The organism is Chromatiales bacterium 21-64-14, assembly GCA_002255365.1.
Lineage (GTDB): Bacteria > Pseudomonadota > Gammaproteobacteria > 21-64-14 > 21-64-14 > 21-64-14.
Genome location: NCBI01000009.1, coordinates 1 through 57,671, shown reverse-complemented (window position 1 = coordinate 57,671; position 57,671 = coordinate 1). Strand labels below are relative to the sequence as shown.

The following is a 57,671-nucleotide window of genomic DNA, read 5'->3' as shown; positions in this document are numbered from 1 at the left end:
GCATCTGCGTGGCTGCTGACCCGCCGCCGGTCCGCGGCGACAAGCGCAGGACGCATATGCACCGATATTTAACGCCGGAACCCTCTGCCGCTGGCCGGATTACATCGGGTTCGAGATCCGGGAATACGGCCCGGCGTGCAAAACAAGACCAGCAAACCCCGTGCCAAGACGCGGAAATGCGGTTCGTCAGGAACGCCAGGTCTGGATGCGCGCGCCGGGCCCTCAGGTAACCGATCGCGCACCAGCACGGTACCGTTAACGGCCGGAATGCACCATTTCAGGGAACCTCGGAACCCGTAGATTGCGCGGCAAGTCAACGCTTCTGCGCCAGATCCCACGCACCGTATCGCGATACCGACAGTTCCGGCTCGGAAGCTGCGGTCTAGGGTGGCCCGACCGTATCGTGAAACTTTCTGCCGCCTCCTTCGACGCTCAAGGCAAGTTCTTGCCGGGGCCCATAACCGAGTGGATGGAACACTGCTATACCAATCTTAGAAATGCCTTCGCCTGTGACGCATTCAGTCACTGGGGCATCGGGTTATCCTGTGCCGCCGCCTGGCGCGAAACCGCCGCCAAAACAAACTATGGCAGCGATCCCGTACCGTTCGATGATATGTGGATGATGGCGGTTGATCGACACGACATCCGGCAATGCGCGACGGCTGTTCCGCACCTGAACCGCTGCCAAAAAAATCAATGGATGTTACGATACGGTGTATTACGTCAGCGTCGGAAACCCGGATTCGCGGCAACCGTACCGAAAGCATGAAGCGCAATAACAGCATCGCAGCGGCATTGATTGCCGCGTTACTCTTTGGGATAAGCACGCCGCTGGCCAAGGTTCTGGTTTCAGAAGTGCCGCCTATTGCATTGGCGGGCTTATTCTACTTGGGCTCCGGTATCGGTCTCTTGGCGTGGCGGTGGTTAAGACAGTGCGTCGGCGCTGGAGTCAACTCGGGGGAAGCCCCCCTGATCCGTTCCGATTGGAGGTGGCTCGCTGGGGCAATTCTGGCTGGCGGTGTCGTCGCACCGACATTGCTGATGCTGGGAATCGCACGGACCGACGGATCGACAGCAGCGTTGTTGCTAAATTTCGAAGGGGTATTCTCTGCATTGCTCGCGTGGTTTGTATTCCACGAAAATGTGGACAGACGCATTGCCGTTGGCTTTTTTTTGATCGCCGGCGCGGGCGTGCTGCTTTCCTGGGCAGGGACTCCTACAGGTGGCTCACCCATCGGGACCCTCGTCGTGATTGCAGCATGTCTAGGCTGGGCGGTGGACAACAATCTGACTCAGCACATCTCGGGGAGCGACCCGACCCAGATTGCCGGCATCAAAGGGCTGGTGGCAGGCTGCATCAATCTTGGTCTGGCCTGGTTCGGAGGGTGGCATCCCGCACCGCCCCCGGTACTGTTTGTGGCGCTTGGCGTTGGATTCCTCGGCTACGGGGTAAGTTTGACCCTTTTCGTCTCGGCGCTGCGTAGCCTCGGCACTGCCCGTACCGGCGCCTATTTCTCAGTTGCACCCTTTTTCGGTGCCGCTACGGCGTTGATCATTCTTTCCGAGCGGCCCGGAGGTCTATTCTGGGCAGCTGCAGCAATGATGGCAATCGGGGTGTGGCTGCATGTCACGGAGCGGCATGTGCATCTTCACGACCACCAGCGCTTGATCCACGCCCATGCACACCGGCACGACGAACACCATCAGCACGAACACGATGACACCTGGAACGGCGCTGAACCGCATAGCCACCTCCATGAACACGTGCCGCTGGCACATTCCCACCCCCACTATCCGGATCTGCACCATCGTCACCGCCACTGACGCCCGTGGTGGTTCTTTCCATGTGACGGGGCGCCAACGCGGACATTGCAGGATCCGGATCCAGTAAAGCGCGGAGGGTTACACGACAGTCACCACCGCGCATAGCCGCAGGTCAGTGGTCACCGCGCGGCAATCGGTGGAATCGGGCGCATAGGCTGCTGGGTACCAACGCTATAGCCGACATTCCGCCGAAGTTGGAATGGACGTAAACGCCCGGGCCGGGAGGGGGTCGTAGCGGTCGCAGCCAGTACGCGAAGAACAATGCGGGCTAGGCCCGCAGCAGTTCGTCCAACGCATGGGGCCGTTCGATCCCGTAGCCCTGGACGTAATCCACACCAACATCGCGCAGCAGGGAGACCGCGGCCTCGTCCTGAACGAACTCCGCGATCACCGCCTTGCCCATGAAATGGCCCACCTCGCAGACCGACTTCACGACCGCGAGATCGCTGGGACTCTGGACGATATCCTGAACAAACACGCCGTCAATCTTCAGATAGTCCACCGGCAGGCTCTTGAGGTAGGCGTAGGAAGACATGCCACTGCCGAAATCGTCCAGAGAGAACTTACAGCCGCTACTCTTGATTACGTGAATGAAATCACTGGCATCGGACAGATTGGTGATGCCGGCCGTTTCGGTGATCTCAAAGCAGATCCTCTGCATATCCACGCCGCTCGCGACGGCCTGCTCGTTGATGAACTCGATGAGCTTCTCGTGATTGAGCGAAGGACCGGACAGGTTGATGGAGAAGCTGGCGATCCCCAGCAACTCGTCTTCATGCCCCGCAATCCAATTGAAGGCCTCTCGGATAACCCAGCGGTCCACTTCCAGGACTCGCTTGTAGTGTTCCGCGGCCCGGATGAACTCCTCGAGATTCATCTGACCGCTGAGTTCCTCAGACAAGCCCAGCAGCAGCTCGTAGTGAACCTGCTGGGATAGCTGGGATTGAATCGGCACGATCTTCTGGCACCGCAAACGCAGCGTGTTGTCGTCCAGGGCCTGGTCAATCTTCACCGCCCACTTCATCTCTTCCTTGCGTCGCACGAGCCCGGTATTGCGCGCATGATGAATCTGTACGCGACGGCCTCCCAGCTCCTTGGCCACCGTGCAACTGGCCTCCGCCGATTGCAGCAAAGCCGCGCCGCTCTCCCCCTGGGCGTTGATGCCCACCAACCCCACGCTGACGGAAAATGAGAGCCGCTCCTCATTCCACTCGAACCGGTAGTCATGCACGGCGTCCATCTTCTCCTCGGCCACCGCCAAGGCATCATCTATCGAATGCTCCTGCAGCAAGACTCCGAATTGATCCACCCCGATCCTGGCGAGGATATGGCGCTCCCCCAAGTTTTCCTGAAGCAACAGCGTGAATTCCTTCAGGAACTGGTCGCCCGCGTCGTAACCGAAGGTGGTATTCACTACCTTGAATTGGTCCACATCGATAAACAGCAACGCGTGCTTCCTGGCACCGTATTTGGCGTCGCCTAGTGCTTCGGTGACACATTTTTCAAATTCACGACGGTTGATGAGGCCGGTCAGCGGATCGTGGGACGCCTGATGCAACAGTTGCCGATGCAGGTTCTGCAGCATGGAATACTGCGCGCGGTCCATGGCCGGCTCATCGGCCGCATCCAGGACCACCACCGATCCTTCACGCAGCAGGGACGCAAGGTCCCGCTCCGCGACGATCCGGTCCTTCTTGCCGAGCACGTTCACGAATACGTATTTTCCGGTGCGGCTTGCGATCCAACCCACTTTAAGGCGCTTGGGCTCCTCGGTATGGGCATCGAACAACAGCCAGTGATCCTCTTTAAGACGCCTGACCCTGCGCAGCCATTCGTCAGCCTGCGCCAAATCCCCCCCCGCCTCTCCATCGGCTACGGTCGCGGCGGCCTGCTCTTCACGCAGGCACTCACCGACCACCTGAGCCAGGTTCTGCTGGTAGGACTGGTTCTGGACCTTAATGAGCAGATCAAGCTGCCGTTCCGCGCGAGCGAACACAGCGGCGGTGCCGTCGAACTCAGTGTTGATCAGATTGACGATCCAGAGGAACGCGCGCTGAATGGCCGCCTGCTCCTGCTCCTCCTCGGTTCCGGCGAGGATCTCCAGCTCCGAGAACTTGTTGATCACCTGGCGGACCACATGCGACTTGTCGACGAATAAACGATCGTCGAGGATCGCCATCTTCAGGACCGGTATCTCCAGTTTCTCGATCCATGGACGCACGCTCTGCGCTACCTGGAAATCGGTGAGCAAGGCTCTGAATACGTTGCTGGCGACGTCTATCACTTGGCCCTGGCGTTCCATGATGGTCTTCGGTCTGCCACCCTGGGACCCCTTGGCCAGGAGCGCTTCGAGCCGTGCACGGAAGTCGCTGGCGCCGGATTCCTGGCCCTGGACCGCGGGACGATGGCGCTCGATCTCACGACTCGACAGTGCCTCGAGCAGCTCCGCGGTGCTGTAGGACTGGAGCGCGGCCGCGGCCGAATCCAGACGACTGTGTAACGGCGCGTCCGCTGCACTGGCAGCGGTGTTAGATCCCGCAGGCGCTGGCCCCGTGCCGGCGCCGCGCCCCGCAACCGGGCTATGGACCAATTGATTGTGCAGGGAACGCAACTCGCCCACCAACTGATAGAGATCGTGCGCTGGAACGCGCGGGTGGCCCTCGGAGGAACCGGGCGCCGGGCCCGGACTCTCCGCTCCCCCGCCCCCTGGAGCCGACGGGGATGCGGCCGACGGGGCCGACGCGGGCCCGCCGCGTGCCGGCACGCCGGAGCCGTGTCTCGCCGGCCCCGGGTCGCCCCGCCACCCCTGCGCCGCGTCGTCCAACGGCACCGGCTCCGCTGACGCATCCGCGGCGGACCGCGTGTCTGGTGACGGCGCGGGTCGCGGCGCCTCGTGCCGCTCGAAGGCGTAGGTAATCTCGGAAAGGATCTGGTGGTCGATGAGGAACTGGTTCAGATTTTTATAGAGCGGTTCCGCGGCTTTCCGTACACTGTTCCGGAAACTCTTGTAACAAACCAGTTTGGCGCCATGCGCGATATCCAACGGCGCTAGCGCCTCCTGGAACGATTCCGCGAATATGGCCGGCCCATAGGGATTGTTCGCGTTGTCGACCTTTGCAGCGAGGACCACGGACAGGCGCTGCGACAGCGCCTGAAGGGATTCCCGGTGTTCGGTCTCCACCCGGGACACGATATCGGTGGTGGACAGCCACTCCTCGAATTCCAGCGGTTCAACCAGTGCCAGCGATCCGGAGGGTGGGGTCGATTCGAGCTCCAACGGGCTCGCCAGTATTCCCTGTTCCGCGTCCCGCAGCCGTTGTTCTACCGCCGCGACGAATTTATCCTGCAGCACATTGCGCTGCCGATTGAGCACGCCGAGGGCTTGAAGGTTGGCATTCTGCAATGCCATGTCACGGCTGGTATCCGCAGTCTTGAACAGCTCGTCGTTTACGTTGGCCAAAAAACCGGAGATTATCGGCGCCAATGCCCCGCGAAGCAGATCGTTGCACCCGCGCATCAGGCCGGCGCGGTCCACCGGGTCGGAACCAGCGGCCTGAACAACCCTGCGGGTGTCGCCGTCTCCCGGACGATCCGGTTCAGGTCCCGGCTCGCTGGCGCCGCGCGCGAAATCCCGCAGGCGTTGCAGGGCGGCAGGGTCGGGATCAATGAACGCCAAACCGGCACTCTGGCCGTCGGCACGTACGATCCGCCCGGAGAAGCGCAGCTCCCGTTCCTCGCCGTCGGATGTAACGACACAACCGATCTGCACCTGCTCATCGCGTCGTATACCGGGACCATCCAGGCGTGCGGCGTCCGCCGGCGTATCCTCGAAGATCAGGAGCAGGCCCCCGACACAGTAATCGCGGATGATGCAGGGTCGATCGCCCGCGCTGCGCGACTCGAGACGCGCTGGCAGGCGAACGGGATGGCGCGGGAAGGCACGCCGCTCCTTGGGTGCCTTGGGACCGGTGGCGGTGGCATCAGGCGGCGCCATGACGAGTGCGGTTTCCCTGCGAACAATCAGTCCAGTGGATAAAACGGCTTGGGTGCGTCTGGAACACTATAGCGGTCTTGGGTAACGGTCTTGTCGGCCCCCGCGACCCGTTCTTTAACGGTCTGCCCTACAAATGCACGGCCAGATCCGGTGGCTCGACATGGTGCCGCCAATCCCGGGCGGCACCCGTCACGATACCCAGCACCTCGAATTGCCGAAGTCCCGGATGACAGGGGCGTAAGGCGAGTGGATTCCCACCACCGCGAGTGGGAAAGCACCGCGGGACGCCGCACCCGGACCGGGATTCAAAGTTCCCCAAGGGGCCGCACGAAAGTGTATTCGGCTGGTTCGACCACCAATAAATGGGCCGCCTCCCCGACGTTGCCGCCCAGCAGGCTGAAGGGCAGGGAAACCACGAAAACGCCGGTGGTGATAAAGGTCCCGATCGCGGCGGCCGGCCGGATCAGCAGCAGGTCGGCTACCATGGAGTCGGCGGAAGCATGTTCGCTGCGCATGCCACCGCCGGAATTGTAGGCCGCGGCAACACCAGGCAATCCTAACCCCGCACAGGCCACCGTGGACGCCAAGACATAATTTACGAGTTTTTTTCGGAACGAGTTCATAACGGTGCACCTCCGATGATACACGGGCTCCAGGAAGACCCGTCACTCCGGTCGGCCGGTCATGGAATCCGGACCGCACCCCGGCTCCCAGTATAGGCGACCCGGTCCCAGAATACTTTAGCCCGCTGGGGTCCGGAACGCCGCCCAAGGGGCCTGCCCCGGCTCAGCGGACCACCGTCGTGCCCACCTCCACACCCCGCTCCAGGGTCCGGTGTAGGGTGCAGGTGGACGCCGCCCGGACGGCCGCGTCCACGCGGTCCTCCGGCAATTCCGGCCAGCGGATCTCCATCTCCACGGTGTCGATCCGGTAGGGCCGATCCTTATAGTGCCAGCGCAAGCGGATGTGCAGGTCCGCAACGCCGGCATCGATCTGATGTGCGTAGCTGGCCAACACGGCGTAGGTACAAGCCGCCAGGGAGGTAACGAACATCTCCATCGCACCAAAACGGAGCCCGGCCTCGTCGCCGGTCACCGTTAGATGCTCGTCGTGGAGTTCGCTCACCACCAACTCGGTCTCGCCCAACAGGCGGATCTTCATGCGGGGTCGCGGGTCCGAACGGTCAGGTGTGGGCGGATACGATGGCGATCTCGTCGCCGTTCGTTACCGGGGAACTGGGATCCGTAAAAGACTTGTTCACCGTCACCTTGACGGCGTGTTCGGCAAGGGCGTCGTTCCAGCGCGGCCCGCGCTCCCGCAACCATGCCAGCAGGGTACCGACATCGCTCACCGATGGGGGCAAGTCCGTCTCCTCCGCGTCGCGGCCGATCAGGTCCACCAGTTTCGCAAAATACAGGATCCGGGCCATGGGTGTGAAAGATCCGCTGTGCCGTTGGCAGGCATGCCGCTCCGGCGGGTGGCCAGAGTGTAGGGCCAAACTCAGCCCCGTTCAAATATCGCCACCGACTCCACATGGGCGGTGTGGGGAAACATATCGACCACCCCGGCCCGGACTAGCCGGTAACCCAGCCCGCGGACCAGTTCCCCCGCGTCCCGGGCCAGTGTCGCGGGATGGCACGAGACGTAGGCAATGCGGGTCGGCTTCAGCCCCTTCAGGTACGGGATGATCGCCTGGGCACCGGAGCGCGGCGGATCCAGCAGCACCCGGTCGTAACGCCCGGCGAGCCAAGCCGCGCCCGGCTCCGGCGACGCCAGATCGGCGGCATGAAATTCGGTGTTGTCGAGCCCGTTGCAACGGGCGTTGTCGCGGGCCCGGCGCACCAAGCCCGCGTCCCCCTCCACCCCCACCACGTAGCCGGCGCGGCGCGCCAGTGGCAGGGTGAAGTTGCCAAGTCCGCAGTACAGATCCAGCACCCGTTCCCCACCCTCCAGCGCCAGCAGTTCCACCACCCGCGCAACCATGCGCTGGTTCATGCCGGCGTGGACCTGCGCAAAGTCGGTGGGATTGAATTTAATCTCCACCGCGTACTCGGGCAACCGGTAATCGAGCCACCCCGCTCCTCCGTCCAGGGGTACCACGCTGTCCGGCCCCCCGGACTGCAGGAACATGCGCAACCCATGCTGCCGGCCGAAGGCCGCGAGTCGTTCCATGTCACTATCGTTCAAGGCGTGAAGATGACGGATCACCAGGGCGGTTTCATCGTCGCCGGCAGCCACCTCCAGCTGGGGGATCTGTTCCGCGACTGACAGACTCCCGATCAGCGCGGCGAGATCCGCTAGTCGTGCGCCCACGCTCTGGATCAGCACCTCGCAACTCGACAGTTCCGCCACCTTGGAGCTGTGCTTTTCCCGGAATCCCACCAGCACGCGGCCCTTGCCTGGGACGTAGCGCACACCCAACCGCGCCTTGCGGCGGTAACCCCAGCGCGCACCGGAAAGGGGCTCCAGCAAGGCCTCCGGCTGAACCTTGCCGAGACGCTGGAGATTGTCCAGCAGGGATTCCTGTTTGGCCCGCAACTGCGCCGCCGGATCCAAGTGCTGCAGGCTGCAGCCCCCGCAGGTATCAAAATGGGCGCACCGCGGGACGGTCCGGTCCGCGGAGGGACGCAGGACCTCCACGGTAACCCCTTCGTCGAAATCCCGGCGCCGTGCCCGGTAGGCGAAGCGCACCGACTCCCCCGGCAGGGCGCCATCGACGAACACGGTCTTGCCGTCGATCCGCGCGACACCGCGCCCGTCGCTGGCAAGCCGCTCCACCTCCGCGACGGCCGGTGCCGGCAGGACCCGCGTGCGGCGCGCGCGGCTCACGGACGCAGAACCCCGGCGCCGCGTGACCGCAATCCGTACGTGATGGGACCCATGGGAGAGGCCACGCCGGTGCGGTCAGACCAGCCCGACGCGAGGCGCGAGGGATTCATCCGTGGTCTTGCGGCGCGGGCCAGGCAGCGAGGAACCGGCGCAGGTGGGGCCGGTCGTCCTGATTCAAGGTATCACGCACCAGTTGGCACTCGCGTTGGTATTCCTCCGCACCCAGCCGGCCGCGGATCTGCTCAAAACGCAGGTACACCAAATAGGTATTGATGACATCCGTCTCGCAGTAGTCCCGGATCGCGCCCAGTTCGCCCTCCAAATACCGCTCCCAGACCTGCGCGCCATCCATGCCCATCTTTCCCGGCAGACCCAGCAAGGTGGCGATCTCGTCCAGGGGCGCCACCGCCCGGGCCTGGTAGCCGGACAGCACGTCCATAAGATCGGTATGACGCTCATGGAAGCGGTTCAGGTAGTTGTTCCACCGGAAGCCCTGGTCATCGGCGCCGGTTTCCCAATAACGGGGCGCCGGAATTCCGTGGCGCAACGCCCGGTAATGCAGCACCGGGAGATCGAAGCCACCGCCGTTCCAGGACACCAGGGTGGGGGTATAGCGCTCCACGCCATCGAAGAAACGCCGCACCAGTTCCGCTTCCGGGGCGTCCACCTCCCCCAGAGACCAGACCTTGAACCAATCGCGGGTACGGACCGCGAGCGAGATTGCCACCACCCGTTGCAGATGCAGCCGTAGAAAGTCGTTGCCGCCGGTCTGCTGACGGCGGACCGTATACATGACCTGCGCCACGTCGCCGTCGCTCAACCCATCCAACCCGTAGAGCCGGCGTCCCGCCTCCACATCGGGCACCGTTTCGATGTCGAACACGAAGACGTTATTCATAGAACGGGGACTCCCGTCCGGGACGCGATTCCGACCACGATCTGGTGCCGACGTATCCCGGTCATTTGCGCTTCCAGCTCCCATCCGCCGCCTGATACCACCAGCCGGACGGCGCATTGGCGATCCAACGCTGGGCGAACACCTTGCGGACATCCGCTTCCCATTCGGGGTGGCCATTGGCCGCCGCGATGGCCTGATACAGGGCATTGCGGTCCTGGTTGTCCTGCGCCACCAGCTGCTGCACCCGGTTGCGCTGGGAGAGCGGCACCGCGCCCAGGTTGCGAACCGTGAGCAAGCCGCCCTGGGTCATGCCGATGGCGCCGCTGTCATAGAACGGTGCGAGGGCGGGGTGACGGGCCTCCAGGGACGCGCGGATACCGCGGATGGTGGGACTTTGCACATTGAGATCCGCCGCCGCGTGGGCGACCGGGACCAGCAGGTTCATCAGCGCCAGCAACGGACCGCCGGAAGGCACCGAACGCAACCCCTGGGGCTTGGCCGGCGCGGCCCCGGGCTGCGGTGCCGGCACCGGCACCGGCGCGGAACCGGCGCCGTACACGCCCTGGATGATCCGGTCCGCCGCCTTCTGAGCGGCGGCGGCGGGGAAATAGATGTTGATGGTCACGCAGCCGGAGAGCAGGCTCGCGACCATCCCGTACCAAAGCCAGGATCTGTGCCTCATATTGCGTTCTCCTTCGATTTCGACGTTACGGGCCCGCGGCACCCGCCGCCTCCCGGGTGACGCTGCGCAACTGCGCCACCAGCGCATCCCAGTCCACTTGGTGCGCGAATCCCACGACGCTGATCCGTGGCAGTCCGCCGCCCTTCACGATGTAATATCCGCCCCCCGGCGCCGGTCCGATGCCACCCATCTCGCACACATCCTGGCGCAACCGGCAACTCAACCCGAGCCGCTGGTAGGAAAACTCGTGGAACACCCGGAACAGGATACCGGTTACGAGCCCTCCGACGCCCCCGCCACCGATCCGGGTCAGGTTCTTCAAGGCCTTTTGGCTGATGCGGTGCCGCGAACCGTCGTCGGAGGGCGTCGCCAGCCGCGCGTCGAAGCGCACCGGTTTCCAGTTATCCAGTTGCAAGCCTGCGACGCGACCACTCAGCCGGCCTTCCATCTTACCAAAGGAGAAGGTGCGGGTGAGCGTCTGCAGGTCCAGATTCCGGATCGCGACGTCCGCGCTCAGGGCGGGCACCCGCCCGAACGGACGGGTCAGGCGCAGGTCGCGCACCGTGATGTCACCCCCGAACACCCGCACCAACAGGACCCCGTTCACCCGCACCTGGTGATCCTGGTAGCGCACCTGGGGGATCATGCCGGACAGCTTTCCGGAGAACGGTGTCCAGCCGAGCGTGCGGGTCAGTCCCTCCAGCGAGACCGGTGTCAGGACCGCGGCGAACTGCCACGACATGGCGGGACTGCCCGGCCGGTCCACCTGGAGATCGTTCACCAGCAAGGCCCCGTCCAGGACCGGGATGCGCGCCTCCCGGTCGAGCGCGAGGGTCCCAGCCCGTGAGGTGAAGGTCAGCGCAGCGGCACCGATCGGGATCCGGTAGAGCGCTGCACTCCGCCAGGCCAACGCGGAGTGTACCGGGGCCGCGCCCAGGGTCCATTGCACCGTGCCGGTGGCGTCCTGGAGGCCGAAGCGCCCGCGCGGATCGCTCAGATTGACACCGGCCAGGGTCAGCGCCAGCGCCCGCAGGGCCCCGTCGCGGTAACGCACACGCCCGCGGATCTCTCCGTGCGGCACCAGGCCGTCGAAAGCAGTGCCGTAGAGGAACGGCTGGAGGTAGACCGGGTAGGCCGCGCCCAGCTCGAGCCGCACGTGGGAAAGCGCGACTGCCCGCAGGTGCACGCCGCCGGTCAACCCGAGACGCACGTCCCCGCGCGCCGACAGGAGCCCGGGGTGCTCCAGCGCCAGATCCGAGAAGACCAGTGCTTGTCCCGGGCGCCAGCGAAAACGCCCGTGGGCCGTGATGGGACGGTCCGGAACCTGGAGGTACAGCGGGTCGACATAGAGCTGGCCCCGGATCAGCCGCACGCCCGCGCTCCCCTGCCAGGCCGCGTGCCGGCGCCGGGCGTCGAGGCGGATCGAAGCACCCAGGCCCTCGCTCGCGTAGCGCCCGGTCGGTTCCGTCACGGTCAAGCGGGTACCCGAGACGCGCGCACGCAGGGCGCGCACGCCCCCGGCGTCCCCCGCCAGCGACGCGTTCAGGGCGACGCGACCGGTGGCCTTGAAGGCCCCGGTGGGCACGCCAAAGCGCCGCAGGGTGGTCACCAGGGGCGCCGCGTCCAGCGCGCGGGCCGCGAGGTCGAGGGACCAACCACTCGGGGTCCAACGCCCCGCAAGGCGCAACGCCCCCGCCGTCAGGCGCAGGCGCGGGATCGTGACCGTCACCGCGCCGGTGGCGCGCCGGTATTGGAACCGTACCGGAAATGACCCCGGGAGCACCCCGGGCGCGGTGAGTTCCGCATGGGCGTCGTCGCAGCGCACGCCCGTGGCATCCAGCGCCGCGCCGGTGCAGCGGATCGCGACGTTGCGCAACACTGGCAGGCCACCGGGCAATGTCAGGGCGGTGATGGATACGCTCAGGTCCGCCTGCCCGTGACCGACCGGGGCGAGGCTCACCCGCACGTCCCGGGCCTGCCAACCGGATCCGGCCAGCTGCGCCATGGAGAACGTCACGGAGTCCACCGCCGCGGCGCGCCCCGCCACCAGTGCGAGGATCACCAGCAGCGCGAGGCGGCGGCTCGTCACGTCTCAGTCGGGTGGAAAGACCCCGGTGGAGAGATAACGGTCGCCACGGTCGCAGATGATGGCGACCAGCACCGCATGCTCCAACTCCCGGGACAAACGCAGCGCCGCGGCCACGGCGCCGCCGGAGGATACGCCGGCGAAGATCCCTTCCCGCGCGGCCAGTTCGCGCGTCGTATCCTCAGCCTCCTGCTGGCTCACCTCCAGGGTGCGGTCCACGCCCGCCGGATCGAAGATTTTCGGCAGATAGGCCGCGGGCCAACGCCGGATGCCGGGGATCTGGGAACCTTCCGTGGGCTGCACCCCCACGATCTCGATACCCGGGTTCTGTTCCTTAAGGAACCGCCCGGTGCCCATGATGGTCCCGGTAGTGCCCATCGAACTGACGAAATGGGTGATGGCGCCACCGGTATCGCGCCATATCTCCGGGCCGGTGGTTTCATAATGGGCGCGCGGGTTGTCGGCATTGGAGAACTGATCCAGCACCTTGCCCTCGCCCTGGGCTTCCATGCGTAACGCGAGATCGCGCGCCCCCTCCATCCCCTCCTGACGTGATACCAGGATCATGCGGGCGCCGAAGGCGCGCATCACCGCGCGCCGCTCCACGCTCATGTGCTCCGGCATGATCAGCACCATGCGGTAGCCGCGCATGGCGGCGGCCATGGCCAGTGCGATGCCGGTGTTGCCGCTGGTCGCCTCAATCAGGGTGTCGCCGGGGCGGATCTCGCCGCGTTCCTCGGCGCGGCGGATCATGCTGGTCGCGGGGCGGTCCTTCACGGAGCCGGCCGGGTTGTTGCCCTCCAGCTTCACCAGCACCGCGTTGGTGGTCGCGCCCGGGAGCCGCTGCAACCGGACCAGCGGAGTGTTGCCGACGAAGTCTTCCAGCGTTGGAAACGTCATGCCCAAAGTCCACCTCGCGGGAACGCAGAAAATCCGGGCTGCGCCAGAGCCACCGTGTCCGCGCACATCTTCGGCGGCGCGACGGCCATCAGTCCCGGTGGGCCTCGCGCATGAGCCGCTTCATTTCGCGCACCGCCGCTTCGAGGCCCGTGAAGAGCGCCCGCGCGACGATGGCGTGCCCGATGTTGAGCTCCCGGATCGGCTCTAGGGCGGCGATGGGCCCCACGTTGTGGAAATGGAGACCGTGGCCCGCGTTGACCTGCAGGCCCGCCCCCCGGGCCAGTTCCACCGCCGCGACGATACGTTCCAATTCGCGGCCACGACTTGCCGTATCGGGCGCATCGGCGTAGTGGCCGGTATGGAGCTCCACCACCGGGGCTCCGGCCGCCGCCGCCGCCTCGATCTGGCGCGGCTCCGCATCGATGAACAGGGATACGCGCACGCCGGCCCCCGCCAGCCGCCCGCAGGCCTCGCGTACCCGCGTCAACTGCCCCGCCACGTCGAGTCCGCCTTCGGTGGTCAACTCCGCGCGCCGCTCCGGCACCAGGCAGCAGTCCTCGGGCGCCAGCCGTTCCGCGAACGCCAGCATTTCCCCGGTAACCGCCATCTCCAAATTCATGGGGGTCGTCAGGACCTGGCGCAGCAACTCCACGTCCCGCTCCTGGATGTGGCGCCGGTCTTCGCGCAGGTGCAGCGTGATGGCGTCCGCCCCCCCCTGCTCCGCCGTCAGCGCAGCCTGGACCGGGTCCGGGTAGCGCGTACGGCGTGCCTGGCGCAGGCTCGCCACATGGTCGATGTTGACCCCAAGACGGATCGGTGGCGTGCGGTTCATAGTGGGCAAGAGTATAGGGGGCGGCCGGTATAATGGAAATCCGCGACCACCCGCGGCCGGACTACCGGGCCTCGAGGAACTCAACCCCCGGTACCATGGTCCTCGTCGCGGCTATGCACACGAAACAGGTCGCGGCTCTTCAGGGGCCGGCCGCCCAAGTGGCGCGCGATGGCGGCACGCATGAGCCGCTTGGCCTCCTGCCGGCGCTCCGGATCGGCGGGTAAGACCTCCCGGGCCAGGGCCAGCAGGCTGCTGCCGTGAATCGCCGGATCCGCGATGTCCCCCTCATCCTCAGGCAACGGTCCCAGATCCAGCCGATACCGGTAGCGCCGTTCCGCGTCGATCGGTTGGCCGGAGCGTGCCTCGCGATCCAGGAGCAACCCGTATCCCAACTCCTGCAACAATCGTTTTTCGAAGATCCTCAGCGCGGGCTCCTCCTGACCGGCCGCCTGCAGGGCCGTCAGGACCGCTTCGTAGGCCTGGTACAGGGCCGGATGGGGATCGTGGCGCAGCAGCAGGCGCACTAGCAGTTCGTTGACATAGAAACCGCTCAACAGGCCGGCACCCGCCAGGCCCATCATCGGCCCGTTCGCCTCCGCACCCACCAAAGTGGCCAGATCACCGCTCCCGGACCAGGACAGAAGCAGGGGTCGAAACGGTTGGAGCAGGCCGCGCATGCGCGAGCGCGGTGCGCGGACCCCCTTCGCCACCAACCCCACACGCCCGTGCTCGGGAGTCAGGGCCTCCACCAACAGGCTGGTGTCCCGATAGGGCCGAGGGTGGAGCACGTAGCCCGGCTGCAACGCCACCCGCTTGGGTTGGCTCATGACCGGAAAAGGATCGCTGCGAGGCCCGTCAAGAGCGGATGTGATACTTGCATTTTACTCTATATCTATATATTAAATATATAGTTTTATATTGCTTCTATGGCCAAATAATCGCTAGCCGCCGGGGTCCTGAAAGGCGTCATCATAACCGAGACTGCTGAGCGCCCCGGAGTCGTCGGACCAGCCCTCCCGCACCTTCACCCAAAGCTCCAGAAAGACCTTTTTCCCCAGTTCGTGCTCCAGGTCGAGCCGCGCCAGGCGGCCGATCTCTTTGAGTACGCCGCCGCCCTTGCCGATCACAATTTTCTTCTGTCCGTCCCGCTCCACCCAGATCACTGCGCGGATACGGATCAGCGCCTCCAACTCCTCGAAATCCTCGATGGAAACCGCAAGCGCATAGGGGATCTCCTGACCCAGTCTGCGCGTGAGCTTCTCACGGACCAGCTCGGCGGCCAGAAACCGCTGGCTGCGGTCGGTTACCTGGTCATCGGGAAACAGATGCACCGAAGATGGCAGCAATTCCATTACCTTGCGTTCCAAGGCCTCGACGTTGTCTCCATCCTGTGCCGAGGCCGGAAACAGCTCGCGGTAACGGCCCGACCGGCTGCGCTCCTCCAGGTAGGGCAGCAGGCGTGTCTTGTCCACCACCTTGTCCACCTTGTTGACCACCAGGATCGCCGGCGCGGGGAGCTCGCGGATCAGTTCTTCCACGTATTGGTCTTCGCCGGTCCAGTGCAAGGCCTCCACCACGAACAGCAGGGCATCCACATCGTGCAGCGCGGAGCGTGCGGTGCGGTTCAGGTAACGGTTCAAGGTCCGCCGTGACTCCCGGTGCAGGCCGGGGGTATCCACATAGACCGCCTGGTCCGGGCCCACGGTCTTGACGCCGTGGATCCGGTGCCGAGTGGTCTGGGGCCGCGGGGCGGTGATGCTGATCTTCTGCCCCACCAATCGGTTGAGCAGTGTCGACTTGCCCACGTTGGGCCTGCCAATGATGGCGATGAATCCGCAACGGGTCGGGGGTTTACTCATGAACGGTGCCAGACTCCAGGCGCGGGGCAATGAAAACGCACTCAGTCTACACCCAGCCGGCTGAGGGCCACACTGGCCGCGGCCTGCTCGGCCTTGCGCCGGGACCGCCCGACCCCCTCGACCAGCAAGCCCAACTCCGCTACGCCACACGCCACGGTAAACGTCTGGGCATGGTCCTCCCCGGAGACTCCGGTCACTTGGTAGTCCGGGAGCGGCAGCCGCCGCGACTGCAGGTGCTCCTGCAGTCGCGTCTTAGGATCCTTGCGCACCCCCTCCTGTGGCAACTCTTCCAACCGTTCCCGATACATCCTCAGGATCAGATCCCGGCATGTCTCCCAACCACCGTCGAGATACACCGCGCCGAACACCGCTTCCATGGCATCCGCCAGGATGGACTCGCGGCGAAAGCCGCCGCTCTTAAGCTCCCCGCCACCCAGCGCCAGAAAATCACCGAGATTCAGATTACGGGCCAGGATCGCCAGGCTCTCGCGCTTCACCAACGCCGCCCGTAGACGGCTAAGCTCGCCTTCATCGGCCTGTGCAAACCGCTCGTACAACTCCGCGGCGATCACAAAACTGAGGATGGCGTCCCCCAGAAACTCCAGCCGCTCATTGTTACGGCTGCCGGCGCTGCGATGGGTAAGCGCCCAGGCAAGATACTCCGGATCGTCGAACCGGTAGCCGAGCGCGGATTCCAGCCTGTCTACTGGCAAATTCAACGCAACGTCACTTGCTTGTCGAATTTAACCACCGCATCCACGTTGCCCAGGATCGGGACCTCGACCTGGTACTTCGCCTCCAGCTGCTTCCCACCATTCACGGGCCGGATCGTGACCTCACGCGCGGTAATATGCTCCACGTTGTTGACTTCGAAACGGCGGTCCAGCAGGTCACGGAGATCCGAGGGCGATTTATCCGCGAGGCCACCTTGGGTCTTCATTGAATCCAGCGAAGAGGCCACCGAGAAATATTCAAGGTAGGCCGGGATAAGCCGCAACGCCAGAAGCACAAAGAAGCCGCCGATGAAAATTAGCAGCAGTAAACCAATCATGCTCATACCTTCTTGCCGTCGTATTGTCTTCATTGCCTCCTCCTTAACGCGACGTGCCAACCCAGCCTAGTGTATCGCCTGCCCGATCCGCTGCCATGCAACACCGCCACGCAGCATGTCCCAGCTCATCCAGATCAGGAACGCCCTCCCGACCAGATTGCGCTCCGGAACCGAGCACCAGTAACGACTGTCGTTGCTGTTGTCGCGATTGTCGCCCATCACGAAGTACTGTCCCGCGGGCACCGTATAGGTACCGGCCGGCATACAATCGAACGAACGGTACATCGGTTCGGTCTCTATGAGGATGTCGTGCTTCACCGAGCCTAATTGCTCGGAGCGCAGCTGCACGCCGGGTACCGGCTGCCCATCCTCGTTGATGTACTGCCCGATCACGGTCTGTGGCTGTGGCTTGCCGTTGATGTAAACAATTTTGTCCCGGTAGGCGATATGGTCCCCCGGAAGACCGACCACCCGCTTGATATAATCCACGGATGGGTTGCGCGGATAGCGGAACACCATCACATCCCCGCGCTTCGGTTCGCCCACGTTCAGGATCTTAACGTTGAAGACCGGAATTCTAAGCCCGTAGTCGAACTTGTTGACCAATATGAAATCCCCCGGCAGCAGCGTCGGCTCCATGGACCCGGAGGGGATCCGGAACGGTTCCACCACGAAGGAACGTAACAACAGGACGATCACGATGATCGGGAAGAACGCCCGCGCGTATTCCACGAGCAGTGGCTCACGGCTCGATGAGGCCCCCGCCCCATCACCCAATTGGCCCCTGCGCCGGGGCGCCCATATGAAAGCATCTACGGCCCATATGGCGCCAGTGATGACGGCCGCCGCCATAAGAAACGCTGCGAAATCGAAATTCATGCTTAGCTCCCGTTGCGGATTTTCGTAAAACCACGGACCTGCCTGAGTAGTGTATGCAGAACCGGGCGAAGCGAAAACCGAGGCCGTTTCGCGATCGTTCGAGGCGAATAGCCAGCGCTATTCGACGGAAAGAATCGCAAAAATGCGCCGATATTATGTCGCCACAATCGCTGCACGATCACCCGGACCGGCTCCTCCTGGTGCCTTATTTCTTGTTCGCCTGCAGCACGGCCAGAAACGCTTCCTGGGGAATATCGACCTTGCCGACCTGCTTCATGCGCTTCTTGCCTTCCTTTTGCTTCTCCAGCAACTTGCGCTTGCGCGTGATATCACCTCCGTAGCACTTGGCCGTGACGTTCTTGCGCAAGGCCTTCACCGTGGAACGCGCGATGATCTGCCCCCCGATGGCGGCTTGGATCGCCACCTCGAACATCTGCCGGGGAATGATCTCGCGCATACGTTCCACAAGATCGCGCCCGCGCGGCTGCGATTGTTCCCGGTGCACAATCGTCGAAAGGGCGTCGACCCGTTCGTTGTTGATGAGCACATCAAGCCTGACCAGCGGCGCGGCCTGGAATCTCAAAAAGTGGTAATCGAAGGACGCGTATCCACGGCTCACCGATTTCAACCGGTCGAAAAAATCCAGCACCACCTCACTCAGGGGCAGTTCATAGGTGAGCGAGACCTGTTTACCGAGATAGAGCAGCTTCTTCTGGGCGCCGCGCTTTTCGATACACAGACTGATCACCTGCCCTACATAGTCCGGCGGCAGTAGGATGGTCGCCTCGATGATCGGTTCTCGCATCTCCTGGATTTGGGCCAGCGGCGGCAGCTTGGACGGATTATCGATGGACATGATGTCGCCTGCCGCTGTGAGGATCTCGTACACCACGGTCGGTGCCGTGGTGATCAGATTCAGCGCGTATTCCCGTTCCAGACGTTCCTGTACGATTTCCATGTGCAGCATGCCGAGAAAGCCACACCGGAAACCGAAACCCAGGGCATCAGAGGTCTCGGGCTCGTAATACAGGGAGGAATCGTTCAAACGCAGCTTCTGCAGCGCCTCCCGGAAATCCTCGTAATCGTCGGAACTGACAGGGAACATGCCGGCGAACACACGGGGTTGGATCTTTTTGAAACCGGGGAGCGGAGCCCCGGCCGGGCGGTGCGCATCCGTGAGCGTGTCGCCCACCGGCGCCCCGTCGACCTCCTTGATGCCCGCGATGACATAGCCCACGTCCCCGGTCGCGAGCACCTGGGTATCCTGACGTTTCGGACTAAAGATACCGACCTTTTCGACTTGCTGGGTGCGGCCCGTGGACATGATCTGGATCTTCTGGCGCGGCGCGATCTTACCGTTGAAAACGCGCACCAGGGAAATCACGCCAACGAAGTTGTCGAACCAGGAATCGATGATCAGCGCCTGGAGTGGCGCGTCCGGATCCCCCCGCGGTGGAGGGATACGCTGCACCAGGGCCTCCAACAGTTCCGGTACACCGGCGCCGGTCTTCGCACTGACGCGCAGGGCGTCGTGCGCCTCAATACCGATGATCTCCTCGATGTCCTCGATGACCCGTTCCGGATCCGCAGCGGGGAGATCGATCTTATTGAGGACCGGCACCACCGTGAGATTCTGTTCGGTAGCCGTATAGCAGTTGGCCAGGGTCTGCGCCTCGACCCCCTGGGAGGCATCAACTACCAGTAACGCGCCCTCGCAGGCCGCCAGGGAGCGCGACACCTCGTAGGAGAAATCCACATGGCCCGGGGTATCGATGAAGTTCAGACGATAGCGCTGTCCGTCCCGGGCCTGATAGTTCAGCGACACACTCTGCGCCTTGATGGTAATGCCGCGTTCCCGTTCCAGGTCCATGGAATCGAGTACCTGCGCCTCCATCTCCCGGTCCGCCAGGCCACCGCAGAGCTGAATCAACCGATCCGCCAGCGTGGACTTCCCATGGTCGATATGCGCGATGATCGAAAAATTGCGGGTACGTTCCATGCCGGTTACCAGTAGAGGCCCAGGGCGGGCTCCCGATACCATCTGGCCCCCAAGCTCCGGACGGATCCACGCTGACACGCGCCCGCCCAATATCGATTCCAGGGGCACGCACCGGCGCTTGACAGGTGCTGCATGGATTACCCGGGAACCTTGATGGCCAGGAACACGGGCCCATTAGGTCTCTGCACCAACACCGGAACCGTCTTGCCTCGCGCCAGCCCCCGAATCACCCGCGTGAACTCATCGGTATCGCGGATACGCACATAGTTCAGCATCATGATCACATCCCCAGGCCGGATCCCGGCGCTCCGGGCCGGACCGTCGTCGACCTTGCTGACCAAGACGCCGTAGCCCTTGTCATCCAGGGCCTGACGCTGGTCCGGCGTAAGCGCCACCACGGACAGGCCCAGCTCCGCAGCGGGCACGGATGCGTCTTGCGCAGCGGGCGCGACGGCCCGCGCCTGATCCGGCAACTTGCCGATCTTGACCCGCAGCACCAGCGGCTTGCCGTTGCGGATGACCTTGATCGGCACGGTCGCACCTACCTTGGTACGTCCGACCATCGGTGGTAACCCAGCCGATTCCACCACGTCCTTGCCGTCATAGGCCACGATGATATCACCTGCCTCAATGCCGGCCTCGGCGCCTGGGCCACCGGGCAAGACCTTGGCCACCAGCGCGCCCATCGGTTTTGACATGCCGAAGGACTCCGCCAATTCCTGGTTGACGTTCTGGATCAGCACACCCAGCCACCCGCGGGTGACATGCCCACTGGTCTTGAGCTGCTCGGCCACGTCCATAGCCACGTCGATGGGTACCGCGAAGGACAGCCCCATAAAGCCGCCGCTGGCGCTGTAGATCTGCGCGTTGACACCCACCACCTGCCCCCTCATGTTGAACAGCGGGCCACCGGAGTTGCCGGGATTGATGGCGACGTCGGTCTGAATGAACGGGATGTAGTTCTCCTGCGGCAGGCTACGCCCCTTGGCGCTGACAATGCCGGCGGTGACGGAATAATCGAAGCCGAACGGGGAGCCGATCGCCAGTACCCATTCGCCTACCTTCAGGCCGCTGGAGCGTCCCATCCGGGCCACCGGCAGGTGGTCGGCGGCAATCTTGAGCAACGCGATGTCGCTGCGCTTGTCGCCGCCGATGACCCGCGCCGTCAGTTCCCGGTGGTCGATCAAGCGCACCAGGACCGTTTCGGCACCCTCCACGACATGGTAATTGGTCAAGATATAACCATCCGGTGAAATGATGAACCCGGAGCCGAGGGAATGGATTTCCTGGTCCGGGGGAGACGCGCCGTCGCCGAAGAATTTGTGCGGCAGGTCCCCGAACGGCTGCCCATCCGGCGCTTCGGGATTTCCCATGCCTTGTGGCAGTTCGCGACCGGACGGGTCAGCCTTCTGGGTGGTGCTGATATTGACCACCGCGGAACGGGTCTCCCGGACCAAGGCGGTAAAATCCGACAACCCGGCATGGGCCGGAAAGGCGACCGCGAGCAGCACCCAAACAACGCCCGAGTACAAGCCGGCGGCGGTGGCACGCGTCATGTCAGCTCCTCATAGGAAAGCGGTGGAGAGAGGATACTCGAAAGACAGGGAATCTGGAAAACATTCCAGCACCCCGCGCTACCGTCGCGGGCAAAAACAGCTCCCACGACACCCGCAGTGATTCCGCCTCAACGCTCGTCCGCGCGAGCCGCGCCCGTGGGCGCGGTGGGTCCAGGCCGGGGAGCAGCGCGACAAGTGCGCCGGGAGGCAAGTGCGTGGGGTGTCGAAACCGCGGGGTACGGGGTCGTCAAGCGGGCCTGATGCGCCCCGCCGGTGAAATCTTCAACCGCAACCCTGCGGCAGGAGCGCCACTACTGCGGCGCCGGTCGTGCCACTGGGGCCGCGTGGCCCGGTACCGGTCGGAGTTATCGCACTGCGCGCCGATGAGAGCAGCGCCTCGAGCGGTTCACTCGTTCGGGTCATAGCGTAATGCCTGCCCAATGGCCGAGACCGTGGCTTCGGGCACTTCGCCCACCACCGTCACTTGATAGGCCCCCACCCGCCGGCCGTAGGCGTTGACAGCGCCCATGCGCGAAGCACCATGCAGCAATACCTTGACCCCATCCGCCTTCTCGACGTATACCGACACCGATGCCAGCCCGTCCGAGAACACCAAGTGCTCCACCGGATTACTGCTGCCGGGTAGGATGCGCCGGCTGTACATGGTCTGCACGAATCCAGGGGGCGCGCTGCTTACCACCCAGTGGCTGGTACCGGGGATACCCACGGTATCGTCGCCCTCTTGACGGTGGAAGGTATAGCCCTTGTCATGGTCGATATCGGGTACCAGGGCCCGAGGATCCGCGTGCTGCAGCACTTTCAGGGACGTGAACTGAATCTGCTCCACTTGGCGCCCCGCGCGATCCAGGATCACCGATTCCAGGGGCAGCCCGGTGGTCTCGTCCATGTAGAGGCGGTAGCCGTACCGATAACGGTCCTTGGGAATGATGGCCACTGCCTGGGCCATGCGCCCGGTGACGCGATAACGGGGCAGCATCCGGAATTCGTAATAACGATCCCGTTGATTGGCCCCAGTCGGTACCGCGGCGGGAAACGGCAAGTGGGGTCGGCGCTTCTCCACTACGATCGACTTACTGTCCGGCAGAATGCAGGTGACTTCCTGGTCGTCGCGGATGATCTCCCGAGCCGGACCCGTCAGGGCCATCACGCGCTCCCGCTCTCCGCCATCCGCCTCCACCACGTGCACGATGCGCATCGTCTCCAGATGCCCGTCACGGAGATATACGAAGGTTCCTTCGAAATTGAGGGTCTGGAGCGCGTGGGACATGCGATCCACCCACCCCTGCGGGGTGGACGGCAATGCGTCCGTCGCGGGTGCTCCAGCCACCGCGCTGGGGACGGACCCGAACAGGAATACGACAAAGATCAGCGCCGGAGCACTGCGGGAGTGACACGTCATCTTGGGTCCGCGGACTGCCCCGGTTCGTAGCCCACGATCCGAACGTAGGAGAGCATCCCATGCATCCCAGCTCCAGTCGCGTACTCGCTATGGTTCACAAGGTAGGCGCTCAGCTCAGTTTGGGCGGCAGGGGCGCCGGTGTCGGTGGGCCCGGCTGTATAGCCCGCGGGTATGACGCTGGCCACCGGTTCGGCCGCCGGCACCAGGAGAGACTGCAGCCCCATATTCTGGAAACCGAGCACCGCCACGGCCGCAACTCCCGCCGCCATCGCCAATCCCGCCAGCGGCCGGACCAGCAGTGCCGGGATGCGTCGCCGGGCCCTGGGGAGAACCGTCTCGCGCTCCACGGCCGCACGGACCCGCGCGGCGAACTTCGGATCAATCAGTCGCGGCAAACCCCCGCGCAGCCCTTCGCGAATCACGTGGTAACGCTCCCACTGGGACTGGAGACCGCTGTCACCGGTAAGGCGGCGCAGCAGGAAACGGGCCGGCTCCGATTCGAGTTCGCCATCTACCAACGCCGAAAGCTGTTCGTGAACGTCATTGCTCATGGTAGTCCCCTCCAGCCAGCACGGGAATCTGATCCTCAGTCGAGCAGCGGTCGTAGTTTACGGTCTATCGCCTCCCGGGCTCGGAAGATCCGCGAGCGGACCGTTCCCACCGGGCACTCCATCGTCAGGGCAATTTCCTCATAGCTCATACCTTCGAGTTCGCGCAAGGTAATGGCGGTACGCAGATCATCGGGCAGTTCTTCGATGGCCTTGAATACCGTCTCCTCGATTTCATCTTTGAGCAGCAGGTGCTCCGGGGTCGCGTACTCTTTGAGACCCGATTGCCCGTCATACTGCTCCGCCTCCTGGGCGTCGACGTCCTCGTCCGGCGGCCGCCGTCCCTGGGCCACCAAGTGGTTCTTCGCCGTGTTGATGGCGATCCGGTACAGCCATGTATAGAAGGCGCTGTCACCACGGAAATTCGGCAACGCCCGGTACGCCTTCAGAAACGCATCCTGCGCCACGTCCAGCGACTCGTGGGGATCGCGAATATAACGGGACACCAGTTTGACGATCTTGTGTTGGTACTTCCGCACCAACGCGTCAAATGCCCGGTTGTCACCCTGCTGCGCCCGTTCGACCAGCTCCTGGTCAGCGCGATGCTCGCCCATTCGGGCCATCCCCTGCACTACGCGGCGATGTCCCTTCGCCAACTGTGGTAGACCACTCCCTTGCCATTTAGTTCGCCCCCAAAGGCGATTCGCGGTATATTTCGCCCGCCGGGGGACCCCGGCGCAACATCCAGTCCAGCTTGGCAAATTCCCGTATTATGGCAGACATCGTGCCGGATGACACCTCCATCCTGACGGGACCATGATGAGCACCCTGAAGGATTATGACGTCCTCGTCATCGGAAGCGGCGCCGCCGGTCTGAGCTTGGCCCTGCGCCTGGCGCCTCATGCCCGGGTCGCGGTCCTTTCCAAAGGCGAACTGCAAGCCGGTGCCACCACCTACGCCCAGGGCGGAATCTCGGCGGTGCTCGACGAGACCGACTCCGTCGATGCCCATGTCGCCGATACCCTGGCCGCCGGGGCCGGCCTGTGTGACGAGCGTATCGTGCGCTTTGCCGTGGAACGTGGCCCGGCGTGCATCCGCTGGTTGGTGGATCTCGGGGCCCCATTCACCCGCGAGACACGCAGCGACGGCACCGAGGCGTTTCATCTCACCCGCGAGGGCGGTCATGGGCACCGCCGGGTAATCCACGCCGCGGATGCCAGTGGTAACGCGATCGAGACCACCCTGCTGCAACACGTGCGCTCCTGTCCTACGGTCACACTCCTGCCGCGGCATATCGGCGTGGATCTGGTGACCGGACGCAAATTAGGCCTGAGTCACGACCGCTGCCTGGGTGCCTATGTGCTGGATCGGGATCAGGGTCAGGTACAGGTCATCACCGCACGTTTCGTGGTATTGGCCACCGGGGGCGCCAGCCGGGTCTACCTCTATACCAGCAATCCCGACGGGGCCACGGGGGACGGCATGGCCATGGCATGGCGCGCGGGGTGCCGGGTGGCCAATCTCGAATTCATCCAATTCCACCCCACTTGTCTCTATCATCCCAGGGCCAAGTCCTTTCTGGTCAGCGAGGCGGTACGCGGGGAAGGCGGGCGACTGGTGTTGCCGGACGGCACCCGCTTCATGGACCAGTTCGATCCACGTCGCGAACTCGCGCCCCGGGATATCGTGGCCCGAGCGATTGACCATGAAATGAAACGACTCGGGATCGAATCGGTTTACCTGGACATCAGCCACCGCCCTGCCGAATTCATCCGTAGCCACTTCCCGACCATCTATGCGCGCTGCCTGGAGTTCGGATACGACCTGACGCGCGGACCAGTGCCCGTGGTGCCAGCCGCCCATTACACGGGGGGCGGGGTCATGACCGACGAGCGCGGGCGCACCGACATCGAGGGTTTGTACGCCATCGGCGAAGTCGCTTGCACCGGGCTGCACGGCGCCAACCGCATGGCCAGCAACTCGCTGCTGGAATGCCTGGTCTTCGCGGAATCCGCCAGTCAGGACATAGTCACCGCCCTGCCTGGAACGCCTCATCCGCCACCGCTTCCCGAATGGGACGAGAGCCGGGTCAGCGATTCCGACGAACTGGTGGTGGTATCCCACAACTGGGAGGAACTGCGAAGGTTCATGTGGGACTACGTCGGTATCGTCCGCACCACCAAACGATTGGAGCGCGCGCGAAGACGTGTCGAGTTGCTGCGGCGCGAGATCAGCGAATATTATGGAAATTTCCGTGTCACCCACGATCTTTTGGAACTGCGCAATCTCGCTCTGGTGGCGGACCTCATCATCCGCTCCGCCATGTCCCGGACCGAGAGCCGCGGACTGCACTATACCCTGGACTACCCCCACACCGACAACAGCGCTCCGCCGCACAACACGGTGCTGATCCCTGAGGATAGCCCGGTAGCGGCCGCTGCTGATGGCCGGCAGTGATCCGCGCCGCGGTAACGCAATCGGCGCCCGCGTAGCATCGGATCACTCCTGCCGACATGCCGTCCGTTGAAGTACGCAGGCTAGGAACCGTTCCCTTCCATCTCCAGGCGCGCCCGCAGCCGCCGGAAGGTCTCCGCGTCCAGACTGTCAGGCAGCAAGATCACGCTCAAACGCCGGCGCGCCAGCCACCCGCCAGCGCCCGTGGCGAAGCGCAGAATCACCAACCGTGGGTAGACCACACTGTCCGCCGCCAGCGACGCATCGACCGGGCCCCGCGGCGTGACCACCGTCCAGCCACCGGCCTCGTCCCAGACCAGTTTCACCACGGCGTGGGCGCTGACGCGCAGAACATGGGTGCGGAAAAACAGCACGAAATTCCCAATCACCGCACCGGAGACCGCCAGCACCGCCCACCATGGAAGCGCAAGCGCGGCCAGCACTGCGAGGGCACCCCCGTGCAGAATCAGGCCGGTATGGGCGAGGCGGCGCGAGGGCCGCGGATCAAGCTGCAGCGGTGCGGCGAATTTCGGCGATGACATGGGCGAGCTCCGGCTCCCGGGGCTCACCGCGCCCCAGCAGCCATTCGAGAAGAACCGGATCAGGATAACGCAGCAAGCGCTGGAAGGCACCCTGCATCGGCGCGGGCTGCGCCTGATAGCCGTGCTCCAGGAACCCAAGCAACAACAGGTCCAGTTCCCGCATTCCCCGCCGGCACGACCAGCGCAGCCGGGCGGACTCAGTGGCATACAAATGGGCGGTCATGAAATAGGCCCTCTGCTCAGGGTCACGGGCGCTGCAGCGTGGGCTATGCGCCGTGTCTCGCGCCGCGGCCGCGGTGGTGCGTCGGACCGGCTTCTAGATCGATCGCTTGACCATCTGCTCCCGGATCTGTCCGATGGCCCGGCTCGGATTGAGACCCTTGGGGCAGAACTCCACACAGTTCATTATGGTACGACACCGGAACAACCGATACGGCCCTTCCAGATCGTCGAGCCGCTCCTGAGTGGCCTGATCCCGGCTATCGGCGATGAACCGGTAGGCCTGCAGCAGCGCCGCCGGCCCGAGAAACTTGTCCGGGTTCCACCAGAAAGATGGGCAGGCCGTGGTGCAGCAGCCACAGAGGATGCACTCATACAATCCATCCAACTGCGCCCGGTCCTCCGGCGACTGAAGCCGCTCCACCTCCGGTTCCGGATCCTTGTTGATCAGATACGGTTTTACCGACCGGTACTGGCGGTAGAACTGGCTGAGGTCCACCACCAGGTCGCGGATCACCGGCAGGCCCGGCAGCGGACGAACCACCACCGGCTCCCGAAGATCGGCCAGCGGCGTGACGCAGGCCAGCCCGTTGCGTCCGTTGATATTCATGGCATCCGAACCGCATACACCTTCGCCGCACGACCGGCGAAAGCTCAAGGCCTCGTCGCCGGCCTTGAGCCGCAGCAGCGCGTCCAACAGCATCGTCCCGGGTTCGATGCCGTCGAGCGTGTAATCCTGCATCCGCGGCGCGCGGCCCGACTCGGGGTCGTAGCGATAGATGGAAAATTTCATACGGTGCAACCCCACACTGAGCAATCCCGCTGTGCCACCGCGGGTGCGCAGCGCCGCAACCCGCACGGCGCGCGCTCCTCCAACGGACCCTTCAGTAGACCCTTTCCTTGGGCGGAAACGCCTCCACCGTGATCGGCTTCAGCCGTACCGGTTTGTAATCCAGGCGCCGCCCGTCCCGATAGTAGAGACTGTGGCGCAGCCAGTGCACGTCGTCACGATCCGGATAATCGATCCGGGTGTGGGCCCCGCGGCTCTCCCGGCGTGCGAGCGCCGAGGTCACCGTGGCCAGCGCGACCTCCGCCAAGTTCTCCAGTTCCAGGGCCTCGACCCGGGCGGTATTGAACACGCGACTGCGGTCGCGCAGCGGAACACGCTGCAAACGCTCCACGATCCCCAGGACCTTCGTCACCCCTTCCTGCAGTACCTCATCGGTGCGGAATACACCGCAATAATCCTCCATGGTCTGCTGCAACTCCGTGCGCAGCGCGTCCACCGAATCGTCCCCACCGCTGCGCCGGTCCCAGCGCGCGAGCCGTTCCAGCGCCGGTTCCACGTCGGCCAGGTCCAGGGGCCGGTGATAACGGTTTTCCTTCAAATATTCGGTGATGTGGTTTCCGGCGGAGCGCCCGAACACCAGGATATCCAGTAACGAGTTGCCGCCCAGGCGGTTGGCTCCGTGCACCGAGACACAAGCGCATTCACCTGCGGCGTACAGGCCCGGCATCGGCTCCTCCGCACCCTCCCGCTCGGGCACCACCACCTGACCGTAGCGGTTGGAAGGGATCCCGCCCATGGTGTAATGAGCAGTGGGATAAACGGGCACCGGGGTGTCGATGGGATCGATACCCAGGAAGGTCATGATGGTGTCGCGGATCCCCGGCAGCCGGGCCTTGATCACTTCCGCTCCGAGGTGATCGAGGCGCAGCAACACGTAGCTCCTGCGCGGACCGCAGCCGCGTCCTTCGCGCACTTCGGTTGCGATCGCCCGGCTGACCACGTCGCGGCTCGCCAAGTCCTTGGCGTGGGGCGCATAGCGCTCCATGAAACGCTCGCCGTCGCCATTGACCAGATAGCCGCCCTCGCCGCGCGCGCCCTCGGTGATCAGCATGCCCTTGTCCGCGATCCCAGTGGGGTGAAACTGGAAGAACTCCATGTCCTGGAGCGGAAGACCCGCCCGCAACGCCATCCCCATCCCGTCCCCGGTGTTGATCAGGGCGTTGGTCGAGGTGCGGTAGAGCTGTCCGGCGCCGCCGGTGGCCAGCAGGGTAGCCTTGGCCTCGATGACCAGCGGCGCGCCGGTCTCGATCTCCATCACCACCGCACCGAGGACGTATCCGTCGTGGTCCAGAATCAGATCCAGGGCAAAGAACTCGTCGAAAAAATGGGTGCGCGCCGCGATATTCTGCTGATAGAGGGAATGCAGGATCGCATGTCCGGTGCGGTCCGCCGCCGCGCAGGTGCGCGCCGCCTGCGCGCCGCCATAGTCCAGGCTCTGGCCGCCGAATCGCCGCTGGTAGATACGCCCGTCATCGAGCCGCGAAAACGGCACGCCGATGTGCTCCAATTCGTACACAACCCGGGGCGCGGCGCGGCACATATACTCCACGGCATCCTGGTCACTCAGATAGTCGCTGCCCTTGACGGTATCGAACATATGGAAATGCCAGTTGTCCGGCAGGACGTTGGCCAACGCCGCGTTCACGCCCCCCTGGGCAGCCACCGTATGGGACCGGGTCGGGAATACCTTGGACACGACCGCGACCGAGGCGTCGGCTCGCGCAAGTTGTAACGCGGCACGCAGCCCTGCGCCGCCGGCACCGATAATCAGGGTATCGAACTTGCGCCGCGCGACGCTCATGGGATGCGCGCCGCCGTCACCAGCACCACCAGTGCCCAATAGCCCATGGCCAGCAGCGACAAGCCGAGCAGAAACAACAAGCCAAGCCGCAGCCCGGCAGGCCGGACATAGTCGATGAGAACGTCGCGGACCCCCACCCAGGCGTGTATCAGCAGGGCCGCAAAGAATACCGCCCACGCACCGTTAACCGGCGGACTGCCCACCCAAGCGCGCCACTCCTGCGCGGAGCCCGGCGGAACGATCAGCAACCGTCCCAGGATAAACAGCAGGAACAGCGCCAGGTAGACCGCGCTCAGCCGTTGCAGCACCCAGCCGCGCAGACCATGCACCCGGCCGCTCACCAGAGCCCACCCATGCGGCCCAGGTACCCGAGCAGCGCGGCGACGGCGGCCCCGTTCACCAGCCACGCACTGGCGCGCGCCACTGGTCGAGTGACGCCGATATCCAGGTCGAGCAGCAGGAACCGGATCCCGGACAACAGGTGGTGCGTGAAGGCCCAGGCCAGCACCAAACCAAACAGGCGCATGACCGGACCGGACAACCATTGCGCGACGCGATCGAACCCTGCCGCCCCCGACAGGGACCGTTCCAGCAGGTAGATCGCAAGCGGGATTCCGAGGAACAGGAGCACACCGGAGACCCGGTGGAGAAACGACACTACCGCAGGCACTGGGAAGCGGATGCGCAGCAGGTCCAGGGCCACCGGCCGGGTGTTACGGCTCATCATTCCGTGTCGTGGTCCTTCGTAAACAACGCCGCAATGGCGTCACCCGTGCGCATCGCGGAGGCACTGTCATCGTCGGCGCGCGCGCCGTTCCCAGTACCCCTAACTTAAGCCCAGGGACGGGACTCTGTCCAGGGATCAGGGCCCGGAATCCCCACCGAGGGCCCCTTTCGGAGCTGGGGCCTGGGCGCTACACTGGTCCGCCCGCTGCACGACTCTCCGAGGATATGGCCTTATGAATCCAGCCTGGAAACACTTCCTGCAGGATGCCGGCGCGGAATTCGACGCGGACCAAGTGGCCAGCTTCGGTAACCCCGACCTGGAGCGGCGTGTCGTCACCGCCGGCAATGTCTTCTGTGAACGGTCCCACCATGGACTGATCGCGGTGCGCGGCGACGATGCCATGGCCTTTCTGCAGGGTCAGTTCGGCAACGACGTCAAACAGGTCACCGCGACCCGCGCCCAACTCTCCAGCTACTGCAATCCGAAGGGCCGGATGCTGGCCACCTTCCGGCTGTTCCTGCGCGACGGCGTCTACTATCTGAATCTGCCGCGGGCGCTGGTGGATCCCATCGTGCAGCGCCTGCGCATGTTCGTGCTCCGGGCCAAGGTAACCGTGGAGGACGCTAGCGACACCCTGATCCGGATCGGGGTCTCCGGTCCCCAATCCGATGCACAGATCAAGGACATCCTCGGGGACCTTCCGCAGGAGGTGGACGCGGCGCTGGAGGCGGGAAAACGGACCGTGGTCCGGATCCCGGGGCCCCATCCACGCTTCGAGATCTACGGTGAACTGGAACCCATGCAGAAGCTGTGGCAGGGCCTGAACGTCCACAGCGCACCAGTGGGCGCTGGACCCTGGGCACTGCTGGATATCCTCGCGGGGATCCCGGTGATAAACCCCGAGACCTCTGGGCTATTCGTACCGCAGATGGCGAACCTGCAACTGATCGGGGCAGTCAACTTCCAGAAGGGGTGCTACCCCGGCCAGGAAGTGGTGGCGCGCATGCAATACCTGGGCAAGCTCAAGCGCCGCATGTATCGGGCCCATGTGGAAGCCGACCGGGTACCACGGCCCGGCGACCCGTTGCACGCCCCCGATGCGGGGGCCGGACAAGACATCGGGCAGGTGGTCAATGCCGAGGCTGGGGCCGATGGTGGTTACGAACTGCTCGCCGTGATCCAAATCGCCAACGCGAACACGGGTGGCGTGCGCCTGTGGGACGAAACCGGCCCGCCACTCAGGCTCTGCGCTCTCCCCTACCCGGTGCCCGCTGGCGCGAACCCGCGCTAAGCCCTGCGCCCTTCATAGCGACGCGCCGGACATGTCTGCGGCACGGTGACGGCGCCTCGGTGGCCCCAAAATGAACGCCGACAAAAACCGGGCGATCCAAGGGGCCTGCCCGGTGCTTCAAGTTCTCCGCCGCCAGCCGATAAGGTAAGGGAATAGCAACCGGCTCACCGTGAGGGTACCCCCTTGTCTGCCCAGGCACAGTTCCTCAGCGATCTCCTCCAGGAACTCGACCAAGGGCGTTTCGAATTGCCCACCCTGCCGGAAGTGGCCCTGAAGGTCCGCGACGCGGTGTCGAGCGGGACATGCACCGCAAAACAGACGGCCTCGATGATCGCCACCGACGCCGCGCTCTCGGCCCGGCTGATCCAGGTGGTCAACTCCCCCCTCTACCGCGCCTCCAAGCCCATCGACAACCTCCCGATGGCCGTATCCCGGCTCGGCAATTCCATGGTGCGCAACCTGGTCACCAGCCTGGTGATGAAACAGATGTTCCAGGCCACCACCGATTTCCTGGATCGGCGCCTGCGCGCCCTGTGGGAACACAACGTGCAGGTGGCGGCCATCAGTCGCATGCTGGCCACCCAGTTCACGCGCCTGCCGCCGGACCAGGCGATGCTCGCGGGGCTGCTCCACGACGTCGGCGCCCTGCCAATCCTGAAGCGCGCCGAGGACAGTCCGCAACTGCTGGGGGACATGATCACCCTGGACCGCTTGATCGACGAACACCACCCACGGATCGGGGAAAAAATCCTAGCCGCATGGGAATTCCCGCCGGCCCTGGTTGCGGTGGCGGCACATCACGAGGACCTGAAACGGGATCCCGGCACAGAGCCGGACTTGGTAGACGTGGTGATCGTCGCCAACCTGCAGTCCTATTTCGGCACCAATCACCGGCATAGCCAAGTCGATTGGTCGCAGATTCCCGCGTTCCGGCGCCTCGGGATCAGCACCGACGTCAGCGTGGTGGAAGTCGAGGCGCACGAGGAGCAGATCCAGGCCGTGCAGCGCATGTTCGACATCTGAACGCCCCGGCGCCCGTCATTCGGGGCGCAGGTGGGGAAACAACAGCACGTCGCGGATCGACGGCACGTCGGCGAGCAGCATCACCAGACGGTCCACGCCGATCCCCTCCCCGGCGGTCGGCGGCAGGCCATATTCCAAGGCGCGGATGTAGTCCGCATCATAGTGCATGGCCTCCTCATCGCCCGCGGCCTTTTCCTCCACCTGGAGGCGAAAGCGCTCCGCCTGATCCTCCGGGTCGTTCAACTCGGAGAACCCGTTGGCGATCTCCCGGCCGCCGATCATGAGTTCGAAGCGGTCCGTCACCGACGGATCCATGTCGTTGCGCCGCGCCAGGGGAGAGACCTCGGTCGGATAGGCGGTAATAAACGTCGGATCCAGGAGGTTCGCCTCCACGGTCTTGTCGAAGATCTCGATCTGCAGCCGGCCGGTGCCGTAGCGCGCGTCCACGGGGATCGACAAACGCTCGCACACCCCACGCAGGGACTGCAGATCGTCGAGCTGCGCCGCGGAAATATCCGGGTTGTAGCGCAGAACCGCCTCGCGCACAGTCATCCGCGCGAACGGCCGCCCGAAGTTGCAGTCCCGGCCCTGGTAGCACAACGTCGTGCCCCCCAGCAGTTCCTCGGACATGCTGCGCAACAGCTCTTCCGTGAGATCCATCAGGTCCCCATAGTTCGCGTAGGCCTGATAGAACTCCAGCATCGTGAACTCCGGGTTGTGGCGCGTGGAAACCCCCTCGTTGCGGAAGTTGCGGTTCAGCTCGTAGACCCGCTCCAACCCGCCCACCACCAGGCGCTTGAGATAGAGTTCCGGCGCCACCCGCAGGTAGAGGTCCATGTCCAGCACGTTGTGGTGGGTGATGAACGGCTTGGCAGTGGCGCCCCCGGGGATCGCCTGCATCATCGGGGTCTCGACCTCGACGAAGCCCCGATCTTCCAGGAAACGGCGCAGGAAACGCACGACGGCGCTGCGCAGTTGGAACACGCGCCGGCTGGACTCGTTCATCATCAGGTCCACGTAACGCTGGCGATAGCGGACCTCCTGGTCCGTAAGCCCATGGAACTTCTCCGGCAGCGGACGCAGGCCCTTCACCAGCAACCGCAGCTGTTCAGCGCGGACCGTAAGCTCATCAGTCTTGGTCTTGAACAGCACGCCCTCGACGCCGACGATGTCCCCCACGTCCCAACCCTTGAACGCCGCGTAGACCCCCTCCGGCAGGGTGTCGCGCTCCAGAAAGAGCTGGATGCGCCCGCTCATGTCCTGGATCTGGGCGAAGCTCGCCTTGCCCATGACCCGCTTGGCCATCATGCGCCCGGCGACCCGCACCCGCCTCGGCGCCGCATCCAGCGCGCCGCCATTGAGCCCGTCGCAGTCCGCATGCAGCGCTTGCGCCAGCGCATCGCGATGGAAGTCGTTGGGGAATGGGTTGCCGGCGGCGCGCAGAGCGGCGAGCTTGGCGCGGCGTTCGGCGATCAGGCGGTTGTCTTCGGTATCGTTCATGGACCTGGCTGCTGGTAGAAGGGTGGCGATGAATGCCCGCGGACTCGCGGCGCCGCTTTGTGGCGCCGCGTGCGGGGTCCGCGGCCGGCGCAGGGGGCCATTATGCGCAAACCCATGGCGCGGGTCACGGGCCCGGGCCGCGCGCCGCCGTTCCCGAAACCGGCGCCCGGTCTCACACCCCGGCCTTCAGGCTCGCTTCGATGAACGCGTCCAGGTCCCCATCCAGCACCGCCTGGGGATTGCCGGTCTCCACGCCGGTGCGCAGATCCTTGATGCGCGACTGGTCAAGCACATAGGACCGAATCTGGCTGCCCCAACCGATATCCGACTTGGTGTCCTCCACCGCCTGCTGCTCGCTGCGCCGCCGCTGCATCTCCCGTTCATAGAGCTTGGCCTTGAGCTGTTTCATGGCGGTGGCCTTGTTCTTGTGCTGGGAGCGGTCGTTCTGGCACTGGACCACGATCCCGCTGGGATTGTGCGTGATGCGCACCGCGGATTCGGTGCGGTTGACGTGCTGGCCGCCAGCGCCGCTGGCCCGGTAGACGTCTATGCGCAGGTCCGCCGGGTTGATCTCGACTTCAACTTCCTCATCCACCTCCGGGGATACGAACACCGCCGCGAAAGAGGTATGACGGCGGTTGCCGGCATCGAACGGCGACTTGCGCACCAGGCGATGCACCCCGGTTTCGGTGCGCAGCCACCCATAGGCGTACGGGCCTTCCACCTTGATGGTGGCGCTCTTGATGCCGGCCACTTCCGCCGGAGACACCTCAATCAACTCGGCGCGGAAACCGCGCCGCTCCGCCCAACGCAGATACATCCGCAGCAGCATCTCCGCCCAGTCCTGGGCCTCGGTCCCACCGGAACCGGATTGGACATCCAGGAACGCGTGCTTCTCGTCCATCTCGCCCGAGAACATGCGTTGAAATTCCAACGCCGCGACCCGTTCCTCGGCGCGATCCAGGTCCCGGACCACCTCCGCGACCGTGGCCTCATCCTGCTCCTCGGCAGCCAGATCCAGCAGCTCCCGGGCCTCATCCAGGGCCGGGGTCAGCTCCCCCAGGACCCGCACCTGCGCCTCCAGCTGGGCCCGCTCCCGGCCCAGGGACTGGGCGCGTTCCGGCTTCTGCCAGATCAGCGGGTCCTCCAATTCGCGCGCGACCTCCGTCAGGCGTTCCTGCTTCGCCTCGTAGTCAAAGATACCCCCTCAAGGACTGGAGGCGCCCTTGCATGTCTTCGATCCGATGGTAGACGGCGTTGAGTTCCAGCATGTTGGCAACAAATCCTTTCGGTGATGGATGGTGGCGGTCCGGGATTCGGCGCGTCATCATACAACAGCCCCACGCCCCCGGGCACCGCGGCCCTTCACAGCGGCTCGATGAACTCCACCAGGAGTTGCGGACTCGTGACGCCCTGGTACTCGTTGACATCCAAGCGATAGGCGATGCGCACCCGTTCCCAGGGCACCGGCGGCGCCGGCGTCTGGAACGCGATCCCGTCGATCGACTGCCGGCCCCCCGCCGGGCGCAGGGTCAATTTCAGATGGCGTTCCCCCACTACACGCTGCGCCAGCACCTGGAACTCGCCGTCAAAGCACGGCTCCGGGAAACCCGCGCCCCACGGGCCGCCGTCACGCAGCAGTTGCGCGGTCTCCAGATGGAGCTCCGCAGGCGCCAGTTCACCGTCGGTATAGCAGATACCTTCGAGGTCCTCGGGCCCCAGACAGCGCCGCACCTGGTCATCGAAAGCGGTGCGGAAATCCTCCAGGCGATCAAGCGCAAGGCTCAAACCCGCCGCCATGGCGTGCCCGCCGAAGCGGCTCAACAGCCCCGGGTTGCGGCTCGCCACCGCGTCCAGAGCATCGCGGATGTGGAGCCCGGGGATGGAGCGCGCCGAACCCTTGAGACCCGCACCGTCAGGGGCGAAGGCGATCACCGGACGGTGGAAACGCTCGCGGATCCGCGCGGCCAGGATCCCGATCACCCCCGGGTGCCAACGCGCGTCATAGAGGCACAGGCCCATGGGCAGCGCCGGGTCGTCATCCTGCAGTCCGAGCCCCTCCAATACCTCCAGCGCCTGGGTCTGCATCTGCGCCTCGATGGCACGCCGTGCGTGGTTCAGCTCGTCCAGCCGCTGCGCCATTTCCCGGGCAGCATCCAGGTCGTCGGTGATCAGGCACTCGATGCCCAGCGACATGTCCTCCAGGCGCCCCGCCGCGTTGAGCCGCGGGCCTACCCCGAACGCGAGATCCGCGGCCACCACGCGTGACTGGCCGCGCTTGGCGACCGCCAGCAGCGCCGCGATGCCGGGACGGCACTGGCCGCTGCGAATCCGCAACAGGCCCTGTTGCACCAAAATGCGGTTGTTGGCGTCCAGCGGCACCACATCCGCCACGGTACCCAGTGCCACCAGATCCAGGAACTGCGCCAGCTTCGGCTCCCCTATGCCCCGGCGCGCGAACCAGCCGGCGGCGCGCAGGTGGGCGCGTGCTGCGGACAACACATAAAAGATAACGCCGACCCCCGCCAGATGCTTGCTCGGGAACGGATCGCCGGGCAGATTGGGATTGACGATGGCGTCCGCCGCCGGCAGCGTGGCGCCCGGCAGGTGATGATCGGTGACGAGGACCTGGATGCCGCGCGCGTGCGCCGCCGCCACCCCTTCCAGGCTGGCGATCCCGTTGTCCACGGTGACGATCAGGTCCGGGTGCCAGTCCGCCGCCACCGCGACGATCTCCGCGGTCAGGCCGTAGCCGAACTCGAAGCGGTTGGGCACCAGATAGTGCACCTGGCGAGCCCCGAGCGCGCGCAAGGCCAGCACCGCCAGTGCGCAACTGGTCGCCCCGTCGGCATCGAAGTCCCCCACCAGCAGGATGCGCCGATCCTGCTCCACGGCCTCTGACAGCAATGCCGCGGCGGACGCGATGCCGGTCAAACCGGTGAGCGGATGGAGCCGCTCCAAGGAATGCTCCAGGTCCGCCGGCCCCCGCACGCGGCGGGCCGCGTAGACCCGGCGCAAGACCGGATGAAGGCCGGCGGGCAAACCCGCAAGGGATTCTGTCGAACGCCGTGCGATCCGCGCCTTCATGCCCCGTAAGAGCGCGGAACGGCGCGGCCCAAGCCCGGGACCCAGGGGTATTTTTTATCGATAATTGGCATTAAAAAAATAACATAATTAATTATTAACTCTATTCTTTATTTACAAATTGCGCGAAGGGGCGCCGGCGCCACCAGGGGGCCACGGCAAGGGCGCGCGCCGAACCGTCGGCCGGGTAGAGTACCACGGTGCCGCGCGCGCGCCGCGCCCGCAGATGGGCCGCCAGGGGCCGGAACCAGCGTTGCTCCAGTCCCTCCACCGCTTCGACCCAACCCGCATGGTCACCGTGCAGCACCGGCGCCGAGGCGTCTTCCAGGACCGCCAGGTTATGGCCCGTAGCGGGCGACGACTCCAGACATTCGGCTAGGGAGTCAGGGACCGCAGCCGCCCGCGTGCCGCTCAACGCCGCCAGCCCACGCGCCACCGGGCCCTCGGCAAAAACCCGGTCCCAAATCCGGGGCACGGACTCGCGCCCGCGCCCACTCCCCCAGAACCACAGGCTGTTCACCGCCGGCACGCCACGCGCCACACGCGCCGCGTTCACCGCGCTGGCGTGCAACACCATCTGAACCTCGTTCATCAACCGGTGCCAGCGTGCCGCACCAGGGCCGACCGGCAACCACGGCTCGATGCTGCGTCCGGTCACGTCCGCCAAGGACGCGGTGCGAATCTCCGCATCCCGGTCCAGCGCCAAATACCAGCGTGCCGGGTGCGGTGTCCACAGCCGCATCCCCTCCGCTGCCAACAGGGTTCGATTCAGGTCCTCGGCCAGCGCCGCGGCCTCCTCTGCGCTGAGGCCGAGCCGGGGGGCGTCCACCAGCACCAGCCGGCTCATATCCGCTTGCAGGTGGACCGGGTCCGCGCGCATCCACCCACCCGCGGGGCGGGCGTCCAACCCTTCCCCCAGCCGCCCCAGGGCCCCGACCGGCATATCCTGATCGGGATCCACGGGATAACCGAACAGCTGCGCCAGACTCGGTTCGAACCCGGCCACCGGGAGCCGCCCCACCCGCGCGCCACCCAGCAAGGCGCATAGCCTCCGGACCTCGGGGAGGGTACCGGGCGAACCGCCGGCCGCCGGCACCGGGCCGAGCAGGCCCGGGACCAGCAGACCCAGTCGCGGCGCTTCGGCACTCACGGTGTTGGACGCCCTCCCGATGCGGTTGCAACCCGACACGCCGACGTGCGCCCGCCGCGCCGTCCGGCCTCAGGTGATGCGTTGGAGTATGGCGTCGCGCACCGCGTCCAGACGCGCCGGCACCGTCTGCATCCGCCCGCCGCCCTGGCGGATCGCCACGTCCGGATCCTTCAGACCGTGACCGGTCAGGGTGCACACCACCTTCGCGCCCGCCGGGATGCGCCCGCTGCGCACATCGCGTAGCGCCCCGGCCAGCGAGGTCGCGGAGGCCGGCTCGCAGAACACGCCCTCCTGCTCGGCCAGCAGCTTTTGGGCGGCCAGGATCTCCTCATCGGAGCACTCGTCGAACCAGCCGCTGGACGCCTTTTGCGCCACCCACGCCTTGTCCCAGGATTGCGGATGGCCGATGCGGATGGCAGTGGCCACGGTCTCCGGGTTGTCCACCATGTGACCGCGCAGAAACGGCGCCGCGCCGCTCGCCTGGTAGCCCACCATCACCGGGCGGTTGTTGACGATGCCATGCTCGAAATACTCGCTGTATCCCATCCAGTGGGCGGTAATGTTGCCGGCGTTGCCCACCGGGAGACAATGGTAATCCGGCGCGCACTCCAGCTCCTCCACGATCTCGAAGGCGGCGGTCTTCTGGCCCTGCAGGCGGTACGGGTTGATGGAGTTGACGATGGTGACTGGCGCCTCTTCCGCCACCTCCTTCACCAGTTGCATGCCGGCGTCGAAGTTGCCCTGGATCTGCAACACCACCGCGCCGTGCAACATCGCCTGGGCGAGCTTACCGAGCGCGATCTTGCCCTCCGGGATCAGCACGAAGGCGGTGATCCCGGCGCGCGCGGCATAGGCCGCGGCGGAGGCCGAGGTATTGCCGGTACTGGCGCAGATCACCGCGCGGCTACCCTCTTCCACCGCCTTGGTCACCGCCAGGGTCATGCCGCGGTCCTTGAACGACCCGGTGGGGTTGAGCCCCTCGTATTTCACGTACAGGTCGACCGCAATGTCCAGGGTGCGCGGCACGTTGTTCAAACGGATCAGCGGGGTGTTGCCCTCCCCCAGGCTGATAATGCGGCTGTCGTCGCGCACCGGCAAGCGGTCGCGGTATTTGTCGATCAATCCCGTATAGCGGGCTCGAAAAGGCATGATGCGGAGACCTCATCCGAATGGGGAACCAGTAGCGGGAAGATGGTACCGGAAAATGCGCGCCCGGGCGGCATCGGCGTTGCCTGGGATCCGCCGGTGGATGGCCCCAGCGGAGGTGCCGACGGACCCGCTAGCGCGCCAGGTTTTCCACGCGGATCCGGGTCACCGGGGCGGTTACCGATCCCAGGGCCTCGATACGCCGGATCGCGTCGTTCATCTGCTGCTCCCGGACCCGCTGGGTGAGCAGGATGACCGGCACGGCCTGCTGGCCCTCCGCCGGCTCCTTCTGGACCATGGCCTCGATGCTGATGCCGCGGTCCCCCAGGATGCGGGTCACATCGGCCAGCACCCCGGGTTGGTCCAGGGCCTGGAGGCGCAGGTAGTACGCGGTCTCCACCGCTTCCATGGGCAGGATCGGGGTATCCGACAGCGCGTCGGGCTGGAAGGCAAGGTGCGGCACCCGGTTCTCCGGATCCGAGGTCAGGGCGCGCACCACATCCACCAGGTCCGCCACCACCGCCGACGCGGTCGGCTCGGCCCCGGCCCCGGCGCCATAGTACAAGGTGGGCCCCACCGCGTCCCCCTTGACCAGGATGGCGTTCATGACCCCGTCCACGTTGGCGATCAGGCGCCGGTACGGGATCAGCGCGGGGTGCACGCGCAGCTCGATCCCCGCCGCCGTGGCGCGCGCCATGCCGAGATGCTTGATACGGTAGCCGAGCGCCTCGGCATAGGCCACGTCGGCCCGGGTGATGTGGCGGATCCCCTCCACGTACAGCCGCTCGAACTGGAGCGGGATCCCGAAGGCGATGGAGGCCAGAATGGTGAGCTTGTGGGCCGCGTCGATGCCATCCACATCGAAGGCCGGGTCGGCCTCCGCGTAACCGAGCGCCTGCGCCTGCGCCAGCACGTCCTCGAATTCGCGCCCCTCGTCGCGCATGGCGGTGAGCACGAAGTTGCAGGTGCCGTTGATGATCCCCGCCAACCACTCGATCCGGTTGCCGGCCAGGCCCTCGCGGATCGCCTTGATGATGGGGATGCCACCTGCCACCGCCGCCTCGAAGGCGACCATCACGCCCTGCGCCTGGGCGGCGGCGAACAGCTCGTTGCCGTGCAGGGCGATCAACGCCTTATTCGCGGTGACCACATGCTTGTCCTTGGCAATGGCGCGCAGCACCAGTTCGCGCGCCAGCTCCACACCGCCGATCAGCTCAACCACGATCTCAACATCCGGATCGTCCACTACCGCGTAGGGATCGGCGGTGAGGCGGATACCCTCCACGTCACAGATGCGCGCACGCTTCAGGTCCCGGGCCGCGGCGCACGACACCCGGATACCACGTCCGGCGCGCCGGGTGATCTCGTGGGCATTGCGCCGCAGCACGTTGACCGTCCCGCCGCCCACGGTCCCGAGCCCGAGCAGTCCGACGTTGACCGGCTTCACGAACTGCCTCCCGCCGCGCGAACGCGCGCATCGGCGCGGAACATGTCGCGGATGCAACGCACCGCCTGGCGGGTGCGGTGCTCGTTCTCGATCAGTCCAAAGCGCACGTGGTCGTCTCCATAGCTGCCGAATCCGATGCCGGGCGAGACCGCCACCTTGGCGTCCGCCAGCAACTTCTTCGAGAATTCCAGCGAGCCCATGGCCCGGTACGGTTCCGGGATCGGCGCCCACACGAACATGGTGGCCTTGGGCGGCTCCACGTGCCAACCCGCGGCGTTGAGCCCGTCGCAGAGCACGTCACGGCGCCGCTCATAGGTATCCGAAATCTCCCGCACGCAGTCCTGCGGTCCTTCCAGCGCAGCGATCGCCGCCACCTGGATCGGCGTGAACATGCCATAGTCCAGATACGACTTCATGCGCGCCAGCGCCGCCACCAGACGCTCGTTGCCGCACATGAAGCCCACGCGCCAACCCGGCATGTTGTAACTCTTGGACAGCGTGAAGAACTCCACCGCCACATCGGTGGCACCCGGCACCTGCAAAATGGACGGCGCCACGTAGCCATCGAAGACCAGATCCGCATAGGCGAGATCATTGATCACCCAGATTCCGTGCTCGCGCCCGATGGCCACCACCCGTTCAAAGAACGCGAGGTCGACGGTCTGCGCGGTGGGATTACACGGGAAATTCAGCACCAGCATCTTCGGGCGCGGCCAGGAATCCTGGATCGCCTTCTCCAGTTCCGCGAAGAAGTCCCCGCCCGGCACCAACGGCACATGGCGGATGTCCGCCCCGGCGATCACGAAGCCATAGGGGTGGATGGGATAGGCGGGGTTGGGAACCAGCACCGCGTCCCCGGGCCCAACGGTGGCCAGAGCCAGATGCGCCAAGCCCTCCTTGGAACCGATAGTGACAATGGCCTCACGGTCGAAATCCAGCTTTACCCCGTAACGGTCCCGGTACCAATTCGTGATCGCGCGACGCAGCCGCGGGATGCCACGCGAGAGCGAGTAGCGGTGGGTGTCCGGACGGTGCACCACCTCCACAAGCTTGTCGACGATATGCTGCGGCGTGGCGCGGTCCGGATTGCCCATGCCGAAGTCAACGATGTCTTCGCCGCGCGCGCGCGCCTGCGCCTTCAGCTCATTGACGATGTTGAAAACGTAGGGCGGTAGCCGCTGGATCCTGAGAAAGTCTTCGTGCAAGTTGGCCGGTCCGCGATCAGGGGGAATATGGCGCCTGCGTGGAGGAAGCTTCCGTCCGTGCCGGCGCACCGCAAGGGACCACCACGCCCCGCGCCGGGCACGCACGTGCCCCCGATTCGCGCGCCAGGCATCAGCCTCGGCCGATGCGACGGGTGTCCTCAAATCCGTTGAACTATAGATCCTAACTTAATGTAAATGCTATAATAATGTAAAATACGCGTCACGCCCTGTCAATGGGTGGGCTACGCGCTCATAGCGGACCCTTCAAACACCCGAAGCCACAAGGCCCAGCCCCGAGCCATTATAATGCGGAAGACCACCGGCGCGAATCCGGACTGGGAGCCTCAAGACCTGCCATGAAGATCAGCCTCGACACTGCGAGCGCCGCCTACGTCATCCGCGCCTACGGCCCGGGACGCATTACCGTCAATGACCAGGATCTGACCGAAGCCTTCGTGGTGACGCCCGAGCAATTGATCCGCGACTGGCCAATCGCCTCCGCCGCCGAACTCACCTCGGAGCATCTGCAACGACTCGTGGATCTGGATCCCGAGATAATCCTGCTCGGCACCGGGCCGACCCTCCGCTTCCCCGACCCGCGGCTCATCGCCGGCCTGCAACAGCGCGGCATCGGCGTGGAGGTCATGGACACCGCCGCCGCCTGCCGCACCTACAATATCCTAAGCGCCGAGGACCGCCGTGTGGTGGCGGCGTTGTTGATGATCTGAGAGCAGGTGCCCATCGGACTTCAACGACGGCTCCTCAAAACGCAGCTCGCCCGCCGCAGCCGACTCGAACCCGCGTTCCCGCCAAGCCGATGGCAAACCCGTAGTGGCTGGTCCTATAAATAGGCCTACATAACAAAACTGATTTTTAACCCCCAACCCGACATATGCCCTGGGATGGCGCAGATCCCATGCCGATTTCAGACCGCCGGCGCTTGGTTCCAGGCTGCGATCGCACGCAGGTGGTGCTCGTGCCCGAGCCGGCTGATGGAACCAGCATCCAGAATGAATAAACGCCCATGGTCCGGGGGCAAGCCTAGCCAGCGGGCTGCCAGTATACGCAGCAGGTGGCCGTGCGCAAACAAGGCGATGTCGCCGGCGCAATCTACGAGCGCGTCGATGACGCGGTCGGCCCGTTCCGCCACATGGCCCAAGGTCTCGCCGCCAGGCACCGCGCCACTCCAGATCAGCCAGTCGGGCCGGGTCTCCCGCACTTGGTCCGTGGTTAGCCCCTCGTAGTCACCGTAGTCCCATTCCATGAGCGCCTCGCAGCCCTCGGCGCGGTCCCCGTACCCCGCCAGCCGGCAGGTCTCGGCGGCGCGCTGTAGGGGGCTGGTAAGTACCCGTGTGAAGGACACGCCTACGAGGGATGCCGCAAGGGCGCGTGCCTGGCGCTGCCCCGTCGAGGTGAGAGGCACATCGGTACGACCGGTGTGCCGACCGTCGGCACTCCAAGCCGTCTCGCCGTGGCGGATCAACCAAAGGCGTGTTTCGCGGGATTGGGTGGTGGGAGTTGCCATATTTGCACTGCCTCCGTCGGACGGTGTCTCGGGTCCGCTGAGCATAGAACACCCCGGGGGGCCAGGCCCTAACTTTACTCGTGATATTCCGAGACAGGCCATGGCTACGCCGAAGGCCGCTGCAAGCCGGAAACTAAAGCCATGGCGATCGTTGACGTGCGAACAGGGACCCTTGGCAACCCTCCCCGGAAAATCGCCTTGGGGCTGAACGGTGTGGTTCCGCGCGCGGGTATTGAAAGCCGAGCGAGTTGGCATTTAAAAAATGTGTTTTAGGGTCGTAGAGGCTGTCGGAGTACACCAGCTTGGCCTATCATTTGTGTGGTCGGCAGGGTGACAAGGAAACCGTGCGGGTCGCGTAACCCTCAAGAACGCCCGTGAAGAGCCCTGAAGCCGTGGTCCATCTCCAACACCCCTCCCATAATGGACAACCTACTATGAGCTTCCGATTCCGACCCAAAGACAATGACTGGCTGATGTCCGACAAGATCCTCGATGAGGCAGATCGGGAGATCCTTGCAAATGTGAAGCCTAGTTCCAAGTTCGACGTTCCCTATGTCGCTGGCTACTCCAGGGACGGCAAGAAATTCTACATCGACCACAAACTACCAAAGGGCTTTGAACATGGCGGACGGGCCTTTGTAGTGGCCACCACTCTTATTCTGCACGAGGTCGTCGAGAAGGCTATCGAGGATGAAGAGGCCGGCATTCCTTACCAGCTTGCCCACCAGATCGCGCTTCGTGCCGAACGCGCGGCGGTGGAAGCCGCCAAGATGCCCTGGGAAATCTATAACCGCTGGTTCGACAAGCAGGTGAGCGAGATCGGCAGTCGGGACACGTACGACAACTGCCCGCCGGATCTCGATCTACAGCCCTATCTGGACGAGCACGACTGGGCTACGCTCAAAAAGATGTACCACAACGGAAAACCCCTGTGGGACGGGAAGAAGCCTGCAAAATAGCAAGGCTTGCCCCCAAGATCCATAAAGGTCGGTCCTTTACGTAGATAGTGAAAAGTTGCGGAGCCGCGCGGTTTTGGAGCGCGGCGATGAACGCCAACGGCCTATACCACTGAATTACGGGCCGTAGAGCCGTAGCGCTGTTGATCGGGCAGCTGGAGCGGGCGCGCAAGCCGCACTCGCCGCGGCCTGCCCTCCTCCGCGCGCTGGTCACAGCTTGTAGAACGATCCGACGCCGCTCAATAAAACGTTGAAGGCGAGGCTGATGCGCTCACCGCCCTTGTTCGGCATCTCGTAGCCGTGGCGGATCTGGCTCGGGAAGAGATAGGCAAGCCCGGTCGACGACGGGTAGGCGATGCGGTTGACGGTGAAGATCGTCTGCTCGCGTGTGGCTATCGCGATATAAGGCTGGGTGTTGAACTCCGGTTTGTCGAAGATCAGCGGCGCGCTCTGCTTGGCATCCGCCTTCAGATAGTAGACACCCGAGACGACCGAGTTGCCGTGATAGTGCATCCGCTGATAGCCGCCTTCCGGCGCGCGGTTCACCCAGGCATGCACGATCTCGAAGCGCTCGTACTGGTAGCAGTAGACGTTATCGAGGTAGTCCTTGACGCAGTCCTCCAGAAACACGGCCAAGTCCCGGAAACGTTCCTCCTGCAGGACGTTGCGCGCGTCGCTGGTGGATTCGGTGCTGGAGCCAAAGTTGGGAAAAAACTCCAGGCCCTCAAGCGCGATCTCCTGGTGCTCGGGGTTCTGATAGCGCACCACGGCCGCCAACGGGAAGATCGGCCGGACCTCGCCTTTGGGTTTGGCCACCGTTACACCCTCAGGGCGTGATCCAGGCGCTGACCGGCGCCAACCCGCTCGGCTGGCCGGGCTTGATGGCGACGATATAGGCACCCTTGGCGGCGAAGCGCTCCCCCGGCCCCAGGGCGAGGTGGGGAAACATGCCCGGGTTCAGGTCCATCTGCGATTCGTCCTCGACGCGCTCGAGGAGGTAATCGCGGTAGAAATCGTTGCTGATCTCCCACAGCGCCGCCTTCAGCAAAGTCATCGCGTAATATTCTTTGAACATCAGCAGCGGATGGGTGAGCTTCAAGCCGCGGGTGCGCATCCAGGCGCGCGTCTCGAAGGAGCGGACATGGGATGCCGGGTCCAGCTCATAGGGATCGGCGAACCGCACCCGGTCGGCGAGTGCTGGGGGCATGTCGGCCTTCACGGCCGCGATGGCGCGCGTGGGCAGGAAAATCTGCGCCGCTCGGGGCCGCACCGCAGCCAAGGCGGCGACCGTGGCCGGCACGTCGGCACCCGGCCAGATGACCAGCGTGGTTCCGGCATCGTTGCCGTGCGCACGCAGGGCCGCTTCGAGTCCAGCTTGGCCACGGAAGCTAATCAGGCGCTGCTTCAGCTTCGCATTGTGTGCACTCAAGTCCTGCTGGAACACCTGGGCCGGTTCCTGGCCGTAGGCATCGCGGGCGGCGAGCTGGACCACCCGGGTCGTAGCGGCATCGTGACCACCAATAAAATCGGCCATGACACGCGCCTCCAGCGGCAGGCCCGCATCAAAGTACACGGTGTAGCCGTCCTTCGGTGGCGGCCAGGCCGGCAGGTCGGTATCGGGGAACAAACAGGGGATGTGGTGCGCGTCGCAGAACCGCGACGCACCCGCCCAGGATCCATCCACCCTACCCCCCACCAACGCGAAAACGCGGTCCTTGCGGTAGTGCGCTTCGAGCTGCGCGCGCCAGGTGGACGCAGCACCCTTCAACTCCCAGACCGTCAGCGTCCAGGCACGCTCGATGGGGACAAACTCCGAGCGGTTGTAAGGCGAGAACCGGTTTCGGGACAGGTCTTCGTGTAAGCGCAAATTGTGAAACTTGAGGTATGCCCGCATGACGCCCAGCATCGCCTCACGTTCGTCGGCGGGCACGTTGGCGGAAAAGACCGTGGCAAAATGAATCTGGCGCGCGTCGACCCCCGGGTCGATGTGTGCCGACAGCGTGTGCAGATAGGCATCCAGCGCCGCAAGGTCCGCCGCCGAGAGCTTGTAGCGCGGCATGATCGTCGCCAATCGCTGCCCGGCAGGATCGACCCCGGTCCGCAGCACAGTCCCCAGCGTGGTCAACGTATAGCCCGGGCGCATGTGCGGCTGGTGCAGCCGGGTTGTGAAGCGCTGTGGCTGGATTTGATGGAAGAATTGCGGGAACAACCGCAGTCGATCGAGCTTCCGAGGAGCAAACAGCAACGGCCCGCTGATCGGCGGCACGTAATAGCCGCCTTCGCTCGATCCCAGACCACTCGGCCGATGGCAGGAAACACACGCCGCCTGCGCGCCGGACAAGGGAACATCGCCCTGTGACAGCGCCTGCACCGGCACCCCAGTGGTGCCGATCCCCGTCCGGTACAGACGCTCTCCGAGCACCACTTTGGAATCCGTGCCGCTGCCAGCCCAACTTAGCGACGCGCAGCTCGCCCACAATAGGACAAAACAGATGCTCGTCAGTCGCAGACGCATGGTCGTTTTTCGATATGGCATCTTCAGTTCGATTTTGTTTGGCGTTGTGGGAAGGGCGTTCAGCGACCCGGGACCGCGCCGGTCAGCAGCGGGGCGCACCGGCCACCCTTTGTCGCGCCGTTGCGCTCAGTGGGAAGGCCCACCAGGCCCGTCTACTGCGCTTCTGCGACAGCCGTTTTGATCAGCGCCATCAACTGGCGTGTGGTCGTCAGTCCGTTGATCCGCTGCCAGGGTTGGCCTTTGCCGCCATGGATGAACGTCAGCGGTTTATGCATCATCTTATCATTGGAAGGATCAGATGCGTTAAATGCCGCCTCGGTCTGCTTGATCTGCGCCTCGCTACCGGTCAGGAGGTGCCAATTCGACGGTGGCCTAACGCCAAAATGGCGCGAATAGGCCAGCAGCCGTTTGGGCGAGTCATGGCCGGGGTCTATCGAGATGGTATAGAACCCGATGTCGATGTGCGTCTTGGCCAGCTTCGGTGCGATGGAGACGAGCTGCGCCGAACGCACACCACAAATAGTCGTGCAAGTCGTAAAGAAGAATTGTACCAGTACCGGCTTGTCTCCGGCCAGCGCCTGAGCCAGCTTCACTTTACGGCCGTGCTGGTCGATCAAGCTGATCGGCGGCACCGTATAGTGGTGTAACGTGCTCACCACCGTCATCGGAGGCGGTATGCTCATGTCCGCACCCGGAGCAGGCGCCGCAGACAAATCCGATATTGCGGCGCTCATGGTCAGTAATGCCGCACCGAGCAACCAACTAGCCCTGCCCATCGTAAGCACTCCTTTGGGATACGCCTAAGCGACTGCGGGGCGGCACAACGCCGCCCCGCCAGCCGGCCATCGGAAGGCTCTTAGTGAACCGACCAGATGGCTTGGTTATGGTGCAAGGGATCGAACTGGTATAGACGCAACCGTTTCGAAGGTTCGTAATTTAACGTGATATACACATCATGCTGGCCGAGCATCTCTCCGTCCGGTTCATCCAAAGTCGGCGACGGCATCTTCTTCGGCCATGTCTTGCCTTCCGGGTCAAACTTTCCTTCCCATATATCCTTGACCTTCTCGATCTCGGCCATGTTCACATTTGGAGGCTGACTTGCTTCCTCCATACGCTGCTCGGCATCTGCGGGTATCGCATCACCCGCGGGTGGGGTGGCTGCAGGGACCAAAATTGGTGCCGGGGTCTCCACCGTCCAGTAGTCCCGCCCAAAGGTGAACCAAGGACCATCGCCTCCCAGCGGGATCGTACTCTGGAAAGTATTTTCCCACCCGCGCATACCACCGAAATCCACCAAGGTATATGCATGAGGGAAGTAATCACCGTTGATCAGATGAACATGCAGATGGAACCCGCGCAGATGCCACTGATTCAATTCCGCATGATGTTGCGTACGTTTGTAACCTTTCACATGACCGTAAATGGTGTTATTCACGTAGAATAGCGTAATGTCAGCGTTTGGATCCGCCTTCACTCCGTCCGGAAGCTGGCTGCGATTCTGCCATTGCGAAAACGCGCGCTCGGCTTCGGCCATCACCGGCGGATTGTAGCCAGTCTGCTGCAATGTCTTGAATGCCATCCACATCCGCTTGGCCGGGGACAAATCTCCGATCATCGCGATTGCCGCTTCCTTCGTGGCTTCGTCCAGCCCCGGGTCGGTACCAAAAACGTCTGTTTCCCACTGCGGTAATGGCTTGCCCATTACCACTTTGCGAGCGTTCTCCATAACCTCGACGCGGCCCGGGTGCCGGCGCCAACCCCACGTATAGTTAAGATTCCAGAACTTCCCAGGCGGTTGGTGGATAACAAACGTCGTCCTGGTACCGTCCGAGATCGGGTAAAACGTCGCATCCATCATCACATAAGGAACCGCCTTGTGGAGCACGTCGGGATCGTCGAAAAACATTTCCATCGGAGAGAAATCATCGTTTCCGCGGTGCAGTGCGTCAACCACATAGGTGACGGTATATGGCACTTCCAGTACAGCGGATGGGTCGATGAATGCCGTATCCGACTCGATATGCTGCCCAAACCAGATCTGGTGCACCGTTACGTTACCGCCGATCACATTACCGTTGGCATCGTAGATCGGTTGTACCTTCTTAACCTCACTGCCGGCCATATAATGCAGCATCGGGATACCACTGTAGACCCTATTCGGAATCGGATTACCTTCCAATATATCAATACCCCGTTGCAGCTCGGCATAGTTGAATTTCGAAGGGTCGTACTGGTATCCCGCGTGCTTGGGGTTGTCACTATTATAGAGTGGTTTGCTATGCCACGATTTGAAAATCGCTTCCAGGTCGTCCGCCGGTGATGTCCCGTTGATAGGTTGCACCACCGGATCAGCGTGAAGATTATAGGGATTGTCTGGGGTCGACGGCAGCGTGTACGGGATTGGTACTCCGTTCGCCGCCTTGACATCCGCATAGACCGTCGGCAACAAATTCGTGGGATTTACCCACGGGTCCGACTCCGGAAAATTGCTGGTCGGCGTGTTGATATAAGTCGACATACCATCCGGGGATGTGGTCATGGTCCACGCGGATGGGGGCGGTAAGGGCTGCGGCAGCCGATCAGTAGGAGGTGGCGGTACTTGCGCAATGGCGAGACCGGCACCAACCGTAAAAAGGGCTGCCAGAGACACCCCGACGAGCTTGCGTTTGCTGAGTACATTCATCACGGTCACCTGCGTACGGGTAGCGGGATGGCAGCGGCTGTTAGCCGATGCGGCTGTTGAACGATAGTCCGGCTTCGTCGAGCTTCCTGGGGCCGGCTCGCCGAATGGGCCCGTTATTGGGCTGCCCGGGCAAGATCGAACTAACCCGCATTACGGCGTCCTCCGTAGCGATCGTCGATGGGAACATGCCCCACACGCCGACCGCGTCGTTTCCATAGTGCACCGTATCCAACCGGGTGTGCGGATCCGGGTGACGGTCGTGGCAATACAGCCGTTTAGCAAGCACCGTGCTCTCATCTTGCGACAACAGGCGCACAAACTTCCAACCGTGTGCCGGTATGCCCATTCGCTTCTCGAACGCACGCAACCGCGCCGGGGTGTCACGCAACGGGTCACTGGTGATTGACACAAAGTGGATGTCTTTCCCGAATTTAGGTCCAAGCCGGCGCGCCACCTCCAGCAATTTCCCTGTGATTGGAAAGTCCGCCTCGTTGTCGATCGCCATGTAGTTGAGTACTACCACCCGACCCTTGACCAGATCGGCGTATAGCCCAACGGCCTTGCCGTCACTGGTCTCTGCGCTAGCCTCGGGGAACTGACTCCGTCCCAACAGCTTGCTGCGATTGGATGAACCACTCCCCGGCGTGTGCGTGATCTTGTCGCCGGCCGCTACCGCATTTGCCGCAGTAACCGTTGCTGCCAATCCCACAGCAGCACCGGAAAGTCCTGCCAGAAATTTCCGCCGCTCGTTCATTTAAACCCCCACATCGTTTAAATTTGTTTATAAATTACGGAAGATGGCGCCACTCAGAACCCAGTGCCGGGCTTGACGATGTCCCAACGGATCATCATCGCGTGATCTTCGTGCACGACGTTGTGGCAGTGCATCACGTACTTACCGAAGAAATCGCGCCACCGACCGAAGAACTTGACTTCGTCGCCGGGCCCGAGCTGCACCACGTCCTTCCTACCCCAGTTGATCGTCCCCGGAGTTACCGGTTTGCCGTTGATTTCGATGATCTGAAACTCTTCGAAGTGGGTGTGGATCGGATGTCCCCACGCGTCACCATCATTGCGCAGCGTCCAGATCTCCGCGGTGCCCTGCTCGATAGCCGCGTCAATCCGGTTCGGGTCCATCAACCTGCCGTTGATCGTGAACAGCCCGTTGGTGTAGTCAAATACGAACTCGCGCTCGCGTTTGACCTCGCTCAAGTCGATCTTCGGACGATCGATCATGTGGTCCGGAATGCGGCTCGGATCGTCCACACGCCCACCAACCACATCGAAGCGCATGATCAGGTTGGTCGGATCGAGATACCTGCCAGTAGCACCAGCGCCGTCGTCTCGCTCTTCCAAACGGTTCGTCAGGTAGATCTGGTCGCCGTCCTTGTACTTCGAGAAGTCGACGATGATGTCGTAACGGTTGGCCGGCCAGACATCAAAGTAGTCCTTCATTTCGATCGGGTGCGGCATTAGGTTGCCGTCGTTCGAGATCACGTACACCGTCTCCGGGGTCTTGCCGTCCTTGGTGAATGCCAACGAATAGAAACGTGACGGACCACCGTTCAGCAGACGCAGACGATACTTGCGTCGCTCGACCTGAAAATACGGCTGGATGATGCGGTTGACGGTGAACCGGTCACCGATCATGCCGTTGACCGTGTAGAACGGGTTCGGCCCGTAACCACCGTGCCCGGACGAACTCGACGTCATTGGATGCGAGCCGACGAAATCCCACACCACTTGGGCGTTCTGATCGAACTGCACGTCGTGCAGAATCAAGGGGACGTCGTACTTCCCACTGGGCAGCCGGAACGCCCCCGGGTTTTTATCGTTCTCGTTGTTGGAATCCCGATCGTCAAACGCCAGGAAAAACCCCGAGAATCCAGCGTAGACATTGGTCGCGGTGAAGTCGAGACGGTGGTCGTGATACCACAGCGTGCTCATGACCTCGTTCGGGTCGAAGCCGGCAGGAAAACTCGGATAGTGATGGTCCCAGAACTCGCCTGGATCCGCGAAATCAGCCGGGAAACCATCACTCTCGGACGCTTGGTGCCCGTTGTGGGTATGGATCGAGAACGAGGGCAGCGCCCAAGTAACCTTGCCCATGCCAACCGGCGGCAGCCGGTTGAGCCGACGCACGAACAACGGCTCCCCATAATTGGTAATGAACGTCTGTCCGGGTGTCATGCCGTCGAAGCCGTATGACCATGAACCCTGGTTGTAAGGCGGATCCACGTGGTAAGACCACAGGACCTCCTGGAGCGTCTGAATATAAAACTTCTTCGGTTCAAACTCAGCGTAGCGCTGATGAGCCGCAGGGTCCGGCGGCGGGTCCAGCGCGCTCAGCGGCACCGGCTTCGCGTTCGGCATTCTGAATAACGGCGTGGTGAACGGTCTCACCGGCGGGCTCGGGTTATCAACCCACGATGGTGTGTAACCATCCGGAAACACCAAGCCACTCTGCGGCACCATCTGACCCGCAGCCGACTTGGTCAGGAGGCTCGCACCTGCGGCAGCACCCAGTTTCAATGTATCGCGTCTGGTAACCATATTTTTAAACCCCCGTGATAACAATCGCTAGTAGTTCTGCCGTACTCGCAGGCCCCGCGAGGCTCGGCGAGGGAAAAACGCCAAAAAAATCCTGATGCGTTAGCGGCACAACAAGTGTGGGCTTGATGTGCCGCCAAAATTGGTAGGCTCTCGATCTCGGCTCACTTGTACAACAGCCATCAAGGCGCAGCCGCCAAGGCTATCACCCAAAGATCCGCTCACCCGTGCTGCGATCGCGCGTAGCGTTCGGCCAACCGTCTTCCATACATCGTTCGGTTAAGGAGAATGTCCCGTATAGAGACACGAAAAAATAGTCAGGCACCAGAGGGAAACAATCGCGACGAATCGCCCAATCCGCACGTGCAGTTTAGTCACAGCAAAATTGGCATTTCGTCAGACACGTCCCCTACTGCACACGATAAATTTATGTGCCTAACAGACTCTATATAATTTTTTTAAGAATCCTGACTCGGCCCAGCCTTGACCTGCATACCCCACGTGGGATCTACCGATGCGCCGTAAGACTTATACTATCACGACACTAGGATAGTAAGGCAATACCTAACACGCCCTACTTGGTGTCGCAGTGCAATGCACCTGTCGGGTGCAGACACAAGTCAGACAACTTCATAAAATGGGCAAACACCACATCGATTTAATTTTCTCGTGTAAATGGCTTCATTCATGTCATCAACTGTACGACACGAATCATCCCCGTATAGTTAACACAGCAGTCAGACGAAAGAGATACGCATTTTATTCCGCTCGCTATCCAAGCAGACATAGGCCATAACATGTTCAAGGGTCAATTCCACGTGACGCGCTTCAGTTTGAAAGTTTGATAACTGACAAATCGCTGCGCGATGCGGTCCGGTCCTATGTCGAGTTTTACACCCGAGTGAGACTGTCCTCGTCTCGGGGATATCGGTCACCAATGGAGTTTGAACAGGCGTGCAGCTAACCAGGGGGTGTCCACTTTTGCGAAGGAACTCTCGAATCGAGATTGAGCGAACGGCCCACCCGCGTGCGTACTTGAGCGCCACGCGGGCAGACCCCCGCGCTGCAATACAGCTTCTCCTGGCACCAGCTCTCCGCCATCGCCGGAGTGATCTTCTGGCAGTTTTATTTTCGGTTGTATCCGGGCACCATCAAGGGCCCGCAGATCGTCGAGTTTCTCAAGGCGCTGACCCGCCAGATCCCGGGACCGTTGCTCATCGTCTGGCATGGCCTGAAAACGCACAAAAGCAAAGTCGTCCGCCACTATGTAGAGCGCGAGGATATCGACATTCAGCTGGAGTTACTGCCGGCCTACGCGCCCGAGCTTAATCCGGTGGAATTTCCCCGATCATCTGACTCGGTCTTTCTATTTCCAAACAATCCATGCGGCACCGCGTACGACAGCAATCAATATGATAAACACCCCCCACCATGGAAGCCACCTAACTCCGCGTGGAAAAGAGAAACCGCTAAATATTAGTTTGATGATGTGCAATAAGGTGATTTTTCCCCACCAATAGTACGATGCTACGACTAATATGCCGCAGTAGAAAAAGAAGCTTGAGACGGCCATTGGCTGTTGCGCCACTGGAACTTGACCCGCCCACCAATATAGGACCCATCCGATTAGGAGGAGTACTGTCGTTATCAAGACGTCCAGGACACGCTTCATTAGTGTCTCCCAGGCGGGCATCCCCAAGTTTCATACTTTACTGACGTTAGTCTGGAGGAGCCAAAAAGTATTGCCCAGCTCCAGCGGCAGCCTACCGTCAACGGTCCGCCACTTCACCGTCCGATCCTCCTGCGTGCACCCCGAATTCCGCGCACATCGTCTGAGAACCTGTTTGCGTCTTCTCCCTTCTTCCCTCCCCAACCTCCCGGCAGGCTGCGATCCTGCCGTGGCTCGCGGCACAGCGTCTTACATTTATCTCGACCGGATTTCCCAGCCGGCACCCGCACCCGACGCCCTGCTCCCCCTGCGCGCGCGCTCGCCCCGGTCCGGCGGGACCCCTGTACGGATCCCGCAGGAAAGATACATATCATTGATAATTATAGCGATCGAAGGCTCGTTATCATGTTTCACCGCGCCCGGACGATATCATCGTTTGGCACTCGGGTGACCCCGACCGGCCCAGCCCGCACCGACCGGTCCCGGGGTTGCGCACGATCAAGAAGCACGACGACCTGTAGTGGGGGACTCGCCATGAAACGCATGTTCGTGCTTGCCGGCACCCTGGCGGTGCTAAGCGCCAGCGTCGTCGGCGCAAGCGTCTGGACCGGCCGCCAGGCCGAGGACCGCATTGAGCAGCTCGTCGCCTCCGGCAACCAGGCCGGGCAGATCTACGCGGTCCACCTGCAATCTTACCGCCGCGGCTGGTTCAGCTCCGATGCCGTGACGGACGTCGAGATCAAACGCGCTTGGTTGCAGAGCCTCTCTCCCGATCGCCCGGTGGCGCACTCGGTCCACATTGTGTTCGCCGAGCACGTCCGCCACGGACCCCTGCTGTTCGGCCCCCATCGCGTACAGGTGGGCGCCGCGCACATCGGCACGCGCCTCGTGCGCATCAGTGGACCGATGGGTTCTCTGCCAGTGGACCGCTTCCACTACCGCGCCGATAGCCTGCTCGCGTTCGACGGCACGCTGCACAGCCGCCTAACGGTAGACCCCGTCGACGTCGCGCTGCACGGCGGCGCCCGGCTGCACTGGGACGGCCTCTACGCCCGCATGACCACTTCGCCTGACCGGCACATTGTCGCGACCATGCACGCCGGGCCGGTACAAATCCGGGGCCCCAAGGGATACTTCACACTCGCGGGCATGGACTTCACGGCCGACCTGCGCCAAGACCTGCCGGGGGTCTATTACGGCTCCGAAGCGATATCCTTCCACGGCCTCGAGGGCGGGGCGAACGGCGCGCCGCGCGCCGCGGTGCAGCATGTCGTGATCAAGGGGATCAGCGCGCTGGAACCAGGACACGAGCTTCGCAGTCGGGCAGACTTCGACATCAGCGGCATCGAGATCCCGCAGATCGACGTGCAGGAGGTGCATCTGGGGGTCGACGTGGACCGCCTGCCGGAACAGCCCTTCCTGTCCGTGCGCAAGCGGATGATGGCCATTAACGGGCAAAATCTGACGCTACAGCATCGCGCGCGTGCGATGTTGCATCTCTGGACCAACGTCCTCCCAGCTCTACTCGCGGACTCTCCGACTGTGACCCTGCGTGACGTGCATGTCGTGACGCGCGCCGGCGTGGTGAAGGCCGACGCGACAGTGCATTACGACGCCTCGGTCAAGCCGGTGCCCGGTGGCCCGCCCTTCAATATCCAGGCGCTCGCAGTCCAGGCGCACCTGCGTATCCCAGTCGTGCTGCTCCACCGACTGGTATTTACAGGCATGTGCCGCGCGCTACAAGCGGCGCACGCGCACAACCCGGAGCCCGACGCCGCGCAGCTCAGCGCCGCGGCGGAGGCAGCCGCCCACAGGAAAATTGGAAGCTTGATCAACGAGCACATGCTGGTGCGCGACGGGGATCTCTACCACGCGAACCTGATCGGACCGTAGCGGAGCTGGCTGAGCAGTTCGATGTGCATCCCAACCAGATCCAGGATTGGAAGAAGCGTTTGGCGGAAGGGGCTGGCGAAGTGTTTGCCCGCAGCGTCCAAAGTGGCGGCAAGGCCGATGAGACCGTCCAGGCGCTGCACGCCAAGATCGGGCGGTTGACGATGGAAAACGATTTTTCCTATGGCCCCGTTCTGTCAAGGGGGTCAACGTCATTCCTCACGGTCAGCCGTGCTTTGGATTGTTTTATGGTCAACGCGTCCCACCGTATCCGTAACGCGGCGAACAGGCTCTGTATCGACGATGGATCAAGCTCCTATTCGCGCATTGGTTAGCGGCATTTCATCTTCCGTCTCGGGGCAGCCTCGCTCTTATCTCGGGGATCACTGAAATTGTGCCCACAAAAAAATCTCGAGGATTCCCCTCATTCGCGCCTGCTCACCGCGTTACCGATACGCAGAGACCCGCACGGAAAAAGGTATTAGGCAATAACGACTTGTCTCCCGATGTCCCAGATGAAGCCGCAGAGCTCGCGGGCGATGGCCGCGCACACCTTGTTGTGATGGAGACCCCGCGCACGCAGCCTGCGAAAGCGGTGACACAGCCGCACCTGGGCCTTCCAAGCGGTCTCGACGCGCTGGCGGGGTTGACCCTGAAGCCGCGGCTGCAGGGACTCCCCGACACGCGGGGTGAAGCGGTAGTTCCAGGCGGCCTCGATCAGGATGCGCCGTACATGACCGTTTCCGGTCTTCGTGAGCGCGCCCTGCTGGCGCGTACCACCGCTCGAGTGCTCCCCGGGCACGAGCCCGAGATAGCCCATGAGGTCCCGCGGATGCGGGAAGCGGTGCAGATCCCCGAGTTCGGCGACGATCGTGATGCCCGAAAGAAACTCGATACCGCGCAACGTCATGAGGGCCTGGACGAGCGGCAGAAACCGCCAGGTCGCCGCCTGTTCACGCAGGGCCCCATCGAGCCGTGCCACCCGTTCGGTGCTAAAGCGCACGTCCAGACGGTATTCCGTGAAGGCAATGTGGTGTGCGGGGTCTTCGAATTGCAGGGTGGAAAGAAAGCGCTCGTGCGCCGGTCCCCAGCGCCGACCCATGTACGAACGCCCCTGGCGCAGGAGAAACGCCCGCAGCCGCTGGCGTGCTCGGCGCAAGTCGTTCATCGCGTCCTCGCGGGTGCGCACGAGATCGCGCAGCGCCTCGTCCTGGGGTTCCGGCACGGTGATTGCGGTGAGTTCACCTGCGCGGTGCAAGCGTGCGAGCAGCAGCGCATCGCGCCGGTCGGTCTTGATGCGATCGGCGGGGTGACGCGCCACCCGGGAAGGGGCGATCACCTCCGTCGCATAGCCTCGTGCGCGCAAGGCGCGCACGAGGCCGTAACCCAGAGGTCCGGCTTCATGGACCACGCTCAGCTCCCCGGGCTGACCGAGCTTCGCCAATGCCTTGGTCAGCGCGATTACGCTGTAGGGCGTAGCGCCCAGAAACCGCGGCTCTTCGCGCGAATCGGCTTGTGCATACGCAATGGCAATGGACTCCTTGTGCACATCCAATCCGACATAGAATCTGATACGCTCATTCATAGCCTGCCTCCTCATCGTCTGGCAAAGGCTTCGTCCTTTGCGTGTGGCTCTGGCCTGCTGCCTTAAGCATCCAATCCACGATACTGCAGGCAGGCCGCCCACCCAAGGGGCCATGATGTCTTAGAACGAGGGCTCACAAGGATACACGGGCCCAGAGGCAAGAAATGGTAGATCAGGATGATCTGCTGCCGGTTGTGCGCCAGTGTCAGTTGCTCAATGTGCCCCGTTCGACCTTCTACTACGCCCGCCAGGGCGTGTCGGAGTCGGATCTGGCCTTGATGCGGTTGATCGACGAAGGCCATCTCAAGCACCCGTACTACGGGTCACGGCGGATGCCGGACTGGTTGGCTGACCACGGGCATCGGGTCAATCGCAAGCGGGTGCAGCGTCTGATGCGCCAGATGGGGCTGGCGGCACTGTACCCGAAGCGCAACCTGAGCCGGCGCAACCAGGCCCATCGGGTGTACCCGTACCTCTTGCGAGGGCTGTCCGTAGTGCG

51 protein-coding genes are annotated in these 57,671 nt (G+C 63.7%); 10 read left to right on the top strand and 41 right to left on the bottom strand.

Annotated features, from left to right (window positions below; translation table 11 throughout):
• Positions 1-765: 765 nt before the first annotated feature.
• Entirely contained in the window at positions 766-1,824 is a 1,059-nt protein-coding gene (locus tag B7Z66_06750; protein ID OYV76928.1) for an EamA family transporter, read from the top strand.
• A gap of 268 nt (positions 1,825-2,092) precedes the next feature.
• Here the strand turns inward: B7Z66_06750 and B7Z66_06745 are convergent, their stop codons facing one another.
• The 20 genes from B7Z66_06745 to B7Z66_06650 form a co-directional block, all read right to left on the bottom strand.
• The gene (locus B7Z66_06745) at positions 2,093-5,818 is read right to left on the bottom strand and encodes a hypothetical protein (GenBank protein ID OYV76927.1); all 3,726 of its coding nucleotides are present in this window, start codon (positions 5,816-5,818) and stop codon (positions 2,093-2,095) included.
• A 305-nt stretch (positions 5,819-6,123) separates the two neighbouring features.
• The gene (locus tag B7Z66_06740) at positions 6,124-6,405 is read right to left on the bottom strand and encodes a hypothetical protein (protein ID OYV76954.1); all 282 of its coding nucleotides are present in this window, start codon (positions 6,403-6,405) and stop codon (positions 6,124-6,126) included.
• 199 nt (positions 6,406-6,604) lie between these two features.
• The gene (locus B7Z66_06735) at positions 6,605-6,979 is read right to left on the bottom strand and encodes a hypothetical protein (GenBank protein OYV76926.1); all 375 of its coding nucleotides are present in this window, start codon (positions 6,977-6,979) and stop codon (positions 6,605-6,607) included.
• A 22-nt stretch (positions 6,980-7,001) separates the two neighbouring features.
• Complete coding sequence (locus B7Z66_06730) at positions 7,002-7,247, bottom strand: hypothetical protein (GenBank protein ID OYV76925.1); 246 nt, start codon at positions 7,245-7,247, stop codon at positions 7,002-7,004.
• Positions 7,248-7,318: 71 nt separating this feature from the next.
• The gene (locus B7Z66_06725) at positions 7,319-8,647 is read right to left on the bottom strand and encodes a 23S rRNA (uracil(1939)-C(5))-methyltransferase (GenBank protein OYV76924.1); all 1,329 of its coding nucleotides are present in this window, start codon (positions 8,645-8,647) and stop codon (positions 7,319-7,321) included.
• A gap of 106 nt (positions 8,648-8,753) precedes the next feature.
• Positions 8,754-9,545 carry a 3'-5' exonuclease gene (locus B7Z66_06720; GenBank protein ID OYV76923.1) on the bottom strand — a complete coding sequence of 264 codons (792 nt, stop codon included), beginning with the start codon at positions 9,543-9,545 and terminating at the stop codon, positions 8,754-8,756.
• A gap of 61 nt (positions 9,546-9,606) precedes the next feature.
• Positions 9,607-10,227 carry a hypothetical protein gene (locus tag B7Z66_06715; protein OYV76953.1) on the bottom strand — a complete coding sequence of 207 codons (621 nt, stop codon included), beginning with the start codon at positions 10,225-10,227 and terminating at the stop codon, positions 9,607-9,609.
• A 25-nt stretch (positions 10,228-10,252) separates the two neighbouring features.
• On the bottom strand, positions 10,253-12,316 hold the full coding sequence (locus B7Z66_06710; GenBank protein ID OYV76922.1) for a hypothetical protein: 2,064 nt from the start codon (positions 12,314-12,316) through the stop codon (positions 10,253-10,255).
• A gap of 3 nt (positions 12,317-12,319) precedes the next feature.
• A complete protein-coding gene (locus B7Z66_06705; GenBank protein OYV76921.1) occupies positions 12,320-13,213 on the bottom strand; it encodes a cysteine synthase B in 894 nt (297 codons plus the stop codon).
• Between the two features lie 88 nt (positions 13,214-13,301).
• Entirely contained in the window at positions 13,302-14,045 is a 744-nt protein-coding gene (locus tag B7Z66_06700; protein ID OYV76920.1) for a pyridoxine 5'-phosphate synthase, read from the bottom strand.
• A gap of 80 nt (positions 14,046-14,125) precedes the next feature.
• Positions 14,126-14,872: a DNA repair protein RecO gene (locus tag B7Z66_06695; GenBank protein ID OYV76919.1), complete on the bottom strand. Its 747-nt coding sequence runs from the start codon at positions 14,870-14,872 to the stop codon at positions 14,126-14,128.
• Between the two features lie 114 nt (positions 14,873-14,986).
• Positions 14,987-15,904, bottom strand: a complete 918-nt coding sequence (locus B7Z66_06690) for a GTPase Era (protein ID OYV76918.1) — start codon at positions 15,902-15,904, stop codon at positions 14,987-14,989.
• A 41-nt stretch (positions 15,905-15,945) separates the two neighbouring features.
• Positions 15,946-16,623: a ribonuclease III gene (locus tag B7Z66_06685; GenBank protein OYV76917.1), complete on the bottom strand. Its 678-nt coding sequence runs from the start codon at positions 16,621-16,623 to the stop codon at positions 15,946-15,948.
• Positions 16,620-16,988 carry a hypothetical protein gene (locus tag B7Z66_06680; GenBank protein ID OYV76916.1) on the bottom strand — a complete coding sequence of 123 codons (369 nt, stop codon included), beginning with the start codon at positions 16,986-16,988 and terminating at the stop codon, positions 16,620-16,622. The genes B7Z66_06685 and B7Z66_06680 overlap by 4 nt, the downstream gene beginning before the upstream one ends.
• Positions 16,989-17,021: 33 nt before the next feature.
• Positions 17,022-17,834: a signal peptidase I gene (locus tag B7Z66_06675; GenBank protein ID OYV76915.1), complete on the bottom strand. Its 813-nt coding sequence runs from the start codon at positions 17,832-17,834 to the stop codon at positions 17,022-17,024.
• Positions 17,835-18,039: 205 nt separating this feature from the next.
• A complete protein-coding gene (locus tag B7Z66_06670) occupies positions 18,040-19,833 on the bottom strand; it encodes an elongation factor 4 (GenBank protein OYV76914.1) in 1,794 nt (597 codons plus the stop codon).
• Positions 19,834-19,970: 137 nt separating this feature from the next.
• Positions 19,971-21,389: a serine peptidase gene (locus B7Z66_06665; protein ID OYV76913.1), complete on the bottom strand. Its 1,419-nt coding sequence runs from the start codon at positions 21,387-21,389 to the stop codon at positions 19,971-19,973.
• Positions 21,390-21,795: 406 nt separating this feature from the next.
• Positions 21,796-22,809 carry a hypothetical protein gene (locus B7Z66_06660; protein ID OYV76912.1) on the bottom strand — a complete coding sequence of 338 codons (1,014 nt, stop codon included), beginning with the start codon at positions 22,807-22,809 and terminating at the stop codon, positions 21,796-21,798.
• The gene (locus B7Z66_06655; protein ID OYV76911.1) at positions 22,806-23,360 is read right to left on the bottom strand and encodes a hypothetical protein; all 555 of its coding nucleotides are present in this window, start codon (positions 23,358-23,360) and stop codon (positions 22,806-22,808) included. Before B7Z66_06655 ends, B7Z66_06660 begins: the two co-directional genes overlap by 4 nt.
• Positions 23,361-23,395: 35 nt before the next feature.
• Positions 23,396-23,971 (bottom strand): RNA polymerase sigma factor RpoE, encoded by a 576-nt coding sequence (locus tag B7Z66_06650; protein ID OYV76910.1) that lies wholly within the window; start codon positions 23,969-23,971, stop codon positions 23,396-23,398.
• Positions 23,972-24,176: 205 nt separating this feature from the next.
• Between B7Z66_06650 and B7Z66_06645 the strand changes: the two genes are divergently transcribed.
• Complete coding sequence (locus B7Z66_06645; protein ID OYV76952.1) at positions 24,177-25,814, top strand: L-aspartate oxidase; 1,638 nt, start codon at positions 24,177-24,179, stop codon at positions 25,812-25,814.
• A gap of 80 nt (positions 25,815-25,894) precedes the next feature.
• On the opposite strand, the gene B7Z66_06640 is transcribed toward B7Z66_06645, so the two are convergent.
• The 6 genes from B7Z66_06640 to B7Z66_06615 form a co-directional block, all read right to left on the bottom strand.
• Entirely contained in the window at positions 25,895-26,353 is a 459-nt protein-coding gene (locus B7Z66_06640) for a hypothetical protein (GenBank protein OYV76909.1), read from the bottom strand.
• Positions 26,316-26,576 (bottom strand): hypothetical protein, encoded by a 261-nt coding sequence (locus B7Z66_06635; GenBank protein ID OYV76908.1) that lies wholly within the window; start codon positions 26,574-26,576, stop codon positions 26,316-26,318. Before B7Z66_06635 ends, B7Z66_06640 begins: the two co-directional genes overlap by 38 nt.
• Positions 26,577-26,669: 93 nt before the next feature.
• Positions 26,670-27,365 (bottom strand): succinate dehydrogenase iron-sulfur subunit, encoded by a 696-nt coding sequence (sdhB, locus tag B7Z66_06630; GenBank protein OYV76951.1) that lies wholly within the window; start codon positions 27,363-27,365, stop codon positions 26,670-26,672.
• Between the two features lie 91 nt (positions 27,366-27,456).
• The gene (locus B7Z66_06625) at positions 27,457-29,223 is read right to left on the bottom strand and encodes a succinate dehydrogenase flavoprotein subunit (GenBank protein OYV76907.1); all 1,767 of its coding nucleotides are present in this window, start codon (positions 29,221-29,223) and stop codon (positions 27,457-27,459) included.
• Complete coding sequence (locus B7Z66_06620) at positions 29,220-29,564, bottom strand: succinate dehydrogenase, hydrophobic membrane anchor protein (GenBank protein ID OYV76906.1); 345 nt, start codon at positions 29,562-29,564, stop codon at positions 29,220-29,222. The genes B7Z66_06625 and B7Z66_06620 overlap by 4 nt, the downstream gene beginning before the upstream one ends.
• Entirely contained in the window at positions 29,561-29,947 is a 387-nt protein-coding gene (locus B7Z66_06615; GenBank protein OYV76950.1) for a succinate dehydrogenase, cytochrome b556 subunit, read from the bottom strand. Before B7Z66_06615 ends, B7Z66_06620 begins: the two co-directional genes overlap by 4 nt.
• A 235-nt stretch (positions 29,948-30,182) precedes the next feature.
• On the opposite strand from B7Z66_06615, the gene B7Z66_06610 reads away from it, so the two are divergent.
• Both B7Z66_06610 and B7Z66_06605 read left to right on the top strand, forming a co-directional pair.
• A complete protein-coding gene (locus B7Z66_06610; GenBank protein OYV76905.1) occupies positions 30,183-31,241 on the top strand; it encodes a glycine cleavage system protein T in 1,059 nt (352 codons plus the stop codon).
• Between the two features lie 183 nt (positions 31,242-31,424).
• Positions 31,425-32,264, top strand: a complete 840-nt coding sequence (locus tag B7Z66_06605) for a histidine kinase (protein ID OYV76904.1) — start codon at positions 31,425-31,427, stop codon at positions 32,262-32,264.
• A gap of 15 nt (positions 32,265-32,279) precedes the next feature.
• Here B7Z66_06605 and B7Z66_06600 read toward each other — a convergent pair whose 3' ends face one another.
• From B7Z66_06600 to B7Z66_06570, 7 genes are all read right to left on the bottom strand, one after another.
• A complete protein-coding gene (locus tag B7Z66_06600) occupies positions 32,280-33,764 on the bottom strand; it encodes a lysine--tRNA ligase (GenBank protein OYV76903.1) in 1,485 nt (494 codons plus the stop codon).
• Positions 33,765-33,936: 172 nt separating this feature from the next.
• Positions 33,937-34,965, bottom strand: a complete 1,029-nt coding sequence (locus B7Z66_06595) for a peptide chain release factor 2 (GenBank protein ID OYV76902.1) — start codon at positions 34,963-34,965, stop codon at positions 33,937-33,939.
• A 164-nt stretch (positions 34,966-35,129) separates the two neighbouring features.
• Complete coding sequence (locus tag B7Z66_06590; GenBank protein OYV76901.1) at positions 35,130-36,851, bottom strand: single-stranded-DNA-specific exonuclease RecJ; 1,722 nt, start codon at positions 36,849-36,851, stop codon at positions 35,130-35,132.
• Positions 36,852-36,951: 100 nt separating this feature from the next.
• Positions 36,952-38,037: a hypothetical protein gene (locus B7Z66_06585; GenBank protein OYV76900.1), complete on the bottom strand. Its 1,086-nt coding sequence runs from the start codon at positions 38,035-38,037 to the stop codon at positions 36,952-36,954.
• Between the two features lie 30 nt (positions 38,038-38,067).
• A complete protein-coding gene (locus B7Z66_06580; GenBank protein ID OYV76899.1) occupies positions 38,068-39,147 on the bottom strand; it encodes a threonine synthase in 1,080 nt (359 codons plus the stop codon).
• A 130-nt stretch (positions 39,148-39,277) separates the two neighbouring features.
• Positions 39,278-40,591, bottom strand: a complete 1,314-nt coding sequence (locus tag B7Z66_06575; GenBank protein ID OYV76898.1) for a homoserine dehydrogenase — start codon at positions 40,589-40,591, stop codon at positions 39,278-39,280.
• Entirely contained in the window at positions 40,588-41,796 is a 1,209-nt protein-coding gene (locus B7Z66_06570; protein OYV76897.1) for an alanine transaminase, read from the bottom strand. The genes B7Z66_06575 and B7Z66_06570 overlap by 4 nt, the downstream gene beginning before the upstream one ends.
• A 356-nt stretch (positions 41,797-42,152) precedes the next feature.
• Between B7Z66_06570 and B7Z66_06565 the strand changes: the two genes are divergently transcribed.
• Positions 42,153-42,524 carry a hypothetical protein gene (locus B7Z66_06565; protein OYV76896.1) on the top strand — a complete coding sequence of 124 codons (372 nt, stop codon included), beginning with the start codon at positions 42,153-42,155 and terminating at the stop codon, positions 42,522-42,524.
• Between the two features lie 197 nt (positions 42,525-42,721).
• On the opposite strand, the gene B7Z66_06560 is transcribed toward B7Z66_06565, so the two are convergent.
• On the bottom strand, positions 42,722-43,321 hold the full coding sequence (locus tag B7Z66_06560; GenBank protein ID OYV76895.1) for a histidine phosphatase family protein: 600 nt from the start codon (positions 43,319-43,321) through the stop codon (positions 42,722-42,724).
• A 434-nt stretch (positions 43,322-43,755) separates the two neighbouring features.
• Here B7Z66_06560 and B7Z66_06555 point away from each other — a divergent pair, with 434 nt between their 5' ends.
• On the top strand, positions 43,756-44,280 hold the full coding sequence (locus B7Z66_06555; GenBank protein ID OYV76894.1) for a hypothetical protein: 525 nt from the start codon (positions 43,756-43,758) through the stop codon (positions 44,278-44,280).
• Positions 44,281-44,487: 207 nt separating this feature from the next.
• Here the strand turns inward: B7Z66_06555 and B7Z66_06550 are convergent, their stop codons facing one another.
• From B7Z66_06550 to B7Z66_06525, 6 genes are all read right to left on the bottom strand, one after another.
• Complete coding sequence (locus B7Z66_06550) at positions 44,488-45,093, bottom strand: hypothetical protein (protein OYV76893.1); 606 nt, start codon at positions 45,091-45,093, stop codon at positions 44,488-44,490.
• A gap of 10 nt (positions 45,094-45,103) precedes the next feature.
• Positions 45,104-46,702, bottom strand: a complete 1,599-nt coding sequence (locus B7Z66_06545; GenBank protein ID OYV76892.1) for a hypothetical protein — start codon at positions 46,700-46,702, stop codon at positions 45,104-45,106.
• A gap of 242 nt (positions 46,703-46,944) precedes the next feature.
• Complete coding sequence (locus B7Z66_06540) at positions 46,945-47,568, bottom strand: hypothetical protein (protein ID OYV76891.1); 624 nt, start codon at positions 47,566-47,568, stop codon at positions 46,945-46,947.
• 80 nt (positions 47,569-47,648) lie between these two features.
• Positions 47,649-49,313: a hypothetical protein gene (locus B7Z66_06535; protein OYV76890.1), complete on the bottom strand. Its 1,665-nt coding sequence runs from the start codon at positions 49,311-49,313 to the stop codon at positions 47,649-47,651.
• 205 nt (positions 49,314-49,518) lie between these two features.
• Positions 49,519-50,232 (bottom strand): hypothetical protein, encoded by a 714-nt coding sequence (locus B7Z66_06530; GenBank protein ID OYV76889.1) that lies wholly within the window; start codon positions 50,230-50,232, stop codon positions 49,519-49,521.
• A 53-nt stretch (positions 50,233-50,285) separates the two neighbouring features.
• On the bottom strand, positions 50,286-51,566 hold the full coding sequence (locus B7Z66_06525) for a copper oxidase (GenBank protein OYV76949.1): 1,281 nt from the start codon (positions 51,564-51,566) through the stop codon (positions 50,286-50,288).
• A gap of 1,525 nt (positions 51,567-53,091) precedes the next feature.
• Here B7Z66_06525 and B7Z66_06520 point away from each other — a divergent pair.
• The 3 genes from B7Z66_06520 to B7Z66_06510 all read left to right on the top strand — a co-directional run bounded on the left by B7Z66_06520 (position 53,092) and on the right by B7Z66_06510 (position 55,922).
• Positions 53,092-53,508: a hypothetical protein gene (locus tag B7Z66_06520; protein OYV76888.1), complete on the top strand. Its 417-nt coding sequence runs from the start codon at positions 53,092-53,094 to the stop codon at positions 53,506-53,508.
• A gap of 594 nt (positions 53,509-54,102) precedes the next feature.
• Entirely contained in the window at positions 54,103-55,590 is a 1,488-nt protein-coding gene (locus B7Z66_06515) for a hypothetical protein (GenBank protein OYV76887.1), read from the top strand.
• 23 nt (positions 55,591-55,613) lie between these two features.
• On the top strand, positions 55,614-55,922 hold the full coding sequence (locus tag B7Z66_06510; protein ID OYV76886.1) for a hypothetical protein: 309 nt from the start codon (positions 55,614-55,616) through the stop codon (positions 55,920-55,922).
• 146 nt (positions 55,923-56,068) lie between these two features.
• On the opposite strand, the gene B7Z66_06505 is transcribed toward B7Z66_06510, so the two are convergent.
• Positions 56,069-57,172, bottom strand: coding sequence for an IS110 family transposase (locus B7Z66_06505; GenBank protein OYV76885.1), 1,104 nt, complete (start codon positions 57,170-57,172; stop codon positions 56,069-56,071).
• Positions 57,173-57,336: 164 nt separating this feature from the next.
• On the opposite strand from B7Z66_06505, the gene B7Z66_06500 reads away from it, so the two are divergent.
• On the top strand, positions 57,337-57,671 hold a 335-nt coding region (locus B7Z66_06500; protein ID OYV76884.1), incomplete at its 3' end, for a hypothetical protein.

Coding starts and splice junctions, on each gene's coding strand:
- B7Z66_06730 (OYV76925.1), bottom strand. CDS start 7,247: ATGGCCCGGATCCTGTATTTTGCGAAACTGGTGGACCTGATCGGCCGC.
- B7Z66_06705 (OYV76921.1), bottom strand. CDS start 13,213: ATGACGTTTCCAACGCTGGAAGACTTCGTCGGCAACACTCCGCTGGTC.
- B7Z66_06540 (OYV76891.1), bottom strand. CDS start 47,568: ATGGGCAGGGCTAGTTGGTTGCTCGGTGCGGCATTACTGACCATGAGC.
- B7Z66_06680 (OYV76916.1), bottom strand. CDS start 16,988: ATGAAGACAATACGACGGCAAGAAGGTATGAGCATGATTGGTTTACTG.
- B7Z66_06600 (OYV76903.1), bottom strand. CDS start 33,764: ATGAACGATACCGAAGACAACCGCCTGATCGCCGAACGCCGCGCCAAG.
- B7Z66_06580 (OYV76899.1), bottom strand. CDS start 39,147: ATGCCTTTTCGAGCCCGCTATACGGGATTGATCGACAAATACCGCGAC.
- B7Z66_06625 (OYV76907.1), bottom strand. CDS start 29,223: ATGAGCGTCGCGCGGCGCAAGTTCGATACCCTGATTATCGGTGCCGGC.
- B7Z66_06560 (OYV76895.1), bottom strand. CDS start 43,321: ATGGCAACTCCCACCACCCAATCCCGCGAAACACGCCTTTGGTTGATC.
- B7Z66_06590 (OYV76901.1), bottom strand. CDS start 36,851: ATGAAGGCGCGGATCGCACGGCGTTCGACAGAATCCCTTGCGGGTTTG.
- B7Z66_06660 (OYV76912.1), bottom strand. CDS start 22,809: ATGACGTGTCACTCCCGCAGTGCTCCGGCGCTGATCTTTGTCGTATTC.
- B7Z66_06530 (OYV76889.1), bottom strand. CDS start 50,232: ATGAACGAGCGGCGGAAATTTCTGGCAGGACTTTCCGGTGCTGCTGTG.
- B7Z66_06535 (OYV76890.1), bottom strand. CDS start 49,313: ATGTCGACTTATATCAACACGCCGACCAGCAATTTTCCGGAGTCGGAC.
- B7Z66_06735 (OYV76926.1), bottom strand. CDS start 6,979: ATGAAGATCCGCCTGTTGGGCGAGACCGAGTTGGTGGTGAGCGAACTC.
- B7Z66_06715 (OYV76953.1), bottom strand. CDS start 10,227: ATGAGGCACAGATCCTGGCTTTGGTACGGGATGGTCGCGAGCCTGCTC.
- B7Z66_06645 (OYV76952.1), top strand. CDS start 24,177: ATGAGCACCCTGAAGGATTATGACGTCCTCGTCATCGGAAGCGGCGCC.
- B7Z66_06665 (OYV76913.1), bottom strand. CDS start 21,389: ATGACGCGTGCCACCGCCGCCGGCTTGTACTCGGGCGTTGTTTGGGTG.
- B7Z66_06720 (OYV76923.1), bottom strand. CDS start 9,545: ATGAATAACGTCTTCGTGTTCGACATCGAAACGGTGCCCGATGTGGAG.
- B7Z66_06640 (OYV76909.1), bottom strand. CDS start 26,353: ATGTCATCGCCGAAATTCGCCGCACCGCTGCAGCTTGATCCGCGGCCC.
- B7Z66_06745 (OYV76927.1), bottom strand. CDS start 5,818: ATGGCGCCGCCTGATGCCACCGCCACCGGTCCCAAGGCACCCAAGGAG.
- B7Z66_06750 (OYV76928.1), top strand. CDS start 766: ATGAAGCGCAATAACAGCATCGCAGCGGCATTGATTGCCGCGTTACTC.
- B7Z66_06615 (OYV76950.1), bottom strand. CDS start 29,947: ATGAGCCGTAACACCCGGCCGGTGGCCCTGGACCTGCTGCGCATCCGC.
- B7Z66_06650 (OYV76910.1), bottom strand. CDS start 23,971: ATGGGCGAGCATCGCGCTGACCAGGAGCTGGTCGAACGGGCGCAGCAG.
- B7Z66_06700 (OYV76920.1), bottom strand. CDS start 14,045: ATGAACCGCACGCCACCGATCCGTCTTGGGGTCAACATCGACCATGTG.
- sdhB (OYV76951.1), bottom strand. CDS start 27,365: ATGAAATTTTCCATCTATCGCTACGACCCCGAGTCGGGCCGCGCGCCG.
- B7Z66_06565 (OYV76896.1), top strand. CDS start 42,153: ATGAAGATCAGCCTCGACACTGCGAGCGCCGCCTACGTCATCCGCGCC.
- B7Z66_06655 (OYV76911.1), bottom strand. CDS start 23,360: ATGAGCAATGACGTTCACGAACAGCTTTCGGCGTTGGTAGATGGCGAA.
- B7Z66_06690 (OYV76918.1), bottom strand. CDS start 15,904: ATGAGTAAACCCCCGACCCGTTGCGGATTCATCGCCATCATTGGCAGG.
- B7Z66_06675 (OYV76915.1), bottom strand. CDS start 17,834: ATGAATTTCGATTTCGCAGCGTTTCTTATGGCGGCGGCCGTCATCACT.
- B7Z66_06505 (OYV76885.1), bottom strand. CDS start 57,172: ATGAATGAGCGTATCAGATTCTATGTCGGATTGGATGTGCACAAGGAG.
- B7Z66_06695 (OYV76919.1), bottom strand. CDS start 14,872: ATGAGCCAACCCAAGCGGGTGGCGTTGCAGCCGGGCTACGTGCTCCAC.
- B7Z66_06555 (OYV76894.1), top strand. CDS start 43,756: ATGAGCTTCCGATTCCGACCCAAAGACAATGACTGGCTGATGTCCGAC.
- B7Z66_06670 (OYV76914.1), bottom strand. CDS start 19,833: ATGGAACGTACCCGCAATTTTTCGATCATCGCGCATATCGACCATGGG.
- B7Z66_06610 (OYV76905.1), top strand. CDS start 30,183: ATGAATCCAGCCTGGAAACACTTCCTGCAGGATGCCGGCGCGGAATTC.
- B7Z66_06515 (OYV76887.1), top strand. CDS start 54,103: ATGTTTCACCGCGCCCGGACGATATCATCGTTTGGCACTCGGGTGACC.
- B7Z66_06635 (OYV76908.1), bottom strand. CDS start 26,576: ATGACCGCCCATTTGTATGCCACTGAGTCCGCCCGGCTGCGCTGGTCG.